The organism is Amycolatopsis sp. WQ 127309, assembly GCF_023023025.1.
In the GTDB taxonomy this organism is placed as follows: Bacteria; Actinomycetota; Actinomycetes; order Mycobacteriales; family Pseudonocardiaceae; genus Amycolatopsis.
This window is the reverse complement of record NZ_CP095481.1, coordinates 5,887,458-5,945,128: the sequence shown is the minus strand read 5'-3', so window position 1 is coordinate 5,945,128 and position 57,671 is coordinate 5,887,458. Positions and strand designations below refer to the sequence as shown.

General features: G+C 73.1%; 30 protein-coding genes (2 of these 30 cut by a window edge). 7 read left to right on the top strand and 23 right to left on the bottom strand.

Annotated elements, in window-relative coordinates; translation table 11 throughout:
• The 5 genes from MUY22_RS27905 to MUY22_RS27880 all read right to left on the bottom strand — a co-directional run.
• On the bottom strand, window positions 1-13,930 hold the beginning of the coding sequence (locus MUY22_RS27905) for a type I polyketide synthase (protein ID WP_371827691.1). The gene continues 33,311 nt to the left of window position 1, outside the view; only the first 13,930 of its 47,241 coding nucleotides appear in the window; the start codon lies at window positions 13,928-13,930; the stop codon falls past the left edge of the window.
• A 61-nt stretch (window positions 13,931-13,991) separates the two neighbouring features.
• Complete coding sequence (locus tag MUY22_RS27900; RefSeq protein WP_371827690.1) at window positions 13,992-22,904, bottom strand: type I polyketide synthase; 8,913 nt, start codon at window positions 22,902-22,904, stop codon at window positions 13,992-13,994.
• 76 nt (window positions 22,905-22,980) lie between these two features.
• Complete coding sequence (locus tag MUY22_RS27890; RefSeq protein ID WP_247064167.1) at window positions 22,981-31,041, bottom strand: type I polyketide synthase; 8,061 nt, start codon at window positions 31,039-31,041, stop codon at window positions 22,981-22,983.
• 293 nt (window positions 31,042-31,334) lie between these two features.
• Complete coding sequence (locus MUY22_RS27885; RefSeq protein WP_247049339.1) at window positions 31,335-31,991, bottom strand: response regulator transcription factor; 657 nt, start codon at window positions 31,989-31,991, stop codon at window positions 31,335-31,337.
• Window positions 31,955-33,292, bottom strand: a complete 1,338-nt coding sequence (locus MUY22_RS27880; RefSeq protein ID WP_247049337.1) for a sensor histidine kinase — start codon at window positions 33,290-33,292, stop codon at window positions 31,955-31,957. Before MUY22_RS27880 ends, MUY22_RS27885 begins: the two co-directional genes overlap by 37 nt.
• A 185-nt stretch (window positions 33,293-33,477) precedes the next feature.
• On the opposite strand from MUY22_RS27880, the gene MUY22_RS27875 reads away from it, so the two are divergent.
• Both MUY22_RS27875 and MUY22_RS27870 read left to right on the top strand, forming a co-directional pair.
• Window positions 33,478-34,149 carry a VC0807 family protein gene (locus tag MUY22_RS27875; protein WP_247049335.1) on the top strand — a complete coding sequence of 224 codons (672 nt, stop codon included), beginning with the start codon at window positions 33,478-33,480 and terminating at the stop codon, window positions 34,147-34,149.
• 57 nt (window positions 34,150-34,206) lie between these two features.
• Window positions 34,207-35,412 (top strand): macrolide family glycosyltransferase, encoded by a 1,206-nt coding sequence (locus MUY22_RS27870; RefSeq protein ID WP_247049333.1) that lies wholly within the window; start codon window positions 34,207-34,209, stop codon window positions 35,410-35,412.
• 86 nt (window positions 35,413-35,498) lie between these two features.
• Here the strand turns inward: MUY22_RS27870 and MUY22_RS27865 are convergent, their stop codons facing one another.
• On the bottom strand, window positions 35,499-38,210 hold the full coding sequence (locus MUY22_RS27865) for a LuxR family transcriptional regulator (RefSeq protein WP_256474688.1): 2,712 nt from the start codon (window positions 38,208-38,210) through the stop codon (window positions 35,499-35,501).
• 23 nt (window positions 38,211-38,233) lie between these two features.
• Window positions 38,234-38,533, bottom strand: coding sequence for a hypothetical protein (locus MUY22_RS27860; protein ID WP_247049330.1), 300 nt, complete (start codon window positions 38,531-38,533; stop codon window positions 38,234-38,236).
• Window positions 38,534-38,885: 352 nt separating this feature from the next.
• Between MUY22_RS27860 and MUY22_RS27855 the strand changes: the two genes are divergently transcribed.
• Window positions 38,886-39,863 (top strand): LuxR C-terminal-related transcriptional regulator, encoded by a 978-nt coding sequence (locus tag MUY22_RS27855; protein ID WP_247049328.1) that lies wholly within the window; start codon window positions 38,886-38,888, stop codon window positions 39,861-39,863.
• Window positions 39,864-39,964: 101 nt separating this feature from the next.
• On the top strand, window positions 39,965-40,768 hold the full coding sequence (locus tag MUY22_RS27850; protein WP_247049326.1) for an enoyl-CoA hydratase-related protein: 804 nt from the start codon (window positions 39,965-39,967) through the stop codon (window positions 40,766-40,768).
• A gap of 22 nt (window positions 40,769-40,790) precedes the next feature.
• Here MUY22_RS27850 and MUY22_RS27845 read toward each other — a convergent pair whose 3' ends face one another.
• The gene (locus MUY22_RS27845; protein ID WP_247049324.1) at window positions 40,791-41,738 is read right to left on the bottom strand and encodes a hypothetical protein; all 948 of its coding nucleotides are present in this window, start codon (window positions 41,736-41,738) and stop codon (window positions 40,791-40,793) included.
• 464 nt (window positions 41,739-42,202) lie between these two features.
• Window positions 42,203-44,866, bottom strand: coding sequence for a lectin (locus tag MUY22_RS27840; RefSeq protein ID WP_247049322.1), 2,664 nt, complete (start codon window positions 44,864-44,866; stop codon window positions 42,203-42,205).
• A gap of 193 nt (window positions 44,867-45,059) precedes the next feature.
• On the opposite strand from MUY22_RS27840, the gene MUY22_RS27835 reads away from it, so the two are divergent.
• Window positions 45,060-45,578, top strand: coding sequence for a dihydrofolate reductase family protein (locus MUY22_RS27835; protein WP_247049320.1), 519 nt, complete (start codon window positions 45,060-45,062; stop codon window positions 45,576-45,578).
• Here MUY22_RS27835 and MUY22_RS27830 read toward each other — a convergent pair.
• The 7 genes from MUY22_RS27830 to MUY22_RS27800 form a co-directional block, all read right to left on the bottom strand.
• On the bottom strand, window positions 45,575-47,122 hold the full coding sequence (locus tag MUY22_RS27830) for an acyl-CoA carboxylase subunit beta (RefSeq protein ID WP_247049318.1): 1,548 nt from the start codon (window positions 47,120-47,122) through the stop codon (window positions 45,575-45,577). The two genes, MUY22_RS27835 and MUY22_RS27830, sit on opposite strands and share 4 nt — an antisense overlap.
• Window positions 47,119-47,889: an SDR family oxidoreductase gene (locus MUY22_RS27825; protein ID WP_247049316.1), complete on the bottom strand. Its 771-nt coding sequence runs from the start codon at window positions 47,887-47,889 to the stop codon at window positions 47,119-47,121. Before MUY22_RS27825 ends, MUY22_RS27830 begins: the two co-directional genes overlap by 4 nt.
• Window positions 47,886-48,638: an SDR family oxidoreductase gene (locus MUY22_RS27820; protein WP_247049314.1), complete on the bottom strand. Its 753-nt coding sequence runs from the start codon at window positions 48,636-48,638 to the stop codon at window positions 47,886-47,888. The genes MUY22_RS27825 and MUY22_RS27820 overlap by 4 nt, the downstream gene beginning before the upstream one ends.
• A gap of 110 nt (window positions 48,639-48,748) precedes the next feature.
• Entirely contained in the window at window positions 48,749-49,048 is a 300-nt protein-coding gene (locus MUY22_RS27815) for an EthD family reductase (RefSeq protein WP_247049311.1), read from the bottom strand.
• Window positions 49,049-49,186: 138 nt separating this feature from the next.
• A complete protein-coding gene (locus MUY22_RS27810; protein ID WP_247049309.1) occupies window positions 49,187-49,777 on the bottom strand; it encodes a GNAT family N-acetyltransferase in 591 nt (196 codons plus the stop codon).
• Window positions 49,778-49,980: 203 nt separating this feature from the next.
• Window positions 49,981-50,733: an alpha/beta fold hydrolase gene (locus MUY22_RS27805; protein WP_247049307.1), complete on the bottom strand. Its 753-nt coding sequence runs from the start codon at window positions 50,731-50,733 to the stop codon at window positions 49,981-49,983.
• Complete coding sequence (locus MUY22_RS27800) at window positions 50,733-51,101, bottom strand: DUF1330 domain-containing protein (protein ID WP_247049305.1); 369 nt, start codon at window positions 51,099-51,101, stop codon at window positions 50,733-50,735. Before MUY22_RS27800 ends, MUY22_RS27805 begins: the two co-directional genes overlap by 1 nt.
• 78 nt (window positions 51,102-51,179) lie before the next feature.
• Here MUY22_RS27800 and MUY22_RS27795 point away from each other — a divergent pair, with 78 nt between their 5' ends.
• On the top strand, window positions 51,180-51,797 hold the full coding sequence (locus tag MUY22_RS27795; protein ID WP_247049303.1) for a TetR/AcrR family transcriptional regulator: 618 nt from the start codon (window positions 51,180-51,182) through the stop codon (window positions 51,795-51,797).
• Here MUY22_RS27795 and MUY22_RS27790 read toward each other — a convergent pair.
• Both MUY22_RS27790 and MUY22_RS27785 read right to left on the bottom strand, forming a co-directional pair.
• A complete protein-coding gene (locus MUY22_RS27790; RefSeq protein ID WP_247049301.1) occupies window positions 51,772-52,089 on the bottom strand; it encodes an STAS domain-containing protein in 318 nt (105 codons plus the stop codon). The genes MUY22_RS27795 and MUY22_RS27790 overlap by 26 nt on opposite strands.
• A gap of 82 nt (window positions 52,090-52,171) precedes the next feature.
• Complete coding sequence (locus MUY22_RS27785) at window positions 52,172-53,044, bottom strand: helix-turn-helix transcriptional regulator (RefSeq protein WP_247049299.1); 873 nt, start codon at window positions 53,042-53,044, stop codon at window positions 52,172-52,174.
• Between the two features lie 132 nt (window positions 53,045-53,176).
• On the opposite strand from MUY22_RS27785, the gene MUY22_RS27780 reads away from it, so the two are divergent.
• Window positions 53,177-54,127, top strand: coding sequence for an NADP-dependent oxidoreductase (locus tag MUY22_RS27780; RefSeq protein ID WP_247049297.1), 951 nt, complete (start codon window positions 53,177-53,179; stop codon window positions 54,125-54,127).
• Between the two features lie 3 nt (window positions 54,128-54,130).
• On the opposite strand, the gene MUY22_RS27775 is transcribed toward MUY22_RS27780, so the two are convergent.
• The 5 genes from MUY22_RS27775 to MUY22_RS27755 all read right to left on the bottom strand — a co-directional run.
• Entirely contained in the window at window positions 54,131-54,940 is an 810-nt protein-coding gene (locus MUY22_RS27775) for a DUF1295 domain-containing protein (RefSeq protein WP_247049295.1), read from the bottom strand.
• Window positions 54,937-55,377, bottom strand: a complete 441-nt coding sequence (locus MUY22_RS27770) for an SRPBCC family protein (protein ID WP_247049293.1) — start codon at window positions 55,375-55,377, stop codon at window positions 54,937-54,939. The genes MUY22_RS27775 and MUY22_RS27770 overlap by 4 nt, the downstream gene beginning before the upstream one ends.
• A gap of 120 nt (window positions 55,378-55,497) precedes the next feature.
• Complete coding sequence (locus MUY22_RS27765) at window positions 55,498-56,025, bottom strand: 2'-5' RNA ligase family protein (protein WP_247049291.1); 528 nt, start codon at window positions 56,023-56,025, stop codon at window positions 55,498-55,500.
• A gap of 5 nt (window positions 56,026-56,030) precedes the next feature.
• Window positions 56,031-56,507 carry a TspO/MBR family protein gene (locus MUY22_RS27760; RefSeq protein WP_247049289.1) on the bottom strand — a complete coding sequence of 159 codons (477 nt, stop codon included), beginning with the start codon at window positions 56,505-56,507 and terminating at the stop codon, window positions 56,031-56,033.
• Window positions 56,504-57,671: the 3' portion of a TIGR01777 family oxidoreductase gene (locus tag MUY22_RS27755; protein ID WP_247049287.1), read on the bottom strand. Its footprint extends 191 nt past the window's final position; the window shows 1,168 of its 1,359 coding nt (coding positions 192-1,359); its start codon lies off the right edge, out of view; its stop codon occupies window positions 56,504-56,506. Before MUY22_RS27755 ends, MUY22_RS27760 begins: the two co-directional genes overlap by 4 nt.

Below are 57,671 nucleotides of genomic sequence, written 5' to 3'. Positions count from 1 at the left end.
GGTGCCCTTCGAGGCCGGGCTGTCCGGTCAGCAGCGTGCCGTAGTCCTGCAGGTTTGTCCCGGCGAAGACGCCGGTCCGGCTGCCGCGCACCGCGTGCGGGTCGATGCCGGCCCGTTCGAAGGCCTCCCAGGTCGTCTCGAGCAGCAGCCGCTGCTGCGGGTCCATGGCGAGCGCTTCACGCGGGCTGATCCCGAAGAACGCCGCGTCGAAGCGGTCGACGCCGTCGAGGAAGCCGCCGGTGCGGGCGTAGCTGGTGCCGGTGTTGTCCGGGTCCGGGTCGAACAGCGCGCCCAGGTCCCAGCCGCGGTCGGCCGGGAAGTCCGCGATCGCGTCGACGCCGTCGGCGACGAGGCGCCACAGCTCCTCCGGCGACCGGACGCCACCGGGATACCGGCAGCTCATGGCCACGATAGCGATCGGGTCGTCCGCCACAGTGCGCATGTCGGACACGACGTCGGCGCCGGCGGTTTCCTGGCCACCGGTGAGTTCGGTGCGCAGGTGCCCGGCCAGGACGGTCGCGTTCGGGTAGTCGAACACCAGCGTCGCGGGCAGCCGGATGCCGGTCGCCGCGGTGAGCCGGTTGCGCAGCTCGACGGCGGTCAGCGAGTCGAACCCGAGTTCCTTGAACGCGCGGCCGGGCACGACCGCGTCGGTGCCGATGTGGCCGAGCACCGCGGCGGCCTCGGTCCGGACCAGGTCGACGAGCAGGCGGTCCCGCTCGGCCTCGCCCTGCCCGGCCAGCCGGCCGGCCAGCTCGGAGACATCGGCGGACGACGTGTCCACGGTGGATTCCGCGAGCACACGGCGCACCTCGGGCACGCCGTCCAGCAGCGGCCGCGGCCGGGCCGCGGTGAACGCCGGGGCGAACTTGGCCCAGTCGACGTCGGCGACCACGACCGCGGTCTCGTCCGCACCGACCGCACGGCCGAGGGCGGCGATCGCCGAGGCCGGCGCGAGAGGCTCGAGGCCGCGGCGGCGCAGCTGGTCGATCGCGTCGCCGCGGGCGGCCATGCCACCACCGGCCCACGGGCCCCACGCCACGGCGGTGGCGGCGAGCCCACGCGCCCGCCGAGCCTGGGCGAGGGCGTCGAGGTAGGCGTTCGCCGCCGCGTAGGCGGCCTGCCCACCCGAGCCCCAGATGCCCGAGATCGACGAGAAGAGCACAAAGGCGTCCAGTTCGGACGTTCCGAGCACGGCGTCCAGGTTGGCGGCGCCGGTCACCTTGGCGGACAGCACCTCGGCGAACCCGGCGACGTCCACAGTGTCCAGTGGTGTCGCCCATTCGACGCCGGCCGCGTGCACGACGGCGTCGACCGGGTACTCGGCGACGAGCGCGGCCAGGGCGTCACGATCGGTGACGTCCAGCGCGGCGACCACGACGTCCACACCGGACTCGGCGAGTTCGTCGCGCAGTGCTTCAGCGCCCGGTGCGGCGAGTCCGGAACGGCTGGTCAGCACCAGCCGTTCCGCGCCACCCGCGGCCGCCCAGCGGGCGACCTCGGCACCCAGTGCGCCGGTGCCTCCGGTGATGAGCACGGTGCCGCGCGGGGTCCACGACGTGACGCCGGCCGGCAGCGGTGCGGGCACGAGCCGGCGCACGTAGACGCCGGAGCCGCGGACCGCGACCTGGTCTTCGGTGCCGGCCAGCGCGCCGGCGACCCGGGCGAGCGCCCGGTCGTCCAGCTCGGCCGGCAGGTCGAGCAGGCCGCCCCAGCGGTGCGGCAGCTCCAGGCCGGCGACCTGGCCGATGGCCCAGACGAGCGCCTGGGACGCCGAGCCGAGGACGTCGGCGCGGCCGGTCGAGACCGCGCCGCGCGTCACCATCCACAAGGGAGCGTCGATGCCGGCCTCGCCGAGCGCGCGGACCAGCGTGAGGTTCGCGGCGGCGCCGAGCGTGACGCCCGGGTGCTCGGGGTGCGGCTCGTCGTCGGTGCCGAGCAGCGAGACAACGCCGTCGAAAGCGATTTCCTCGGGGATCTCGCCGTCGGTGACGACGACGTCGGCCCCGGCGCGGGTGAGCGCCCCGCACAGCGGGTGCTCCGCGTCGCCGACGACCAGCCACGTGCCGCGCAGCACGGGCGCCGCGAGGTCGGTCACCGGCTGCCAGGCGACGCGGTAGCGCCATCCGTCCACAACGGACTCGGCGCGCTGTTGCCGGTGCCACGCGGAGAGCGCGGGCAGCACGGTGCTGAGCGGCTGGTCACCATCCAGGGCGAGGGTGCCGGTCACGGCGGCGAAGTCGGCGTTCTCGACCGCCGTCCAGAACTCGGCTTCGGCCGGGCTCGCCGACGTCGTCGTGACGACGGCGGCCGGCTGCTCCGGCCAGTAGCGCCGTCGCTGGAAGGCATACGTCGGCAGTGTGACGCGCCGCGTCGGGACGCCTGCGAACACCGAGGCCCAGTCGACGTCGGCGCCGTGGATGTGGACCTCGGTCAGCGCGGTCAGCACCGACGCAGTCTCGGCGCGACCGCCGCGCAGGGTCGCGGTGAAGTCGCCGGTCACGCAGTCCTGGCCCGCCGCGGTCAGCACGCCCTCGGGGCCGAGTTCGAGGAACGTCGTCACGCCGCGGGTGGCGAGTGTGCGCATCGCGTCGAGGAATCGGACCGTGCCGCGGACCTGGTTCACCCAGTAACCCGGGTCGGTCAGGCCGGTCGCCAGCTCACCGGACACAGTGGACACGACGGGGATGCGCGGCGCGTGGAACGTCACGGTTTCCGCCACCGCGCGGAAGTCGTCGAGCATGGCGTCCATGCGGGGGGAATGGAACGCGTGGCTCACGGTGAGCCGCTTGGTCTTGCGGCCTTCGAACCGCGCCACGAGGGCCAGGACGGCGTCCTCGTCGCCGGAAACGACTGTCGAGCCAGGGCCGTTCAGGGCCGCGATGCTGACCGCGTCCGACAGGAACGGCGTGATCTCGTCCTCGGTCGCCTGGATCGCGACCATGGCCCCGCCGGTCGGCAGTGCCTGCATGAGACGGCCGCGAGCCGAGACCAGCTTCACCGCGTCGGCCAGCGAGAACACACCCGCGACGTGGGCCGCGGCCAGCTCGCCGATGGAGTGCCCGGCGAGGAAGTCCGGCCGCACGCCCCAGGACTCGAAGAGCCGGAACAACGCCACTTCCAGCGCGAACAGGTTCGCCTGGGCGTACTGCGTCTGGTCGAGGTCGCCGCCATCGAGGTCGAAGTCGAACTCAGCGCGGATCTCGTCGAACGCGGCCGCGAACACCGGGTAGGTCTCGTGCAGCTCCCGGCCCATACCGAACCGCTGGCTGCCCTGTCCGGTGAACAGGAACGCGAGGCCACCGCCGGTCGCGGTGCCGTGGGCGCCCTCGCCCCGGGCGACGGCGGCGAGCCCGGCCAGCAGGTCCTCCCGGCTCGTCGCCAGGAATCCGGCGCGGTGCTCCAGCGCGGAACGGGTGACGGCGAGCGCGGCAGCGGCTTCGGCCGGCTCGAATTCGTCGAAGTGCGCGGCCAACCGACGCGCCTGGGCGCGGAGACCGTCTTCGTCCGCACCGGACACCACCACCGGCACGAGAGTGGGCAGCGTTTCCGCGGCGGGTTCCGGCGTGGTTTCAGGGGCCTGCTCGATGATCGTGTGCGCGTTGGTGCCGCTGAACCCGAACGACGAGACGCCGGCGCGGCGCGGGCGGCCGGTCTCCGGCCAGGCCGTGGCCTCGGTGAGCAGCCGGACGGTGCCGGCCGACCAGTCGACGTGCGGGGTCGGCTCGTCGACGTGCAAGGTCGCGGGCAGCACGCCGTGGCGCATCGCCTCGACCATCTTGATGATCCCGCCGACACCCGCGGCGGCCTGCGTGTGGCCGATGTTCGACTTGACCGAGCCCAGCCACAGCGGCGTCTCGCGGTCGGTGCCGTAGGTGGCGATCAGCGCCTGCGCTTCGATCGGGTCGCCCAGGGTCGTGCCGGTACCGTGCGCCTCGACGGCGTCGACGTCCGAAGTGGACAGTCCGGCGTTGGCGAGGGCCTGGCGGATGACGCGCTGCTGGGCCGGACCGCTGGGGGCGGTGATGCCGTTGGACGCGCCGTCCTGGTTGATCGCGCTGCCGCGCACCACGGCCAGCACCTGGTGACCGTGGCGCTGGGCGTCGGAAAGCCTTTCCAGCAGGAGCATGCCGGCGCCTTCGCCCCAGCCCGTGCCGTCGGCCGCGGCGGCGAACGCCTTGACCCGGCCGTCCTCGGCGAGGCCGCGCTGACGCGAGAACTCGACGAACGTGGTGGGCGTCGCCATCACGGCGACACCGCCGGCGAGGGCCAGCGAGCACTCACCCGAACGCAGCGACTGCGCGGCGAGGTGCAGTGCGACCAGCGAAGACGAGCACGCGGTGTCCACCGTGACCGCCGGGCCGGTGAAGCCGAAGGTGTAGGACAGCCGGCCGGAGACCACGCTGCCCGCGTTCCCGGTGGCCAGGTAGCCCTCGACGTCCTCGCCGGAGCTCTGCAGCAGCGTGGCGTAGTCCTGGCTGTTGGTCCCGGCGAACACGCCGATTTCCTGGCCGCGCAACGACTTCGGGTCGATTCCGGCCCGCTCGAAAGCCTCCCACGACGTCTCCAGCAGCAACCGCTGCTGCGGGTCCATGCCCAGCGCCTCGCGCGGCGAGATGCCGAAGAACCCGGCGTCGAAGTCGGCGACGTCGTAGAGGAACGCACCGTGCCGTGCGGCGGACGCGCCCAGGCCGTCGCCGAACAGCGCGTCGAAGTCCCAGCCGCGGTCGCCGGGCAGTTCGGAGACGGCGTCGCGGCCGTCGACGATCATCCGCCAGAGGTCCTCGGGCGAGTGGATGCCGCCGGGGTACCGGCAGCTCATCGCGACGATGGCGATCGGGTCGTCGTCCTCGGCCGCGTGCGCCCGGACGACCGCCCCGGCGGTCTCGCCGGCCAGCTCCGCACACAGGTGCCCGGCCAGCGCGGCGGGCGTCGGGTGGTCGTAGACGAGGGTCGAGGGCAGGGTCAGGCCGGTGGCCGCGGTGAGGCGGTTGCGCAGCTCGACCGCGGTGAGCGAGTCGAAACCGAGCTCGGTGAACGCCTTGTTCTCGGGGACGTCGGCGATCCCGGCGTGCCCGAGCACGGCTGCGACGCCGCCGCGGACGAAGTCGACGACCAGCAGCCGCCGCTCGGTTTCGGGCAGTCCGGCGATCCGCTCGGCGAGCGACTCGGGCTGGGTGTCGTCCACTGTGGACTTCAGCGCGCGGACCTCCGGGAGGTCGCCGATGAGCGGGCTCGGCCGCGCGGCGGTGAAGCCCGGCGCGAACTTCGCCCAGTCGACGTCGACGACGCAGACCGTCGCCGCGTCCGAGGTGACCGCACGGTCCAAAGCGGACAGTGCCAGCTCCGGATCCATCTGCGGCACACCGGTGCGCCGCAGGCGTTCGGCGACGCCGTCGTCGGTGGCCATGCCGCTGCCCGCCCAGGCACCCCAGGCGATGGACGTCGCGGGCAGGCCGTCGGCGCGACGGCGTTCGGCGAGGGCGTCGAGCCCGGCGTTGGCCGCGGCGTAGTTGCCCTGGCCGGGCGCGCCGAACACCCCAGAAGTCGAGGAGAACAGCACGAACGCGGTGACGGGCCGGTCGCGGGTGAGCGCGTCGAGGTGCCCGGCGGCGGTGACCTTGGCCCGCGCGACCGTGGCGAACCGGTCGGCGTCGAGCGAGTCGACGACGCCGTCGTCGAGCACCCCCGCGGTGTGGACCACGGTGGTGAGCGGGTGCTCGGCCGGGATGGCGGCGACGACCTCGGTGAGGGCGTCGCGGTCGGCCGCGTCGCAGGCGGCGATGCTGACGGAGACGCCGAGCGCGGTGAGTTCGTCGCGCAGGTCGGCCGCGCCGGGCGCGTCGAGGCCGCGGCGGCTGGTCAGGACGAGGTGGTCGATGCCGCGGCCGGCCAGGTGGCGGGCCACGCGGGCGCCGAGCGCGCCGGTGCCGCCGGTGATCAGCGCGGTGCCGGTGGGCTGCCAGTCGGCGGCCGGGGCGCCGGTCGCGCGGACGATCCGGTGGCCGAAGACGCCGTGGTCCCGGACCGCGAGCTGGTCTTCGTCGTGGCCGCCGGCCAGCGCCGCGGCCAGCCGGGTGCCGGTCCGCGCGTCGAGCCGTCCGGGCAGGTCGAGCAGGCCGGCCCAGCGCTGCGGCTGTTCCAGCGCGGCGACCCGGCCGAGGCCCCAGACCTGGGCCTGGTCGGCGCTGCGCAGGGCTTCGCCGCAGGTGACGGCCCCGGACGTGCCGGTCCAGAGCCGCAGCTCGGTGCCCGCCTCGGCAAGCGCCCGGAGAGTCACGACCGTGTCCGGCAGACCGGCGTCGCCCAGGGGCAGCAGGGAAAGCACGCCCGCGGCTGGTGCTTCGGCGAGCGCGACGCGGATCTGTGTGGCCAGGGTGTCGCGGTCGGTCACCACGATCTTGCGCACGGTCGCGCCGTTCGTGGTCAACGCGGTCGCGACGTCGTCGACCAGGTCGAGCGCGGTTTCGGGGGTGAGCAGCAGCCAGTCACCGGTGAGACGGCCGTCGAGGTTCAGCGGGGCCCAGTCGGTGCCGTACCGCCAGTTGTCCACTGTGGACGCCGCGAGGCGGCGACGGCGCCAGCCGGCCAGCGACGGGACGAGGTCGGTCAGGGCGTCGGCGGGCAGGTCCAGGGTGTCCGAGACGGTGTCGAGGTCACCCGATTCGATCGCGGCCCAGAAGCCGGCCTCGATCGGGTCGACGGCCGGTTCGACCGCGCGCTCGCGCGGCCAGAAGCGCCGGTGCTGGAACGGATAGGTGGGCAGCTCGACGCGGGTGCCGGCGCCGCCGAGGACGGCGTCCCAGCTCACCGGCACGCCGCGGACGTACGCCTGGGCCAGCGCCGCGACGGCGGCCTGCGGCTCGGGACGGCCCCGGCGAGTGGCCGCGGCGAAGACGCCGCCGGCCACGCAGTCCTGGGCCATCGCCGACAGCACGCCTTCCGGGCCCAGCTCGACGTAAGTCGTGACACCGGCGGCTTCGAGGGTCCGCATCCCGTCGAGGAAACGCACCGCGTCGCGGACGTGCCGGACCCAGTACTCGGCGTCGAACTCGGTGATCAGTTCACCGGTGACGTTCGAGACGATCGGGACAACCGGCACACCGTAAGTCAGCGACTCGGCGACACCGCGGAACTCGTCCAGCATCGGGTCCATCAGGGGCGAGTGAAACGCGTGGCTCACGACCAGCCGCTTGGTCTTGCGGTCCGCGAACTGCGCCGCGACGGCCAGCACCTCGGACTCGTCACCCGAGATGACGGTCGACGTCGGACCGTTCAGGGCGGCGATGGCCACCCGGCCCGACAGGTGTGGCGCGACCTCCGCCTCGGTCGCCTGGATCGCGACCATCGCACCGCCGGTCGGCAGCGCCTGCATGAGACGGCCGCGCGCCGCGACCAGCTTGACGGCGTCGGCGAGCGACAGCACCTCCGCGACGTGCGCGGCCGCCAGCTCGCCGATGGAGTGGCCGACCAGGTGATCGGGCGTCACGCCCCAGTGCTCGAAGAGCCGGTACAGCGCGACTTCCAGCGCGAACAGCGCCGCTTGGGTGTAGCTCGTCTGGTCGAGCAGGGCCGCGTCGGGCGAACCGGCGTCGGCGAACATGACCATCCGCAGGGGCCGGTCCAGGTGTGCCTCGAACCCGGCGCAGATCTCGTCCAAGGCGTCGGCGAAGACGCTGAACGCGTCGTACAGCTCGCGTCCCATCCCGGCGCGCTGGCTGCCCTGTCCGCTGAACAGGAACGCCGATCCGCCGGTCGCGGCGGTGCCGGAGACACCGGCCCCGGCGGCCAGCGCAGCCAGGCCTTCCAGGAGTTCGGCCCGGTCCGCACCGGCGGCCACTCCGCGGTGCTCGAACCGCGCCCGTGTGGTCAGCGACGCGGCGACGTCCGCCGGTGCGACGTCCGGGTGTTCGGTCAGGTGCGTGTGCAGGCGTCCGGCCAGCGCGTATAGGGCGTCCTCGGTCTTGGCCGAGAGGGTGAGTGGCACGATCGCCGGCGCCGTGGCGTCCTCGGCGGGCTCCGGTTCGTCGGCCTGCTCGAGGATGACGTGCGCGTTCGTCCCGCTGATGCCGAACGACGACACACCCGCGCGGCGCGGCCGGCCGGTCTCCGGCCACGGCGTGGCCTCGGTGAGCAGCGCGACCGTGCCGTCGCTCCAGTCGATGTGCGGTGACGGCTCGTCGGCGTGCAGGGTCTGCGGGAGCAGGCCGTGGCGCATCGCCAGGACCATCTTGATCACGCCGGCGACACCCGCGGCGGCCTGCGTGTGCCCGATGTTGGACTTGATCGAGCCGAGCCACAGCGGGTCACCCGTGCGGTCGGCGCCGTAGGTGGCGATCAGGGCCTGCGCCTCGATCGGGTCACCCAGTGAGGTGCCCGTGCCGTGCGCCTCGACGGCGTCGACGTCCGAAGTGGACAGTCCGGCCGAGGTCAGCGCCTGGCGGATGACGCGCTGCTGGGACGGGCCGTTGGGCGCGGTGAGGCCGTTGGACGCGCCGTCCTGGTTGACGGCGCTGCCGCGGACCACGGCGAGCACCGGGTGGCCGTGGCGGCGGGCGTCCGACAGCCGCTCCAGCACGAGCATGCCGATGCCCTCACCGGAACCGAACCCGTCGGCGGCCGCACCGAACGCCTTGCAGCGGCCGTCGGCGGCCAGGCCGCGCTGCCGGCTGAACTCGACCAGCATCTCCGGCGTCGACATCACCACGACGCCACCGGTGAGCGCCATCTCGCACTCGCCGTTGCGCAGCGCCTGCGCGGCGAGGTGCAGAGCGACCAAAGAGGACGAACAGGCGGTGTCCACAGTGACCGCGGGGCCTTCGAGCCCCAGTGTGTAGGAGATCCGGCCCGACGCGACGCTCGCGGTGTTGCCGGTGCCGAAGTAGCCCTCGACGTCCTCATCGGACGCGTGCAGCCGGGTGCCGTAGTCGTGGTAGGTCAGGCCGACGAACACACCCGACCGGCTGCCCCGCAGCGTCGCGGGGTCGATGCCCGCACGCTCGACCGCTTCCCAGGACGTCTCCAGCAGCAGCCGCTGCTGCGGGTCCATCGCCATCGCCTCGCGCGGGCTGATCCCGAAGAACGCGGGGTCGAAGTCGGCGGCGCCGTCGAGGAAACCGCCTTCGCGGACGTAGCTGGTGCCGGCCGCGTCCGGGTCGGCGTCGTACAAGGCGGCCAGGTCCCAGCCGCGGTCGGCCGGGAACGGCCCGATGGCGTCGCCGCCACCGGAGACCAGGTTCCACAGGTCGTCCGGGTTGCGGACGCCGCCGGGGAACCGGCAGCTCATCGCCACGATGGCGATCGGCTCGTCGGTCGCGGTGGCCACGGCCACTTCGGTCGTCGGAGCGGGTGCGGCACCGGCCAGTTCGCCGCGGATGTGACGGGCCAGCACGTCGGCCGTCGGGTAGTCGAACACCAGCGTCGCGGGCAGCTTCAACCCGGTGGCCGCGGTCATCCGGTTGCGGAAGTCGACCGCGGTCAGCGAGTCGAACCCGAGGTCGCGGAAGGCCAGCCCGGCGTCGATCGCGTCGGCGGACGCGTGCCCGAGCACCCCGGCCGCCTGGCCGAGCACGACCTCGAGCACGGCCGTGTGCTGGTCCTTTTCGGACAGCCCGGCGAGGCGCGCGGCCAGCCCGGTCGGGGCCTCGGCCGCGGCGGCCGGCTTGGCGGCCAGTATCGCGGCCGCTTCCGGGATCTCGCTGATCAGCGGCCGGGCGCGGCCGGCGCTGAACGCGGGCACGAACTTGTCCCAGTCGATGTTCGCGATCGCCAGGAACGTGTCGTCGTGGTCCAGCGCCTGCTGGACCGCGCCGATCGCGACGTCCGGCGCCATGTCGGCGCTGCCGCGGCGGCGCAAGACCTCTTCGACGACGCCCTCGGCCATGCCGCCGCCGGACCAGTGACCCCAGGCGAGCGACGTCGCGGGCAGGCCGAGCGCGCGCCGCTGCTCGGCGAGCGCGTCGAGGAAAGCGTTACCCGGCGCGTAGTTGCCTTGGCCGGCCAGACCGAACGTGCCGGCGAAGGAGGAGAACAGGACGAACGCGGACAGGTCGAGGTCGCGGGTCAGCTCGTCGAGGTTGACCGCGGCGGTGACCTTGACGCGCAGGGTGCGCTCGTACTGCTCGACGGTCAGCTCGTCGAGGATGTTGTCGTCGAGCACGGCCGCGGTGTGCACCACCGCACTGAGGTCGGGCACGGACGCGATCAGGGCCGCCAGCGCGTCGCGGTCGGCGACGTCGCACGCCGCGGTGGTGACGCGGGCGCCGAGCGCGACGAGCTCCGTCTGCAGCTCGGGCGCGCCCGGGGCGTCGAGGCCCCGGCGGCTGGTCAGCAGGATGTGCTCGGCGCCGGCCCCGGCGAGCCAGCGGGCGACGTGCCCGCCGAGCGCCCCGGTGCCGCCGGTGACCAGCACTGTTCCTTCGGGACGCCACTGCCGCGTGGCCGGCGGCCGGGCGTGGCTCGGGTCGCGGACGAGCCGGCGCGCGAACGCCCCGGCCGCGCGCAACGCGACCTGGTCCTCGCCCTCGCTCGCGGCGAGCACGCCGGCGAGGCCGCGCAGGTCGGTGGCGCCGGCCAGGTCGGCGAGGCCGCCCCAGCGCTGGGGGTGCTCCTGGGCGACGACGCGGCCGAGGCCCCACAGCAGGGCCTGGTGCGGGTGCGTCAGCGCGTCCGCCGGGTCGACCGAGACCGCGCCGTTCGTGGTGATCCACAGTGGAGCGTCGATCCCGGCGTCGCCGAGGGCCTGGACGAGGGTCAGCGTGCCGGCCACGAACGCGGGCACCGCGGGGTACTCGGGGTGCGGCCGGTCGTCGGCCGCGAGGAAGGAGAGGACACCGGACGGCACGGCGTCCGGGCAGGCGTCGCGCAGCAGGTCGGCCAGCGTGGCGCGGTCGATCGTGGCGGCGTCGACGACCACCGGCACGACCGTGACGCCGTCGAGCGCGGGGGTTTCACCGGTGGCCGGGACGATGGCGAGCCAAATTCCGTCCGGCGTGATTCTGTTCTCCGGCAACGGCTTCCAAGTGACGCGGTAACGCCACGAGTCCAGTTCGGACCGCTCCTGCTCCTGGCGTCGCCAAGACGACAAGGCGGGCAGAAGTGCCCCGACAGCGCCGTCGTCCACGGCGAGGGTCCGCGCGAGCCCGTCGATGTCGCCGGAGTCCACCGCGGACCAGAACCGGGCCTCGGGTTCGGAGACGGTGACCGGCCCGACGGCGTCCGGGTCCTCCTCCAGCCAGAACCGCTCACGCTGGAACGGGTAGGTGGGCAGGTCGTGCTCCGGCGCGGGCACCACGCCGAACGTCTGCGCCCAGTCGGGCGTTGCGCCGTGCATGTGCGCTTGGGTCAGCGCGCCGAGGAACTGGTCCGCGCCGCCTTCGTTGCGGCGCAACGTCCCGACGGCCGCCACGTCCACAGTGGAGTCGTCCGCCGTGTCCTGGACGCCGACGGTGAGCACCGGGTGCGGGCTGCACTCGACGAACACGGAGTGGCCGCGCGCGAGGAGTTCCCGGGTGACCGGTTCGAACCGGACGGTGTTGCGGAGGTTCTCGTACCAGTACCGGGCGTCGAGACCGGTGGTGTCGATCGGCTCGCCGGTCACCGTCGAGTAGAACGGCACGTCGGCTTGACGCGGCCGGATCGGCGCGAGCAGGTCGAGGAGTTCGGTTTCCAGGGACTCGACGTGCGCAGAGTGCGACGCGTAGTCGACCGGGATCTTCTTGGCCCGGACGTCCCGCTCGGCGCAGTGCACGACCAGTTCGTCCACCGCGCCCGCGTCGCCGGAGACGACGGTGGAGCGCGGGCCGTTGACCGCGGCCACCGACAGGCGCCCGTCCCAGGCCGCGACCAGCTCGACGACGGCGTCGTGCCCGAGCGGCACCGACACCATGCCGCCCCGGCCGGCCAGCGCGAGGATCGCCTTGCTGCGCAGCGCGACGACGAGGGCACCATCCTCAAGGGACAGTCCACCGGAGACGACCGCGGCCGCGATCTCACCCTGCGAGTGACCGACGACGGCCGACGGCTCGACGCCGTGCGCGCGCCACAGCGCGGCCAGCGAGACCATAACCGCCCACAGCACCGGCTGGACGACGTCCACCCGGTCGAACCCGGGCGCGCCTTCGACGCCCCGGAGGACGTCGAGCAGCGACCAGTCCACATGGGACGCCAGTGCCGCCGCGCATTCCTCGATCCGCGCCGCGAACACCGGCGACGCGTCGATCAGCTCGACGGCCATGCCGACCCACTGCGAGCCCTGGCCGGGGAAGACGAAGACGGACTTGACGTCACCGCGCGCGGTTCCGGTGCCGAGCTCGCCGCGAGCGAGCGCGTCGAGTGCGGTAAGCGCTTCCTGGTGATCAGCCGCCAGGAACGCGGACCGGTGCTCCAGCGCCGCCCGCGACACCGCGAGCGCCCGGCCCACCGACGTCAGGTCGGCGTCCGGGTAGCGGGTCAGGTAGGTGCGCAGCTGCGCGGCCTGCTCGGCCAGCGCGGCGGGCGTGCGGCCGGACAGCACCAGCGGGACGGCGCCGCCGACCAGGCCCGGCTCGCCCGGCACCGGAACGGCGTCGGGCGCCTGCTCCAGGATGATGTGCGCGTTCGTGCCGCTGACACCGAACGCGGAGACCGCGCCGCGGCGGGCGCGTCCGGTCTCCGGCCACGGCGTCCGCTCGGTGAGCAGCGACACCGCGCCCGCGTTCCAGTCCACATGGGACGACGGCTGGTCGACGTGCAGCGTCTGCGGGAGCACGCCGTGTTCGAGGGCCTTGACCATCTTGATCACGCCGGCCACGCCGGCGGCGGCCTGGGTGTGGCCGATGTTCGACTTCACCGAGCCGAGCCACAGCGGGTCGCCCGGCCGGTCCTGGCCGTAGGTGGCCAGCAGCGCCTGCGCTTCGATCGGGTCGCCGAGCACCGTGCCGGTGCCGTGCGCCTCGACGGTGTCTACATCGGACGGACGCAGTTTCGCGTTGCCCAGCGCCTGGCGGATCACGCGCTGCTGCGACGGGCCGTTGGGCGCGGTCAGGCCGTTGGAGGCGCCGTCCTGGTTGATCGCGCTGCCGCGGATCACCGCGAGCACGGGGTGGCCGAGCCGCTGGGCGTCGGAGAGCCGCTCGACGAGCAGCATGCCGACGCCTTCGCCCCAGCCGGTGCCGTCGGCGCCCTCGGCGAACGCCTTGCAGCGGCCGTCCGGGGAAAGGCCGCGCTGGCGGGAGAACTCGACGAACGCCCGGGGCGTCGACATCACCGTGACACCGCCGGCCAGCGCCAGCGAGCACTCGCCGGTGCGCAGCGCCTGGACCGCGAGGTGCAGCGCCACCAGCGACGCCGAGCACGCGGTGTCGATCGTCATGGCCGGGCCCTCGAGCCCGAAGCTGTAGGCGAGCCGGCCGGAGACCACCGCGGCCGAGTTGCCGGTGGCCAGGTAGCCCTCGATCTCGTCGGCGACGTTGTCCACGACACCCTGGTAGTCCTGGCCGTTGGTGCCCACGAAGACCCCGGCCCGGCTGCCGCGCACGCTGTCCGGATCGACCCCGGCGCGCTCGAACGCTTCCCACGAAAGCTCGAGCAGCAGCCGCTGCTGCGGGTCCATCGCCACGGCTTCCCGCGGCGACACCCCGAAGAACCCGGCGTCGAAGCGGTCCGCGCCGGAGATGAACCCGCCCTCGCGGACGTAGCAGGTGCCCGCGTGGTCGGGATCCGGGTGGTACAGCCCGGGCAGGTCCCAGCCGCGGTCGGCCGGGAAGCCGCCGATCGCGTCGCCGCCGGCGGCCAGCAGGTCCCACAGGTCTTCGGGGCTGCGGACGCCGCCGGGGAACCGGCAGCTCATCCCGACGATCGCGATCGGCTCCCTGGCCTTCTCATCGGCCTGCCGCAAGCGGTCCTGCGCCTCTTGCAGGTCACGGGTGACCCGCTTGAGGTATTCGCGCAGCTTCTGCTCGTTCGCCATGTTCAGTCCTGTCGCAGTTCGTGGGTACGCCGGGCCGCCTCGGTCACGAGGTGCCGAACTTCTTGTCGATCAGCGCGAAGATCTCGTCGTCGGTCGCGTCGTCCAGCTCGTCGCCGAGGGCGGCGGGGACGTCCGCGGCCTGGTGCCAGGCCGTGCCCAGGTCCTTCAGCCGGGCGCCGATCCGGGCCCGGGCTTGTTCGTCGGGGGCCAGGTCGGTCAGCTCGTCCGGGCCGAGTGCGGCGAGCGCCGCCTCCAGCCGGTCCAGCTCGTCCAAGAGGGACACCGGGCCGGGGCCCTGTGCCGGCATCAGCTCGGCCCGCAGGTGCGCGGCCAGGGCCCGCGGGGTCGGGTGGTCGAACACGAGCGTCGCGGGCAGGGACAGCCCGGTCGCCGCGTCGAGCCGGTTGCGCAGCTCCACCGCGGACAGTGAGGTGAAGCCGAGTTCCTTGAAGGGCCGGGCGGGTTCGATCGCGCCGGAGTGCCCGAGCACCAGCCCGGCGGTCTCGCGGACGAGGTCCTCCAGCAGCCGGGTGCGTTCGGCGTCCGGCACGGCGGCCAGCCGTTCGGCGAACCCACGTTCGTCCACTGTGGATACTTCCGGTTGTGGCGCGAGGTCGGCCAGCAGCGGGCTGGGCCGCGACGCGGTGAACCCGGGCGCGAACACCGGCCAGTCGACGTCCGCGACGGCGACGAGCGCGGACGGCTCGGCCACACCCAGCGCCGTGACGGCGACCCGCGGGTCCATGGCGGTGAACCCGGCACGTCCGAGCCGGTCGCCGACCGCGCCGGCGGCCATGCCGTCACCGGCCCACGCGCCCCAGGCGATCGAGGTGGCCGGCAGACCGTCCGCACGACGCTGTTCAGCGAGCGCGTCGAGGTAAGCGTTTGCCGCGGCGTAGGACGCCTGGCCGGCGTTGCCGACCGTGCCGGCGAAGGCGCTGAACAGCACGAATGCGTTCAGGTCGCCGGTCAGCTCGTGCAGGTTCGCGGCCGCGGTCGCCTTCGCCGCCAGGACGTCGGTGAAGCGGTCGGCGGTCAGCGCGTCGAGGACGCCGTCGTCGAGCACGCCGGCGGTGTGCACCACCGCGCCGACGGGGTGGTCGGCGAGGAACGCGGCCAGCTGGGCGCGGTCCCCGGCGTCGCACGCGGCGACGGTGACGTCGGCGCCGAGTGCGGTCAGCTCGGTTTCGAGGGCGGCCGCGCCGGGGGCGGCGGGGCCGCGGCGGCTGATCAGCAGGAGGCGTTCGGTGCCCTGGCCGGCCAGGTACCGGGCGACGGCCGAGCCGAGCGCGCCGGTGCCGCCGGTGATCAGCACTGGACCGGCGGTGGCCCAGTCGACGTCGCCGCGTCCCGGGCGGGCCGGGGTCAGGCGGCAGGCGAACAGGCCGTTCGCCCTGAGTGCGAGCTGGTCTTCGCCGGTGCTGCCGGTCAGAACGCCGGTGAGCCGGGCGGCGGCTCGGTCGTCGAAGTGCTCGGGCAGGTCGATCAGCCCGCCCCAGCGGCGTGGGTGTTCGAGGGCGGCGGTGCGGCCGAGCCCCCACAGCATGGCCTGGTCGGGCCGGGCCACGCGGTCGGCCGGGTGGGTGGCGACCGCGCCGCGGGTGGCGACCCACAGCGGTGCGTCGATGCCCGCGTCGCCGAGTGACTGCAGCAGCGTCGTGGTCACCTGCGGGCCGAGGCCGCCGAGGGCGAGCACGCCGTCGACGTCGTCGAGTGAGGCCAGGCGGATGGTCAGGGTCTCGCGGTCGGTGTCGTCGGTTTCGAGGATGGTGACCGCGGCGGCCTGGGTGAGTGCGTCGATCGCCGGGTCGTTCGTCTCTCCCGGCGGGACTACGACGAGCCATGAAGCGAGGTCGCCGGGGGCCGGATCGTCTGCCGGCCGCCAGGTGATGGCGTAGCGCCAAGTGTCCACTGTGGACGTCTTGGCGGGCTGTCGTGCGGTGGTTTCGAGCCAGAACCGTTCCCGCTGGAACGGGTAGGTGGGGAGGTCTTGCAGCGCGCGTTTTCCTCGGAAGACCGCGGTCCAGTCCGGCTCCACGCCGGCGACGAACAGCGTTGCCAGGGCGGTCCGCAGTGCGAACGGTTCTTCGCGGTCACGGCGTTGTGTTGCGACGAACACCGCTGGTTTGGCCACGCAGTCCTGGGCCATGCCGGTGAGCACGCCGTCCGGGCCCAGCTCGACGTAGGTGTCCACGCCGGAGGCTTCCAGCGTGCGGACGCCGTCGAGGAACCTGACGGCCTCGCGGACGTGGCGGACCCAGTAGTCGGCGTTGAACCCGGTGATCTGCTCGCCGGTGACGTTTGAGACTATCGGTATAGCCGTCTTACTGTAAGACAGAGACTCCGCTATACCGCGGAACTCGGCCAGCATCGGGTCCATGAGGGGCGAGTGGAACGCGTGGCTCACGGTGAGCCGCTTGGTCTTGCGGTCCGCGAAGTGCTCCGCCACGGCTTTTACCGCAGTCTCGTCGCCGGAGATGACCGTCGAGTCCGGGCCGTTCAGCGCCGCAACGGTCACACGGTCTGACAGATATACCGAAACTTCGGCTTCGGTGGCCTGGATCGCGACCATCGCACCGCCGGTGGGGAGCGCCTGCATGAGACGGCCACGCGCGGCGACCAGCCTCGCGGCGTCGGCCAGCGTGAGAACGCCCGCGACGTGGGCCGCGGCCAGCTCGCCGATCGAGTGGCCGAGCAGCTGATGTGGAGTGATGCCCCAGTGTTCGAGCAGGCGGAACTGGGCCACTTCCAGGGCGAACAGTGCGGCCTGGGTGTAGGCGGTCTCGTCGAGCAGGGTGCCGGGCTCGGCGAACATGACCTCCTTGAGCGGGCGGTCCAGGTGGGCGTCCAGGTGGGCGTCCAGGTGGGCGCAGACCTTGTCCAGGGCGTCGGCGAACGCCGGGAACTCTCGGTACAGCTCGCGGCCCATCCCCGGGCGCTGGCTGCCCTGGCCGGTGAACAGGAACGCGATCCGCCGCCCTTCGGAGGCCTCGCCGGTGGGCACGGACGGCGCGCCGGCGGCTAGGGCGGTCAGGCCGGCCAGTAGCTCGGTTCGGTCGGCCGCGACCAGTGCGGCGCGGTGGCGGTGTGCGGACCGGGTGGTGCTCAGTGCGTGACCCAGCTCGGCGAGGGTCAGTTCCGGCGACGCGGTGACGTGCGCGGCCAGGCGAGCGGATAGCGCCCGTAGGGCGGGCGCTGAGCGGGCCGACAGCACTACTGGGCCGTTCTCCAGGGACTCTTCGGCAAAGTCGTCAGAAGGGGCCGCTTCCAGGACTACGTGCGCGTTCGTGCCGCCGATGCCGAACGACGAGACACCCGCGCGGCGGGGGCGGCCGGTGTCGGGCCAGGGCGTTGACTCGGTGAGGAGCGCTACCGTGCCCTCGCTCCAGTCGACCTCGGGGGTCGGCTCGTCGATGTGCAAAGACTTCGGCAGCACTCCGTGGTGCATGGCCAGGATCATCTTGATGACGCCGGCCACGCCCGCCGCGGACTGTGTGTGGCCCAGGTTGGACTTCACCGAGCCCAGCCACAGCGGTGCGTCCGTGCGGTCTCGGCCGTACGTTGCGATCAGGGCCTGTGCCTCGATCGGGTCGCCCAATGAAGTGCCGGTGCCGTGCGCTTCGACGGCGTCCACTTCGGACGGTGTCAAGCCCGCGTCGGCCAGGGCTTGGCGGATCACTCGTTGCTGTGACGGGCCGTTCGGGGCGGTCAGGCCGTTCGACGCGCCGTCGGAGTTCACCGCGCTGCCGCGCAGCAGCGCGAGGACGCGGTGGCCGTTGCGTCGGGCGTCGGACAGCCGTTCCAGCAGGATCAGGCCGACGCCCTCGCCCCAGCCCGTGCCGTCCGCGCCGGCGGCGAAGGCCTTGCAGCGGCCGTCGGCGGACAGGCCGCGCTGGCGGGAGAACTCGACGAACGCGCCCGGCTTGGACATCACCGTCGCGCCGCCGGCCAGGGCCAGCGAGCACTCGCCGTTGCGCAGCGCCCGCGTCGCGAGGTGCAGCGCCACCAGTGACGCCGAGCAGGCCGTGTCCACCGTGACCGCGGGGCCCTCGAGCCCGAAGGTGTAGGCGACGCGGCCGCAGACGACCGAAGCCGCGTTGCCGGTGAGCAGGTAGCCCTCGACGCCTTCCGGCGACTCGTGCAGGCCCGGTGCGTAGTCCTGGCCGTTGGTGCCGATGTACACGCCGGTTTCGCTGCCCCGCAACGAGTCCGGGTCGATGCCGGCGCGCTCGAACAGCTCCCACGACGTCTCCAGCAGCAGCCGTTGCTGCGGGTCCATCGCCAGCGCTTCGCGGGGCGAGATGCCGAAGAAACCGGCGTCGAACTTGTCGGCGTCGTAGAGGAACCCGCCTTCGCGGGCGTAGCAGGTGCCCTTGTGGTCGGGGTCCGGGTCGTAGAGCGCGTCGAGGTCCCAGCCGCGGTTCGCCGGGAACGGCGCCATCGCGTCACGGCCCGCGGCCAGCAGCTCCCACAGGTCCTCGGGGCTGCCGACGCCGCCGGGGTAGCGGCAGGTCATCGCGACGACGGCGATCGGGTCGTCGGCCACGGCGTCAACGACCGAGCCGACCGGGGCGAAGTCGCGCTCCCCCGCCTCGCCGCCGAGCAGCGCGGCCAGGTCCAGCGGTGTGGGGTGGTCGAACGCGACGGTCGCGGGCAGCTTCAGCCCGGTCGCGGCGCTGAGCCGGTTGCGCAGCTCGACCGAGGTCAGCGAGTCGAAGCCCAGCTCGCGGAACGCGCGACGCGGCTCGATCGCGTTCGGGGAATCGTGCCCGAGTACGCCCGCGACGTGGGCCCGCACCAGGTCGAGCAGGTAGCGCTCGCGGTCGGCGCCGGTCAGCGTGGCCAGCTGCCCGGCGAACCCAGCGGGCGCCGGGGCATCTGTGTTGGACGGTGTGAAAGCGCCGAGCAGCGGGCTCGGCCGGGACGCGGTGAACACCGGCACGAACCGGTCCCAGTCGACGTCCGCGACGACCGAGACGGTGTCGCCCTGCTCGATCGCCCGCGTGATGCCGGTGACGGCGAGCGCGGGGTCCATCGCGACCAGGCCGTCACGGCGGAGGCGGTCGCCGCGCAGGGTGTCGTCGGCCAGGCCGCCGCCCGCCCAGTGGCCCCAGCCGATCGCGGTGGCCGGGAGCCCGTCGGCCGCGCGCTGCTCGGCCAGGGCCTCCAGGAACGCGTTCGCGGCGGCGTAGTTGGCCTGGCCCGCGTTGCCGACCGTGCCGGCGAAGGAGGAAAACAGGACAAACGCGTCGAGGTCGCCGGTCAGCTCGTGCAACGCGAGGGCCGCGTCGAGCTTGGGGCGCAGGACGTCGTCGAAGCGGTCGTCGGTCAGGGAGGAGATGACGCCGTCGTCGAGGACGCCGGCGGTGTGCACGACGGCCGTCAGGTCGAGGCCGTCGAGCAGCGCGGCGAGGGCGTCGCGGTCGGCGACGTCGCACGCGGCGATCGTCACCTCGACGCCGAGGGCGGTCAGCTTCTCGCGCAGCTCTTCGGCACCCGGTGCGGACGCGCCGCTGCGGCTGGTGAGCACGAGGTGCTCGGCGCCGTTCGCGGCGAGCCACTGGGCGACTTGGCCGCCGAGCGCGCCGGTACCGCCGGTGACCAGCACGGTTCCGCGCGGCCGCCAGCCGTCGGCCGCCGGACGCGGCCGGGCCCGGACGAGCCGGCGGGCGAACACGCCGGAGTCGCGCACGGCGAGCTGGTCTTCCCCGGTCCCGGCGAGCACCGCGGCGAGCCGGGCCGCGGCCCGGTCGTCGAGGGTCTCCGGCAGGTCGAGCAGGCCGCCCCAGCGGTCCGGCTGCTCCAGCGCGGCGACCCGGCCGAACCCCCAGGTCAGGGCCTGATCGGGGTGGCGGACGCGGTCGCCGCGGCCGGTGGTGACCGCGCCGGAGGTGATCGTCCACACGGGAGCGTCCAGATCGGACTGCAGCAGCTTCGTCGTGGCGGTGAGCGCTTCCCGGCCGTCGCCGACCAGGGAGACGATCCCGGTCAGCGGTTCGTCCGTCGGCTCCCGGCGGACGTCGGCGCCGTGCGTGGTCAGCGCGTCGGCGACGCCGAGGTCGTCCTCCCCCAGCACCAGCCAGACGCCGGACAGCTTCGTGCGCTCGACGTCGACCGGCTCCCACGTGACGCGGTATCGCCAGCCATCTACAGTGGACGAGTCCAGGTGACGCCGTCGCCACGCGGCGAGCGCGGGCAGCACGTCGCGGAGGGTGTCCTCGGGCAGGCCGAGGTCGAGGTCCGCGCGGTCGACGGCGGCCCAGAACCCGCCGTCCGAGCCGCCGGCGGCAGCCGCGGGGGCGTCGAGCCAGTACCGGTCGCGCTTGAAGGCGTAGGTGGGCAGGTCGACGACCCGGCCGCCGCCGAACACCTTCGCCCAGTCCGGCGAGACGCCGTGGACGTGGGCGTCGGCCAGCGCGGTCAGGAACCGGCGGAGGTCGCCTTCGTCCCGGCGGAGGGTGCCCAGCGCGACGCCGAGATCGTCCACAGTGTCCTGAAGGCCGATCGTCAGCACCGGGTGCGGGCTGCATTCGACGAACACCGAGTGGCCGCGGGCGAGCAGCGCGCGGGTGGCGTCCTCGAAGCGGACGGTGTTGCGGAGGTTGTCGTACCAGTAGCGGGCGCCGACGATCGTGGTGTCGATCGGCTCGCCGGTGACCGTGGAGTAGAACGGGATTTCGGCCGTGCGGGGCTGGATCGGGCCGAGCACGTCGAGGAGTTCGGCTTCCAGGGACTCGACGTGCGCCGAGTGCGACGCGTAGTCCACCGGGACCCGCTTCGCGCGGATCTCGCGTTCGGCGCAGCGGTCCATCAGCTCGTCGAGAGCGTCCGCGTCACCGGAGACGACGGTCGAGCGCGGGCCGTTGACCGCCGCGACGGAGATCCGGTCGTCGATCAGCTCGGTGACCTCGGCGTGCGGCAGCGGGATCGAGACCATGCCGCCGCGTCCGGCGAGCGCCAGGATGGCCTTGCTGCGGAGGGCGACCACGCGGGCACCGTCCTCGAGGGACAGTGCGCCCGCGACAACGGCCGCCGCGATCTCGCCCTGCGAGTGGCCGACCACGGCCGACGGCTCGACGCCGTACGACCGCCACAGCGTCGCCAGCGAAACCATCACCGCCCACAGCACCGGCTGGACGACGTCGACCCGGTCGAACCCGGGCGCGCCTTCGACACCGCGCAGGACGTCCGCGAGCGACCAGTCCACAAAGGATGCAAGGGCGGCTTCACATGAGGCCATCCGGGCCGCGAACACCGGTGACTCGTCGAGCAGCCCGACAGCCATGCCGGCCCACTGGGAGCCCTGGCCGGGGAAGACGAACACGGACTTCGCGCCACCACGGGCCGAGCCGCGCACCGCGGCCGGGACGACGTCGCCGCGGCCCAGACCGGCCAAGACGTCGAGGGCCTCGTCGCGAGAGGCGGCCGCGAACGCGACCCGCTCCGGCAGCGCCGCGCGCGTTGTCGCCAGCGACCAGGCGAAATCGGGCAGGGCGAGGTCGGGGTCGGCCAGTCGTTCGGCAAGCCGGGCGGCCTGCTCGGTAAGCGCTTCCGCGGATCGGGCCGACAGGACGATCGGAACGACACCGGCGGTTCCGGACGGTGTGATCTCAGCAGCGGGCGCCTGCTCCAGCACTGCGTGCGCGTTCGTTCCGCTGACGCCGAAGGACGACACCGCCGCGCGGCGCGGCCGGTCGGCCTCGGGCCACGGCCGGGCCTCGGTGAGCAGCTCGACGGCCCCGGTGGACCAGTCGACGTGTGGCGTCGGCGCGTCGACGTGGAGGGTCCGCGGCAGCGCGCCGTGGCGCATCGCCATGACCATCTTGATCACGCCGCCGACACCCGCGGCGGCCTGGCTGTGCCCGATGTTGGACTTCAGCGACCCGAGCCACAGCGGCGTCTCGCGGTCGCGGCCGTAGGTGGCGATCAGGGCCTGCGCTTCGATCGGGTCACCCAGGGTGGTTCCGGTGCCGTGCGCTTCGACGGCGTCCACTTCGGACGGTGTGAGCCGCGCGTTGGCCAGCGCCTGCCGGATCACCCGCTGCTGCGCGGGACCGCTCGGCGCGGTCAGGCCGTTGGACGCGCCGTCGGAGTTCACCGCGCTGCCGCGGACGACGGCGAGGACGCGGTGGCCGTTGCGCTGCGCGTCGGACAGCCTTTCCAGCACGAGCATGCCGGCGCCCTCGGCCCAGCCGGTGCCATCCGCGGCCGCGGCGAACGGCTTGCAGCGGCCGTCGGCGGACAGCCCGCGCTGGCGCGAGAACTCGATGAACGTCGCGGTCGTCGACATCACGGCGACGCCGCCGGCGAGCGCGAGCGTGCACTCGCCGGACCGCAGCGCCTGCCCGGCGAGGTGCAGCGCGACCAGCGACGACGAACACGCCGTGTCGACGCTGACCGCGGGCCCTTCGAGGCCGAGGGTGAAGGCGACCCGGCCGGAGGCGACGCTGCCCGCGCTGCCGTTGCCGAGGTAGGCCTCGACGTCGGCGGGCGCGTGCGGCAGCCGGGAGCCGTAGTCGTGGTACATCACGCCGGCGAACACCCCGGTGCGGGTGCCGCGCACCGACTCCGGCGGGATGCCCGCGCGTTCCAGGGCCTCCCACGAGATCTCCAGCAGCAGGCGCTGCTGCGGGTCCATCGCCAGCGCCTCGCGCGGCGAGATGCCGAAGAACTCGGCGTCGAACTCGTCGGCGGCGTGCAGGAAACCGCCTTCACGGGCGTAGAACGTGCCCGCGTGGTCGGGGTCCGGGTGGTAGAGCGCGCCGAGGTCCCAGCCGCGGCGCTCGGGGAACCCGGCGACCGCGTCCCGGCCCTCGTCGACCAGCTCCCACAGGTCCTCGGGCGAGCGGACGCCGCCGGGGTAGCGGCAGCTCATCCCGACGATGGCGATCGGTTCGGCGTCGCGCTCCCGCTCCTCGCGCAGCTCCCGCCGGACCTGCCGCAGGTCCGTGGTCACCCGCTTGAGATAGTCCCGCAGCTTGTCCTCAGTGGACATTCAGCTCACCCCAGCCCGTCGGCATGTCGCCCATTCCTCACACAGTCCCGAGTTCGCTGTCGATCAGCGCGAACATCGCATCGTCGTCGGCGGTGTCGATCTCGACGTCGTCCGCCGGGTGCTCGTCGTCGGTCCATTCGGCCAGCAGGGCCCGCAGCCGCGCGGTGATCCGCACGCGGTCCGGGTCGCCGGAGTCCACCGTGGACAGTGCGCCGCGCAGGTGGTCCAGCTGCGCCAGGACCGGCAGGTCCGACACCGCCGGTGCGGCCGGTGCCAGCTCGGTCAGCACGTAGCCGGCCAGCGCGCGCGGTGTCGGGTGGTCGAAGATCAGCGTCACCGGCAGGCGCAGGCCGAGGGCCGCGGTGAGCCGGTTGCGCAGTTCGACCGCGGTCAGCGAGTCGAAGCCGATCTCCTTGAACGCCTGGTCGCCGTCGATCGTCGCGGCCGAGGCGAAGCCGAGCACGGTCGCGGTCTCGGCCAGCACGGCGTCCAGCGCCAGTTGCGGCCGGTCCGCGTCGGGTGCCGCCGCCAAGCGGCCGGCCAGCGACGCGGTGCTCGCCGGCTCGTCGGCCCGGCGGGAGCGGGTCCGGATCAGCTCCCGCAGCAGCGGCGGGACGTCCCCACCGGCGCGGGCCCGGAGCGTGGCCAGGTCCAGCCGGGCCGGGACGAGCGCGGCGTCGGCCTGGCGCAGTGCGACGTCGAACAGCGCGAGGCCCTCGGCGCTGGGGAGCGCGCCCACGCCGGACCGGGTCATGCGGCTCAGGTCGGTGGCGGCGAGGTGCCCGGTCATGCCGCTGCGCTCGGCCCAGAAACCCCAGGCCAGCGCGGTGCCGGGCCGTCCCTGGGTGCGGCGGCGTGCGGCGAGTGCGTCCAGGAACGCGTTAGCGGCGGCGTAGTTGCCCTGCCCGGCGGTGCCGAGTGTCGCGGCCACCGAGGAGAACAGCACGAACGCCGTGAGCGGCCGGTCGGCGGTCAGCTCGTCCAGGTGGACGGCCGCGTCGACCTTCGGCCGCAGGACGGCGGCCAGGCGCTCAGGGGTCAGCGAGGCGAGGACGCCGTCGTCGAGCACCCCGGCCGCGTGGACCACGCCGGTGAGGTCGGGCAGCCCGTCGAGCAGGCTCGCCAGAGCCGTGCGGTCGGCGGCGTCGCAGGCGGCGATCGTGACGTCGGCGCCGAGTGCGCGCAGCCGTCCGGCCAGCTCCGGCGCACCCGGTGCGTCCAGGCCCTTCCGGCTGGTCAGGACCAGCTTGCGGACGCCGTGCCCGGTGATCAGGTGCTCGGCGAGCAGCGCGCCGAGGGTGCCGGTGCCGCCGGTGACGAGAACCGTGCCGTCGAACACCGGCAAGTCGCCCTCGGCGGGCTTGACCCGGCGCAGCCGCGGCACGTACGTCGTACCGTCCTGCACGGCGAGTTGCGGCTCCCCCGAGGCGAGCGCCCGCGGCAGGAGGTCTTCCTCGCCCGGGGCGACGTCGGCGAGGACGAACCGGCCGGGGTGCTCGGACTGGGCCGCGCGGATCAGGCCCCAGACCGCGGCACTCGCCGCGTCGTCCGCGCGGGCGCCCGAGGTCAGCAGGACCAGCTTGGCCGCCGCGAAGCGCTCGTCGGACGTCCACCGCCGGGCCAGGTCCAGCGCGCGGGCGGCGGCCGCGTGGGCGCGTTCGGCCAGCTCGTCCGGCTCCGGTGCGACCCGGACGACGACGAAGCCTTCCGGTGCTTCTTCGAGATCGTCACACCAAAGGACAGTGGAGTCCGCTTCGGACGGTTCGAGTTCGGTCCAGTCCACCCGGAACAGTGAGTCGGGTGCGGCGCCGGTGAGGGTTCGCGTCAGCGGCCGCAGCAGCAGCGAGTCCACTGTGGCCACCGGGGCGCCGGTCTCATCGGCCACGGCGAGCGCGAGTTCCCCCTCCCCCACGGTCAGCCGGACGCGCACCGCGGTCGCGCCGGTGCGGTGCAGCGTGACGCCGCGCCAGGAGAACGGGATGCTGCTCGTGCCGTCGGCGCCGATCAGGACGTCGTGGCCGGCGGCGTGGAGTGCGGCGTCGAGCAGGGCCGGGTGCAGCCCGAACCGGGCGGCGTCCTCGGTCGGCAGGACCACCTCGGCGTAGACGTCCCGGCCGGAGCGCCAGGCCGCGCGCAGGCCCTGGAACACCGGGCCGTACCCGAACCCGGCGTCGGCGAGGTCCTGGTAGAGCGCGTCGACGTCGATCGGCTCGGCCGCCGGCGGCCACGCGGTCAGCGCGGTCCCGACCGCCGACGCCGTGCCGAGCACGCCGGTCGCGTGCCGGGTCCAGTCGCCTTGGTCGTCCTGGCGAGAGTGGAAGGTGATCGCGTGGCGGCCGTCTTCGTCGGCCGGGGCGACCGCGACCTGGACGGTGACCGCGCCGCACTCCGGCAGGAGCAGCGGGCCCTCCAGGGTCAGCTCTTCGAGCGTGTCGCAGCCGGTGTCCTCGGCCGCGCGCAGTGCCAGCTCGACGAACGCGGTGCCGGGCAGCAGCACGGTGTCGAACACCGCGTGGTCGGCCAGCCAGGGGTGGGTCCGCCGGGCCGGCCGCCCGGTGTAGAGCAGGCCGCCGGTGCCGGCGAGCCGGACGGCGGCGCCGAGCAGCGGGTGCCCGGCCGCGCCGAGGCCGGCCGAGGACAGTTCGCCCGCGCCGGCCGCGGCTTCGAGCCAGAACCGCTGCCGCTGGAAGGGATACGTCGGCAGGTCTTCGAGGACGCGGCCGCCGGGCAGGACCGTGCTCCAGTCCGGGGTGGCGCCGCAGACGTGGGCCTGCGCCAGCGCGGTGAGGAACCGGGCCGGGCCGCCGTCGTCGCGTCGCAGGCTGCCGACGGCGACGGCGTCCGCGCCCAGTTCGTCCACGGTGTCCTGGACGCCGATGGTGAGGACGGGGTGCGGGCTGCACTCGACGAACACCGAGTGGCCCCGCTCGGCGAGCAGGCGCACGACCGCTTCGAACCGGACCGTGTTGCGGAGGTTCTCGTACCAGTACCGGGCGTCCATCACCGTCGTGTCGAGCGGTTCGCCGGTGACGGTCGAGTAGAACGGCACCTCCGCGGCGCGCGGCCGGATCGGGGCCAGGACGTCCAGGAGTTCGGTCTCCAGGGAGGCCACGTGCGCCGAGTGGGACGCGTAGTCCACCGGGATCCGCTTCGCGCGGATTTCCCGGTCCTCGCAGCGGTTCACCAGTTCGTCGAGCGCGTCGGCGTCCCCCGAGACCACGGTGGACCGTGGGCCGTTGACCGCCGCGACCGAGATCCGGTCGTCGATCAGCGCGGCCACTTCGTCGTGCGGCAACGGGATCGAGACCATCCCACCGCGTCCGGCCAGGGCGAGGATCGCCTTGCTGCGCAACGCGACGACCAGCGCGCCGTCCTCAAGGGACAGTGCGCCCGCGACGACCGCTGCCGCGATCTCTCCTTGCGAGTGACCGACCACAGCCGACGGCTCGACACCGTGCGCGCGCCACAGCGCGGCCAGCGAAACCATCACCGCCCACAACACCGGCTGGACCACGTCCACCCGGTCGAAGCCCGGCGCACCCTCGGCACAGTGCACGACGTCGAGCAGCGACCAGTCCACATGGGACGCCAGCGCGTCCGCGCACTCTTCGAGCCGCGTCGCGAACTCGGGCGACGACCCGGCCAGCTCGACCGCCATCCCGGCCCACTGCGAGCCCTGGCCCGGGAAGACGAACGCCGTTCGCCCGGAACCGCGCACCGAACCCGTGACGACGTCGGGCGAGCTGCCGCCGTCGGCCAAGGTGCGCAGCTGGTCCCGGAGATCGGTGCCGAGCAGCACGGCGCGCTGCGGGAACCGTGCCCGCGTCGACGTCAGGGTGTGCGCGATGTCCACATCGGACACCGTCGCGTCCGTCAGGTAGTCCAGGAGGTTCTTCACCTGGTCTCGCAGTTCGCCCTCGGTTCGCGCGGACAGCACGACCGGCGCCGGGCCGGAAGCGCTCTCCGGCGCGTCGGTCGCGGGGGCCTGTTCGAGGACGGCGTGGGCGTTGGTGCCGCTGACGCCGAAGGACGACACCGCGGCCCGGCGCGGCCGGTCGGTCTCCGGCCACGGCCGCGTCTCGGTGAGCAGGGCGACGGTGCCGGCGGACCAGTCGACGTGCGGGGTCGGCTCGTCCGCGTGCAGCGTGCGCGGGAGGACGCCGTGGCGCAGGGCCTGGACCATCTTGATCACGCCGCCGATACCCGCGGCCGCCTGCGTGTGCCCGATGTTGGACTTCAGCGACCCCAGCCACAGCGGCGTCTCGCGGTCCCGGCCGTAGGTCGCGATCAGCGCGTCGGCCTCGATCGGGTCACCCAGGGTGGTCCCGGTGCCGTGCGCTTCGACGGCGTCGACGTCCGAAGCAGCCAGTCCGGCGGCGGCGAGCGCGCGGCGGATGACGCGTTGCTGCGAGGGGCCGTTGGGTGCGGTGAGACCGTTGGACGCGCCGTCGGAGTTGACCGCCGAACCACGCAGCACGGCCAGGACCTGGTGGCCGTGGCGCTGGGCGTCGGAAAGCCGTTCCAGCACCAGGACTCCGGCGCCCTCGGCCCAGCCGGTGCCGTCCGCCGCGGCGGAGAACGCCTTGCAGCGGCCGTCGGCGGACAGCCCGCGCTGGCGGGAAAACTCGATGAACATGCCGGGCTGCGACATCACGGCGACCCCGGCGGCCAGGGCCAGCGAGCACTCACCGCCGCGCAGGGCCTGCGCCGCCCAGTGCAGGGCGACCAGCGACGACGAACAGGCCGTGTCGACGGTGACCGCGGGTCCTTCGAGGCCGAACGTGTAGGCCAGCCGGCCGGAGACGACGCTGCCGGTGGTGCCGGTGAGCAGGTAGCCGTCGGCGCCGCCGGCCGCTTCGTGCAGCCGCGGGCCGTAGTCGGTCGCCATGGCGCCGACGAAGACCCCGGTCGGCGTGCCGCGCAGCCCGGCCGGGTCGAGACCGCCGCGTTCGAGCGCTTCCCAGGTCAGCTCCAGCAGGACCCGCTGCTGCGGGTCCATCGCGACGGCTTCCCGCGGCGAAATGCCGAAGAACGCCGGATCGAAGTCCGCGACGCCGTCGAGGAACCCGCCGCCGCGGGCGTAGGTCGTGCCGGCGTGTTCCGGGTCCGGGTCGTAGAGCCCGTCGAGGTCCCAGCCGCGGTCGGCCGGGAAGCCGCCGATCGCGTCGACGCCCTCGGCGACCAGCCGCCACAGGTCTTCGGGGGTCCGGACGCCGCCGGGGTAACGGCAGCTCATCGCCACGATGGCGATCGGCTCGTCGCTCGCGGCCACGGTCTCCGCGGCGGCTTCCGGAGCGTCGGACAGCTCGGCTTCCAGGTGCCGGGCGAGCGCCGCCGGCGTCGGGTGGTCGAACAGCACGCCGCTGCCGAGCCGGAGCCCGGTCACCTGGCCGAGGTGGTCGCGCAGCTCGACCGCGGTGAGCGAGTCGATGCCCAGTTCCTTGAACGTCCGTTCCGGGTCGACGTCGGACGCGCCGGCGTAGTCGAGCACCACCGCGACCCCCGCGCGGACGACGTCGCCGAGGCGGCGATCGCGCTCGGCGGCAGGCAGGTCCGCGACGCGCTGCGCCCACGACCGCTCTACCGGTGCAGGGGTGCGCGCGGGGCCGTCGAACCAGTGCCGGCTGCGCTGGAACGGGTAGGTCGGCAGGTCGACGCGGTTGCCGCGGTCGCCGTAGACCGCGATCCAGTCGACGTCGGCACCGTGGACGTGCAGCTGTGCCAGGACATTGTGGAGGGTGAACGTCTCGTCGCGGTCCCGGCGCAACGCGGCGGCGAAGGTGCCGGAGACGCACTCGCGGGCCATCGCGCACAGCACGCCGTCCGGGCCCAGCTCGACGAACACGGCGTCACCGACAGCGCTTACAGCGTCGGCGAAACGGACGGCCTCGCGCACGTGGCGCGTCCAGTAACCCGGGTCGGCGAGTTCCTCGGCGGTGGCGAGACGGCCGGTGAGGGTGGAGACGATCGGAATCCGCGGCTCTCGGTAGGTCATCCTTTCGGCGACGGCGCGGAAGTCGTCGAGCATGGCGTCCATGTGCGGTGAGTGGAACGCGTGGCTGACGGTCAGTCGCTTGGTCTTGCGGCCTTCGAACCGCGCGGCGAGAGTCAGAACCGCTTCCTCGTCACCGGAAACGACGATCGACTCGGGACCGTTCACCGCCGCGATGCTCACCGCGCCGGACAGCCGCGGGGTGATTTCGGCTTCGGTCGCTTGGATCGCGAGCATCGCGCCGCCACTCGGCAACGCCTGCATCAGCCGGCCGCGCGCCGCTACCAGCTCGGCCGCGTCGTCGAGCGAAAGCACCCCGGAGACGTGGGCGGCGGCCAGCTCACCGATCGAATGTCCCAAAAGGACAGAAGGTCGGACGCCGAAGCTCTCCAGCAACCGGAACAGCGCGACTTCGAGGGCGAACAACGCCGGCTGGGTGTACTGGGTCTGGTCGAGCAGTCCCGTAGGCTCGAACAGTACGTCGAGCAGCGGCACGTCGAAGCGCGCGCAGACGTCGTCGAGCGCGGCCGCGAAGACCGGCTGGGTCGCGTAGAGCCCCTGTCCCGCACCGGTTCGCTGGCTGCCCTGACCGGAGAACAGGAAGGCGACCGGACGCGCGTCCCGCGTGGTCCCGCGGACCACCGACCGCGACGAACCCCCGGCGGCGAGGACGTCGAGCGCCCCTGCGAGGTCGCCGTCCGGCACGACCACGGCGCGGTGGTCGAGGGACGCGCGCGTCGTCGCCAGGGAGTACCCGACGTCGACCGGGTCGTGTGCGGCCAGCCGGTCCCACAGCGATTTCGCCTGCGCGGCCAGCGCTTCCGGCGACCGGGCGGACAGCACGAGCGGCAGCGGGTCGCCGCCGCTCGTCCGGTGTGCCGGAGCCGGAGCCGCGGCGAGCACGACGTGGCAGTTGGTGCCGCCCATGCCGAACGAGCTGACGCCGGCCAGCCGGTTCGGCCCGGTCCACGGCGTCGCTTCGGTCGGCACGCGCAGGTTCAGGGTGTCAAGGAGGATGTCCGGGTTGGGCTCGGTGAAGTTGAGGCTCGGCGCGATCTCGCCGTGCCACAGGCACAGCACCGCCTTCAACAGCCCGGTGATGCCGGCGGCGCCTTCCAGGTGGCCGACGTTGGTCTTGGCCGACCCGACGAGCAGCGGGGCGCCGTCCGTGCGGGCCGCGCCGATGACCGCGCCGAGCGCGGCGGCCTCGATCGGGTCGCCGACGCGTGTGCCGGTGCCGTGCAGCTCGACGTACTCGACGTCGCCCGGCTCGGTGCCGGCCCGTTCGTGCGCCAGCCGCAGCACCTCGCGCTGCGCGGATTCACTCGGCGTGGTCAGGGTTTCCGCGGTGCCGCCGTTGTTCACGGCCGTGCCGCGGATGACGCCGTAGACGCGGTCGCCGTCGGCGAGGGCGTCGGCGAGCGGGCGCAGCACGACCAGACCGCCGCCTTCGCCGCGCACGTAGCCGTTGGCGCGGGCGTCGAAGGTGAAGCAGCGGCCGTCCGGCGACAGCCCGCCGAAGCGGGACGCGCCGACCGCGCTGGCGGCGATCAGGTTCAGGTTGACCCCGCCCGCGAGTGCCACCGCGGATTCGCCGCGGCGCAGGCTTTCGCAGGCCAGGTGCACCGCGACCAGCGACGACGACTGTCCACAGTCGACGACCAGGCTCGGCCCGCGCAGCCCGAGGGTGTAGGAGACGCGGTTGGCGATGACGCCGCGGTGCCCGCCGGTCAGCGAGTGCTGGGTGCTGACGCCGTGTTCGGTGAGCAGGTGCGCGTAGTCGTCCCAGATGGCCCCGAAGAACACACCCGCGTTGTCGCCGTCGAGGCGGGCCGGCGGCAGGCCGGCGTCCTCCAGGGCCTCCCAGCTCAGCTCCAGCATCAGCCGCTGCTGCGGGTCCATCACCGCGGCTTCGCGCGGGGAGACACCGAAGAAGGCGGCGTCGAAGCCCTCGACGTCGTCGAGGAAAGCGCCGTACCCGGTGCCGGGCGCGTCGTCCGGCCCTTGCCAGCGTTCGGGCGGGGTTTCGGTGATGGCGTGCCGGCCACGGCGCAGCAGGTCCCAGTACGCCCCCGGCCCGGGCGCGGCGGGCAGCCGGCAGGCCATGCCGACGATCGCGATGCCGAACTCAAGCTTGGACAAGGCGAGTCCTCCACAGATCGCGGACGGGCAGAAGCAGCCGCGACGAAGCCCGTCACGCGGCGCGCGAACGCCCGACGTTCGTCGTGAGCAGGCAAAACGCTACTGAGCCCGGAGCGGGCCAGAAACCCCTAACGGGGCCCCTAGGTACCCTGCACGTCACCCGGCGGGACAAGGGAAAACGCCCTGAAGGGCACCCTCAGGGACTTCCGGTCCCTGAGGGTGCCCTTCAGGGCGTTGAGCCCCGGGGGGAAGGTGGGTCAGATGGCCTTGCCGCGGTTGAGGTAGGTCAGCACCGCGAGCACCCGCCGGTTGTCGTCATTGGACGGTGGCAGGTTCAGCTTGGTGAAGATGTTCGAGATGTGCTTGCCGACCGTGCCGTCGCTGAAGTTGAGGCTCTGCGCGATGCCGGCGTTGGACCGGCCCTCGGCCATCATCTCCAGCACCTCGCGCTCGCGCGGGCTGAGCGTCTCGAAGGGCTCGTTGCGTGCTTGGCGCGCCAGCAGCTTCGCGATCACCGTCGCGTCCATCGCCGTGCCGCCGGCCGCGACCCGCCGCACCGCCTCGACGAACTCCTCGGCGTCGCCGACGCGGTCCTTCAGCAGGTAGCCGACGCCGCCGGCGCCGTCCTGCAGGAGTTCGTTGGCGTACAACTGTTCCACGTGCTGGGACAACACGAGCACGGGCAGCCCGGGCACCTGCTTGCGCGCGGCCAGCGCGGCCTGCAGGCCTTCGTCGGTGAAGCTCGGCGGCAGCCGGACGTCGACCACGGCGACGTCGGGGCGGTGCTCCAGCAGCGCCTTCAGCAGTTCGGGCCCGGTTTCCACCGCCGCGACGATGTCGAAACCGTGCGACTGCAGCAGCAGTGTCAAGCCGTCCCTCAGGAGAGCGAGGTCTTCGGCGAGCACAACGCGCACGGGATCTCCAAACTCACGCGGGTCGGTCCGCCGGGCCGGCTGACGACGCCCAGACTACCGTCGAACGCTTCCAGCCTTTGGGCGATCCCGCGCAACCCGGACCCGGCGGCGAGATCGGCCCCGCCGCGGCCTTCGTCCACCACCGCGCCGGCCAGCAGCCCGTCGTCGAACCGCAGCCGCACGGTGACGTCCCGGGTCTGCGCGTGCTTGACGACGTTGGCCAGCGCCTCGCACACGCTGAAGTAGACCGCCGCCTCCACCGCCGGCTCGAACCGGCCGGGCAGCTCGATGTCGACGTTCGCGTCCAGCGGCAGGTCGAGCACGAACGCCCGCAGCGCGTCCCGCAGCCCGCGCTCGGCGAGCACCGGCGGGTGGATGCCGTGCACCAGGTCCCGCAGCTCCTGCAGGGCCTTGCTCGAGGAGTCCCGCAGCTCGAGCACCAGCTCCTTGGCCCGGTCCGGGTCGCGGTCGATGAACTGCGACAGCGCGGCCAGCTTCATCCGCATCGCGACCAGCCGCGCCTGGGCGCCGTCGTGCAGGTCGCGCTCGATCCGGCGCAGCTCGGCGGCCTGCGTGGCCAGCGCGTCCGCGCGGGTGCGGGTCAGCTGCCGGACGCGGTCGTTGAGCTTCCCCCGCCGTCCCGGCTTGAGCAGCAGCGACGTCCAGTCGCCGTGCAGCCGCAGCAGCGGGCCGGCGAAGGCGGCCCCGGCCGCGACGCACGCGAGCCCGACGGCGATCTGCAGCGGTACCTCCGTGCCACCCAGCCACGAAAGCTCGCCGACGACCCCGGCCGCCTGCCCCACCGCCAGCAGCACCCCGGTCAGCCCGGTCAGCACCAGCAGCACCGGGAACGCCGCGAGCGCGCCGCCGACCACCGGGTCGGCCAGCAGCCAGGCCAGGTCGCGCCAGGTCGCCGGGTCGCCCCAGATCCAGCGGACCCGCAGCGACACCGCCGCGAACCAGCGGCGCTTGTGGTAGTCCTTCCCGCTCCAGTACCAGCCGTGCTCGGTGCGTTCGAGCCGCGGCCGCGGCCGGTACGGCACCGCCACCGGCACCCCGGACCAGCGCCCGGCCAGCTCGCGCGCGGTGTTCGCGATCCGCCGGATCAGCACCGTGATCAGCAGGAACAGCGGGAACATCCCGAGCCCGAACCACAGCACCAGCGACAGCAGGGTGCCGATCGCGAGCGCCGCTTCGCCCAGGCTGAGCAGGCCGAGCGCGGCGCCGCGCGCGAGGTCCCGCGGCGCGCGCCGCAGCCGGGTGGCCACGGGTGCGCCGACGGCGACCGCCGTGTCACTCATGTCGGTTCCTCCTCCGGGCGAGCCCACCCGGTCAGTCTGACTCACGGAGCGTGGCCGGGCGGAGACGGATACCACCCCTGCCCGCATAAAGAAAACTCCACCCCGGTCGGGGTAGAAGAGGGGTTCTGACGAGATCCACTCCCTTCTACGTTGGAAACACACCACCGACGACCTGGGAGAACCCGATGACCACCACCGCCCCGAAGACCGGCGCCGCCGGCGCGATCGTGACCAACCTGGTCGTCGACCTCGTCGCCCCGATCGCCCTCTACTACGGCCTGCGCGCCGCCGGCGTCGACCAGCTGCTCGCCCTGCTCGCCGGCGGGGCCGCGCCCCTGGTCCACGTGATCTGGCAGGTCGTGCGGACCCGCAAGGTCGGCGGCCTCGCGCTGTTCACCCTGACGATCCTGCTGCTGAGCGTCGCCGCATCCTTCCTCACCGGCAGCGAGCGGTTCCTGCTGGCCAAGGACGGCTGGCTGACCGCCGTCGCCGGCCTGTGGCTGCTCGGCACGCTCCGCACGAACCGCCCGTTCGTCTACGAGGCCGCGCGGCCGATCGCCGACGCCAAGGCGAAGACGCCGGAGGACACCTGGACCCACCGCTTCGCCACGTCCGAGAGCTTCCGCCACGGCATGCGCGTGGTCACCGCCGCCTGGGGCATCGCGCTCGTGCTCGACGCCGTCGTCCGCGGGGTCATGGCCTACACCCTGCCGGTCGACCTGGTCCCGGGCCTGGGTGGCGCGCAGTACGCCGTGCTCTTCATCGGCCTGCAGATCTTCGGCCAGGTCTACGGCCAGCGCACCGGCCTGATCGGCGACAAGAAGAAGAGCGACACCGCCGGCGCCGTCACCGCCTGACCCACCTCGCCCCGCCCGCCGGTGATCCGGACGAAACCTCCGAAAAGGAAGCAGACCATGTCCCGCCATTTCGCGTTCGTCACCATCCCCGCCCACGGGCACGTCAACCCCACCATCGCGGTCGTGGCCGAGCTCGTCGGCCGCGGCCACCGGGTCACCTACGCCGCCACCGCCGAGTTCGCCCCCGCGCTGCGGGCCGCCGGCGCGGACGTCCTCGTCGTCGACACCACGCTCGCCTCGGCCCACCCCGGCAAGGAGGTCACCGCCGACGACGTCGCCTGGCTGCCGCTGATCCTGCTGCGGGAGAGCGCGCAGCTGGCCCCGGCGCTGCTGGCGCACTTCGACGGCGACCTGCCGGACGTCATCGCCTACGACGTCACGATGTACCCGCTCGCCCGGATGCTCGGGCGCCGCTGGGACCGGCCGACGCTGGAGCTGTTCCCGACCTTCGCCGCCAACACCGAGTACTCCGTGGCCGAGGAGGCCGAGCGCATCGCCGGCGTCGCCGCCGAGCACCCGGCCACCGCCGCGTTCCACGCCGAGTTCACCGAGTTCCTGTCCCGCAACGGGTTCGCGGACGTCACCCCCGAAGACATCACGCGCGGCGAGCCGGACGAGCCGCGGCTGGTCTTCCTGACCCGCGAGTTCCAGTACGCCGGCGACACCTTCGACGAGCGCTTCGGCTTCGTCGGGCCGTGCCTGTCCGAACGCGGGTTCCAGGGCGACTGGACGCCGCCGGAGACCGGCCTGCCCATCGTCTACGTCTCGCTCGGCACGGCGCACAACCTGCGCCCCGAGTTCTTCCGCGCCTGCGTGGCCGCCTTCGCCGGCCGGCCGGTGCACGTCGTGATGGCGATCGGGGACCGCGTGCCGGTCTCGGCGCTCGGCGAGCTGCCGCCGAACGTCGAGGTGCACGCCCGGGTCCCGCAGCTTTCCGTGCTGCGCCACGCGTCCGCGTTCGTCTGCCACGCCGGGATGGGCAGCACGATGGAGTCGCTGTACTTCGGCACGCCGCTGGTCGCGGTGCCGCAGATGCCCGAGCAGGACGTCGTCGCCCGGCGGATCGCCGAGCTGGGCCTCGGCCGGGCCCTGGACCGCGACGAGGTCAGCCCGGAGAGCCTGCGCGAGGCCGTCGAAGCCGTGCTCGCCGACGACGCGCTGCGGGCCCGCCTCCGCGCGGAGAGCCGCCGCGTCCGCGAAGCCGGCGGCACCCGGACCGCCGCGGACAAGCTGGAGACCTACGCGGAGACCGCGGCTCGCTGACCCGGGCGCCGAACGCCGGAATGCCCGGTCACGCCGGGGAGTCGTGACCGGGCATCGGGGCGACCGTGGCCGGGAGGGGGCCACGGTCAAGCCGTACCGGCGACGGTCGGCTCGAGCCCGGCGGGCAGGTCGGCGCGGTTGCCGACCTTGAGTTTCCGGTAGGTGCGGGTCAGGTGCTGCTCCACGGTGGACACCGTGATGAACAGCTTCCGGGCGATCTCGCGGTTGGTGTAGCCGTGCCGCGCCAGCGCGGCGGTGCGGTACTCGGCCGAGGTGAGCAGCGCGAGCCGGTCCGTTTCGCCGGGTACGCCCGCCGGTTTGAGGTCCTCGGCGGACATGTGCGGCTGCAGCTCCCGGCACACCGCGTCGGCCCGGCAGTCCTGCGCCACGTGCCAGGCCCGGCGGACCACCATCCGGGCGCGGCTGGTCTCGTTCAGCTCGTGGTGCGTGCGCCCCAGGTCCGCCAGCACCTTCGCCAGCTCCAGCCGGTCCCCGCCGGCCTGGATCTCGTCGACGGCCTTCTTGAGCATCGGCGGCCGGTCGGCCAGCTCGTGCGTGTTCGCCAGCACCCGCAACGTCGCCCCGAGCGCGGCGGAGTTGCTCTCGCTGACCAGGTTGAGCTGGGCGTCCACCAGTTCGGCCGCCTTGGCCCGGTCGCCGATCCGCTGGTAGGCCTCGGCGCAGCCGGCCCGCCACGGCACCAGCGCCGGCAGGTCGATGCCCCACGCCGTCATCAGCTCGCCCGCCGCCATGAAGTCCCGCAGCGCCGCGTACACCTGGTCCGTGGCCAGGTGGTGCCGGCCGCGGGCGTAGAGGTAGGGCAGCGCGTGCACCGTCCGCATCATCGCGGCCGGCACCGGCTGGGCGATCAGCGCTTCGGCCTCCTCGTGCGCCCCCATCTCGGTGCGCGCCCGGATCATGCTCGCCAGCGGCGACCCGATCGCCACACCCCAGCTCGACGCCGAGATCAGGGCGAGGGCCTTCGCGCCGTGCTCCAGCGCGGCCGGGAGACCGCCCTGCCGCACGGCGATCTCCGCCCGCAGCGCGCTGAACACCGCCTGCCAGGCCGGGGCCCGGCGCTTGGCCGACTCCTCCAGCAGCCGTTCGCACCAGGGCAGGGCCCGGTCGGTGCTGCCCGCGTACATCAACGCGCGCAGTGCGAAGGTCAGCGGCTGGACCGTGGCGTCGGCCAGCCGGGTGCTCTGCAGGATCTGCTCGACCGCGACGACGACGTTGTCCCCGTAGCGGCCCCGCAGGACCGCCTTGAGGATCCGGGCGGCGCGCCACTGCGTGTCGACGACCGTGCCGCTGGGCACCGGCCGGGTGCCCGCGGCCCGGGCGGGCACCGGCAACCGGGCGGCGAGCGCCGGGTGGGTGCACGCCACGGCCAGGCACAGGGCTTCGGCGTCGAGCGACATCCCGGTGTTCTCGATCTGCTTGCCGAACCCCTCGACAGCTTCCTCGGCTTCGCCGTGCCACAGCAGGTGGCGCAGCGGCCCGGGGCCGTTCGCGACCCCGCCGACGTCGGCGGCCAGCGCACGGATCCGTCGTTCGGCCGCGACCGGGGAGACCCGCCATTCGGCGTCGGCGAGCAGGGTGGTGACGGCGACCCGCTGGGCGTCGTCACCCAGCCGGCTCATCGGTTCGAGGTAGCGGACGACCTTTTCCACGTCGTCCTCGGCCAGCGCGAGCTCCGCGGCGCTGCGGAGCACGGTGGCGACCCAGGGCTCGTCGAGGTCTTCGGAGGCGACGAGCATTTCCGCGACGCTGCGGCTCTCGGCGCCCGCTTCGTACAGCAGCCGGGCGGCTCGGCGGCGCAGCCGGGCCCGCCGGCCCGGTTCGATGGCCTCCAGCACCGCGGCCGCGCCGGCCGGGTGCCGGAAGCGGCCGCCGGCCAGGATCCCGGCGGCTTCGAGGTCCCCGAGCACCCGGACCGCTTCGTCCGCACCGGCTCCGGCCAGGTCGGCCGCCCGGTCGGCGTCGGCCGCGCCGGCCAGCACGGCGACCGCCGCGGCGAGGTCCAGCGCGAGCGGGCCGCTGCTGCGCAGGCAGCTCAGGACCGCGTTGCGGAAGGCGAACCCCGGCGACGGCTCGGCCGGGCCGCCCGCCGTCCGGTGGTCCTCGAACAGGGCGTGCACCAGCAGCAGGTTGCCGCCGGTGAGCTCGTGGTAGGCGGGGGCGAGCAGCCGGGCGGCGTCCGCGCCGAGCTCGCCGGTGACCAGCTCGACCACGCCGTCCGCGGGCAGCGTCGTCAGCCGGATGCGGCGGCAGTGCGGCAGCCGCACCAGCTCGGCGTCGAACGCCGGGCCGACCGACCGGTCGCTGGTCCGCTCCCCCAGCGCGACCAGGATCCGGGCGGAGCGGATCCGCACCATCAGGAAGAGCAGGCAGTGCAGCGAATCCGCGTCGGCGTGGTGCAGGTCGTCGACGACCAGCACCACCGGCGCCGTGCGGGAGAGCTTGAGCAGGGCGGCGGCCACCGCCCGGGAGAGGTGCTGCCGCGCCGCCCCCGGGTCCCCCGCGAGGGTGGTTGCGCCGGCTTCGAGCAGCGCGGCGAACTCGTCGGCCGCCTCGGCCGGCACGGCCGGGCTCTGCACCAGCTGCCCGAGCACGCCGAACGGCAGGTCCCGCTCGGAGTCCGACGCGATGGCCTGCAGGACGACGGCCCCGGACTCCAGGGCCGTGTCGGCCAGCCTGCCGAGCAAGCTGGTCTTCCCGCTGGCGACCGGGCCGCCGATGAGCGCGACCCGTCCCCGGCCCTGCCGGACACCTTCGTACATTTCTCCTAAAATGGACATTTCTGCACGATGATGGACATACTTCATTGCTGACCAGGCCCCTCATTCCCCGCGATCGGCACGACGATCCAGCCGCGCAATTGCGGCGCGGATGACACGGCGGTTTCGCAGAGATGAATTCCGGTGATCGCGACCGAATGCGCGTCCGGCGCGGTGGAGAAGAAAACGACTTCTATGCGACCCGGGCCGGTGGCGACACGCATGTGTTCGATTCCCAGCCCCGGCTCGGCGAGGGCCCAGAGCAGGTCCACCAGTACGTGCGGGTCCAGCTCGCGGTGGGTGGCCTCGCCCGATGCGGCAAGTGTGACGCTTGCCATGTACACGGGCAGTCTCCGTACTAGGGGCGGCCGAAGCCCAGCCCGCTGATGATGTTCTTGATGGTGTCCCAGTCGAACCCGTCGGGCGTCTCGGCGGGCCGTGCGTTTTCTTGAACGTTCATGATGCTGTCCCCAGTGTGTTGTTCGGCTTTCGCTGGACACAGCTTGGCTCGCCGGGCGGGCCTCCCGGAAGGGTCCGGGGGTGGCACCAAATGCCTCCGCACCTTGGTGCCAGAGCCCACCCGAACGGCCTCCGACCACCGGGTACGTCTCTGGTCGGGGTGTTAACCACGGTGTACGATCCGGCGGGGAGGGGGTACTTGGCCAGGAAGCAACAGACTGGGGGTCGCTGCTTTTCATGCTGAAGCCACTGGGGGTGGATGCAACCGGCGAATTGGTCTACCGGACGATGGTCGCGCACCGTGATTGGGGCGTGGCCGATCTTGTGACTTCGCTAGGTTTGCCCGAAGAGGAACTACGTTCGACACTCGATCGCCTGGCCGATCTCGCACTGGTCCGGCCCTCCCGGGAAGACCCCGACGCCCTGCGGGCCGTCGATCCCGAGTTCGGCCTGCTTTCCCTGGTGCAAATGCGACAGGCACAACTGCAGCGCAGCCAGCTGGAACTGGCCGAGAGCCACGCGGCGGTGTCCGATTTGATCGCCGACCTCCAGGAGGCCGCGCCCTCCCTGAGCCCGGACGAATTGGTCGGGATCGACGAGATCCAGCGGCGTATCGAGGTATTGGCGAGCCGGGCCAGCAAGGAATGCCTTTCCTTCATGCCGGGCGGCGCCCAGTCCGAGGCGAGCATCAATGCCGGAATGCCACTCAACCAAGCCGCGTTGTCCCGCGGCGTGGCGATCCGGACCGTTTATCTGGACAGCGCGCGCAACGACGCGCGCACGCAGAAGTACGTCGACTGGCTCGTCGAACACGGTGGCGAGGTCCGCACCCAGCCGACCCTGCCCGCCCGGCTGCTCCTGGTCGACCGCGAGACCGCCCTGGTCCCGCTCGACGCGGAGAACACGCGCCAGGGCGCCATCCAGATCACCACGCCCGGCATCGTCTCGCTGATGCGGGCCTACTTCGAGCAGCTCTGGTACAGCGCGTCGCCGTTCGGCGCCGGCCGCACCCGGGACGACGAAGGCCTGACCGGCCAGGAGCGCACCCTGCTCTCCTTGCTGTCGCAAGGCATGACCGACGAGGTGGCCGCCCGCCGTCTCGGGCTGTCCCTGCGGACGGTCCGCCGGATGATGGCCGACCTGATGGACCGGCTGAGCGCCAAGAGCCGGTTCGAAGCGGGCATGCGCGCGGCGCAGCGCGGCTGGCTGGCCTGATCCCCGCTGGGAGGCGAACGGTGGCTCGCCCCGCCGTTCGCCTCCCGGCGGGGTTCGCGGCCGCGCTATGCTCGGCGGCCTCTGACCCCGAGGAGGCGGCCATGCCCGAGTCCATTGTGGACGGCGTCCGGTACGGACGGGACGGCGCGGTCGCCACCGTCACCTTCGACAAGCCCGAGCGCAGCAACGCGATGGACGTCCCGATGCAGTCCCGCTACGGCGCGGCGCTGCGGGAGGCGGACGCGGACCCCGAGGTCCGCGCGGTCGTCGTCACCGGCGCCGGAAAGTCGTTCTGCCCGGGCGCCGACCTGGGCCTGCTGGACGGCATCGTCGCGGCGCCCCCGGCGGGCGGCGGCGGCCACGAGAACTTCCGCGACGTCCTCGCGGCGGCCACGGTGGGCGTCCCGGTGGTGGCGGCGATCAACGGCGGCTGCGCCGGCCTGGGCTTCGTGATCGCGTGCGCGGCGGACGTCCGCTTCGCGGCCGCGGGCGCCAAGTTCACGACGGCGTTCGCCCGCCGGGGCCTGATCGCCGAGTACGGCATCGCGAAGCTCCTCCCCGAGCTGGTCGGCCAGGGCCGCGCCCGCGACCTGCTGCTGTCGGGCCGCACGTTCACCGCCGAGCAGGCGCTGGAGTACGGCCTGGTCCAGGAGGTCGTCCCGCCCGGTGAGCTGACGCTGCGGGTCCGGGCGTACGCGACGGAACTGGCGACGTACAGCGCCCCGCGGTCGATGGCGGTGATGAAGCGGCAGTTCACCCGGGAAGCGGCGTTGTCGCTGCCGGAGTCGGCCCGCGAGGCGACGGCGTTGATGGTGGAGTCGTTCAGTCACCCGGAGCTGGCCGAAGGGCTGGCCAGCTGGAACGAGCGGCGCGCCCCGGAGTTCCCGCCCTACCCGGCGGGCTGAGCGGACACGAAGCCGCCCTGTCTCAAGACGAACGGGCGAAGAGCCGATGCCACCATCGGCTCGAACCGACGTGCGGCAGGTCGCACACCGGCGGCGGAGGCGGCGGCGCCGGCGGCGCGGCCTCCCGTTCCGACTGTGCGGGGCCCTGGTACATCGCCAGAATGCGCTGGAGCTCGGACACGCGCAGCTGCGCGTTCTCGAGGCGCCCGGCCAGCTCTTCGCGATGACGCCGCTCGTACTCGGCGCGTTCGAAGTGCAGCTCCAGGAGATCGACGACTCGGCTCGTCTGCTGGGAGTCGGTCGACTCGGCCGCGACCAGCTCCATCTGTTCTTCGGCACGCTGTCGGGCCCGGTTGATCAGGACGAGCTCGGACCGCATGTTCTCGATGTGTTCGCGCTCGCGCTCGTGCAGGGCCTGCAGTTCACTCTCCCGTTGCGCCTCACCCGGCGAACTCTCTTCCCCTGCGGGTGAGCGGAGCGCGCGCATGCGCTCGAGATCGGCTTCCAGCTGCCGGCACTTGATCTCTTCCCGGGCCAGCCTCGCCGCGAGGTCCTGCTCACGCTGCCGCAGGTCGGAAACTTCCTGCCGGGCCTCGGTGAGGCGATCGCGGAGATCACGGGAGAAGTCGTCGAAGTCGCTGCGCACGATGACCAGGTCGTGCTCGCGAGGCGGCGCTTCGAGGCGCGCGCGAGCTTGCTTCCAAGGTTCCAGGGCCTCGGACCCGAGACCGCACGCCAGCAGGATCGCGACCATGTGGCCGTCCCGCGGCAGCCTCTGTCCCTTGAGCAAGTCCGACAGCGTCGACTTGGCCAAGGTGGTGCCGTGCTCGGTGGCCCAACGACAGACCTCGTCGTAAGTCTTGCCCGACCGCGACCGGACCTGCTGCAGCAAGCCGGCGAACTCGACGACGGTCGTCGCCCGGCCCGGGGCAAGATCGTCGAAGAGATGGGGCGACGAGGCTACTTCCACAACCGACTCGGTCGTTTCGGTCTCGCCGTTCGTTACTCTCCGTTCGATCCTGTTCTCCCCGTTCGGCCCTGTTCGAGTCCGGCCCGATCTCGTTCGAAGTCCTGTGAAACAGCCCCTGACCAGGGCTTCCTGGGGACATGACGAAACCGGGAAGATCAAGCGAAAACCGCAGGCCGATCCCGTGGGAGGACCTGCTCGGACTCGTCCGGTGGACGGCCGGCTCACGAGAACGGTCACGGAACCTGCGCGGGTTGTTGTGCGTCCTGGGTGGGTTCACCGCAGTGATCGTGGGCGAGCTTGCCGCCTCGGGCGTCGCTTCCGCGGTGAGCATGCTGCTGGCGGTCGGCATCGGCTGTGGCTCGCGGAGAAGGCGACGATGACTGGACGTTCCTGACGCTGGGGCCGATGACAGGTGGTCATCGGCCCCAGCGTCAGGTCGTCACGGACCTTGACCGCGCCCAGGGTCAGCCGCGGGTCCAGCTCTGGGCCGCGCTCTGGTTGCAGTCGTAGATCTGCAGTTGTGTTCCGTCCACCGTGGTGCTGTTCGGGTCGTCCAGGCAGCGGCCCGACTGCGGGTTCACCAACGCTCCCGCCGTGCCGGCCTGCCACTTCTGGGCGCCCGAGCCGTTGCACTGCCACAGCTGGACCTTCGTGGCGTTCGCCGTGCCGCTGTTGCTGACGTCCAGGCAGCCGCCCTGGGCCTGCAGGGAGCCGTCCGCTCCGGAGAACCACTTCTGCGCGCCGCTCGAGTTGCACGTGTACAGCTGCGCGTGCGTCCCGTTCGCCGTGCCGCTCGTGGCGACGTCCAGGCACTTGCCGGCGACGCCCGAGGACACCGGGCCGATGTGCGGCAGCGTGCCCGAGTACGACGGCGGCGGGTTCGACGCCGCCCACGATGTGTTCGCCGACGTCCCGAGGGTGAAGGCCAGCGTGCCGCCCGACGTGATCGCCGACGTCGGCGCGTACGCGTTGTTCCACGCGCCGCCGTTCCACGTCGCGCTCTGGACGTACGGCGCGTTGTCCGCCGCCGCCGGGGCGTTGATCGTCAGCGTGTTGCCGCTCGGCAGGCTGACCACCGACTGGGTGAACAGCGGGCTGCCCAGCGCGAGGTCGGGCGTCCCCGGCGTCATCGGGTAGAAGCCCAGCGCGGAGAAGACGTACCACGCGCTCATCGCGCCCAGGTCGTCGTTGCCGGCCAGCCCGCCCGGCGCGTCGGTCCAGATCTGGTCCTGGACCTGGCGCACGACCTTCTGCGTCTTGTACGGCTGCCCGACGTAGTCGTACTCCCACGGCAGTTCGAGGCTCGGCTCGTTGCCCAGGTCGGCCTGGCTGCCGCCGCTGCCGTGGAACCCGGCCAGCACGCTGTCGAGGTAGCTGATCAGCGACGCGTTGCCGCCGCGCGCCGCGGCCAGCCCGGCGACGTTGAACGGCACCATGCCGGTGTACTGCCACGACGTGCCCTCGACGAAGTTCGACCCGCTCGCCGGGTTGAAGCCGGCGGTCCAGCCGCCGCCCGCGTCCTTGGGCTGCATGAACCCGGTGGCCGGGTTGAAGGTGTTCTTCCAGTTCTGCGCGCGGCCGGCGTAGACGGCTTGGTTCGCGGTGTCCCCCAGCGCCCCGGCGAACGCCGAGAGCGCGAAGTCCGCCGTGTTGTACTCCAGCTGCGTCGAGACCGGGCCGTAGAAGTTGCAGCACTGGTAGGTGCCGTTCGCCGGCAGGTACCCCGGCGCGTTGAGCGCGTTCAGCCCGGGCCGGACGTTGTTCGCCGCGCTCGCTTCGTGCAGCATCGCCTGCAGCGCCGCCGACGTGTCGAAGTTCTTCGCGCCGAAGGCGTAGTAGCTCGCGAGGATCGCTGTGCCCGGATCGCCGACCATCACGTACGTCTCGCCGTTGTTCTGCGACCACTTGGGCAGCCCGCCGCCTTGCGCGTAGTCGGCGATCATCGACTGCGCGATGTCACTCGTCTGCGCCGGTGCCACCAACGCGGTCAGCTGCGCCTGTGTCCGGTAGATGTCCCAGCCGGAGAAGTTCGCGTACTGCGCCGAATGTCCACTCGCGACGGTGTGGACCTGGTTGTCGAAGCCGATGTACTGGCCGTTGCTGTCGGAGAAGACGTTGGGGTGCAGCAACGAGTGGTACAGCGCGGTGTAGAAGACGCGCTGCTGCGCCGTGGTGCCGCCGGCGACCTGGATCCGGCCGAGCATCGAGTTCCAGGAGTTGTGCGCGGCCGTGTGGGTCGCGTTGAAGTCGAACGCGGGGATGTCCCCGGTCCGGTTCGCGACGGCGTTGGCCACCGAGACGTACGAGACGCCGACCTTGGCCTGCACGGTCCGGTTGGTCGTCGTGTCGAACCGGACGTACGCGCTGCCCGGGCCCGCGGCCGGGGCCGCCGGAGCCGCGGCGGCCTTCGCGGAGCCGTGCAGCTTGTCCGTCGACGCCTTGGGCGTCACGGCCGGCGCGGCGGCCGTACCGCTGGCGCTGAACGGGCGGTCGAAGACCAGGTCGAAGTAGAGCGTGTAGGTGAACCCGGCGCCGCAGAAGTGACCGGACGTGACCGACCCGGACACCTCGGTCGGGCTGACCACGGTCCACGTCTGGTTCGACGTCCCGTTCTGGCTGCCGTTGAGCTTGAAGAGCAGGTTCGCCTGCGACGTCGAGGGGAACGTGAACCGGCCGAACCCGGACCGCAGCGCGGCGGTCAGCTCGGTCTTGACACCGTTGTCGAGACCCACGGAGTAGTACCCCGCGTCGGCGGTTTCGTTCGCGTGGGAAAAGGAGTCCGTCGCGCCGGTGTTGACCGCGCCGACCGTCGGCAGAATGGGGACGTCACCGTCGGCACCACAGCCCGGACCGGACAAATGCGTCAAACTGAATCCGGTGATCGAGGAATCCTTGTATTCGTAGCCGCCGCCGTCCGGGCGGCTGGGCGTGTCGGGACTCCACTGCACCATGCCGAACGGCACGTCGGCGCCGGGAAAGTCGTCGGCGGCGTTGGACGTGCCGATGAAGGGGTTCACGACGGACGCGGGATCGGCGACCAGCGTCGCCGCGGAAGCGGAAATGGGAATCAGGCCGGCCACGGCCAGCACGGAAGCGGCCGATAGCCGCATGAGGGAACGCAAGACCATGTCACTTGTCCTTCGCCGTTGAGCACAAGCACTTGAGCCGCGGTTTCGAGAACGGTCCTCGCGCGCTGACACCGTTGTCAACGGTCCGTGGTGATCCTGTCGCGTTCCGGACACGGCCGGGTGAAGCCGATGACTTTTCCGGCCGCCGCCGTCAGTACTGAAGTCCGCGAAACAACCCCAAGGAGACACCCCCATGGCGAAACTGCTCTACGGCTTCAGCATGTCGCTCGACGGCTTCCTCGCCGGTCCCGGCGGCGACATGTCCTGGCTGACCCCGTACCTGCGCCCCGATCCGGCGGTCGACGCCCTGATCCCGCGGATCGGCTCACTGCTCGTCGGCCGGCGGACGTTCGGCGGCGACGACCCCCACCGCGGCGACGCGGAGCGCGAGGGCAAGGCCTTCGGCGGCGGCTGGGCGGGCCCGCAGTTCGTGCTCACCCACCGGCCGGCCGCGCCGGTCCCGGACGTCACCTTCGTCGGCGACCTGCACGAGGCCGTCGACGCGGCGAAGGCGGCCGCGGGCGACAAGTACGTCAACGTCCTCGGCGCCGACGTCGCGCGCCAGTGCCTCGAAGCCGGGCTCCTCGACGAGATCCTCGCGATGCCCGTGCCGGTCCTGCTCGGCGACGGCGTCCGGATCTTCGACCACCCCGGCGGCACGACCGTCCCGCTCGAAGTGGTGGCACCGAACTGGTACCGGGTCCTCCGCTAGGGCCGCATCCCGAACGACGGGCGGCCGAGCAGCTTCGGCAGCACGGCGTAGGCGTCCGGCACCCAGTCGCACAGCCGAGCGCGGGTCTCGCGCGGGTCGATGACGTCCTCCACCGAGAACCGCTCGGCCGTGCGGAACGGCGAGCGGACGGCGTCGAGGCGCGCGCGGATCTCCTCGATCCGCGCATCGCGGTCGTCGGCCGCGTCGAGTTCGGCGCGGTAGGCGGCCTCGATGCCGCCTTCGACGGGCAGCGAACCCCAGTCGCCCGAGGGCCACGCCCAGCGCCGGACCAAGCGGTGCCGGTTGGTCTGGCCCGCGCCGCCGACGCCGAACACGCGCCGCACGATCACCTCGGCCATCGGCACCCGCGCCTGGTAGACCGCGGTCACCGCGCGGGCGCCGTGACGGATCGCGCCCGCGCGTTCGGCCGCCGCGCCGATCACCATGCCGGCCTGGTCCGTCAGCGACACCAGCGGCAGGTGGAACGTCTCGCAGAGGTCGACCAGGCGCGTCATGACGTCGGCGCCCTCGGGCGTCAGCGTCGCGCCGCGGTACGGGTCGGTGGCGAGCACGCCGACCGGATGACCGCTGAGCCGCGCCAATCCCGCATAGGCCGAGCCGCCCGAGACGGCGTAGTCGAACACCGAGCCTTCGTCGAAGACGCCGTCCAGCAACGGCCGCAGCCGGTAGGGCTGACGCCGGTTGCGCGGGACGAGCGAGAGCAGCGCCTCGTCGCGGCGGCCGGCCGAGTCCTCTGTGGACCCGACCGGCGGCAGTGAGTCCACAGAGGACGGCAGGTACGACAGGAACTGCTTCAGCACGGCGAAAGCCTCGGCTTCGGAGGCGACGATCCGGTCCACCGCACCGCTGCGCCGGTGGACGTCGGCGCCGCCCAGTTCCTCTTTGGACAGATCCTCCCCCGTCGCGTGCTTCACGACCGGCGGCCCGGCGACGAACAGCTGCGCGACGTCCTCGACGAGCACGCACAGGTGCGACATCACGGCCCGCGCGGCGCCCAGCCCGGCCACCGGGCCGAGGCACGCCGCGACGACCGGCACCGTGGACAGGTTGTCCACCACCAGGTCCCAGGCCGGGTTGACCGGGACGTAGGTGAACCCGTGCTGCTCCAGCATCTTGACGCTGCCGCCACCGCCGGTGCCCTCGATCAGGCGCACCATCGGCAGGCCCAGCTCGTTCGCGAGCCGCTCGGCGTAGACCTGCTTCTCCATGATCGCCGCGTCGGCCGCGCCGCCGCGCACGGTGAAGTCGTCCCCGCCGATCGCGACCCGACGGCCGTCGAGCCGAGCGGTGCCGATGACGAAGTTGGCCGGGGTGAACGACTCCAGCGAGCCGTCCTCATAGGACGCCGTCCCGGCCAGCGCGCCGATCTCGTCGAAGGTGCCGGGGTCGACGAGCGCCGCGATGCGTTCGCGGACCGTCGAGCGCCCGGCCGCGTGCTGGCGGGCCACCTTCTCCGGCCCGCCCATCCGCTCGGCCAGCTCGCGCCGGCGGGCGATCTCACCGACCTCCGGCTCCCAGCTCATGCGTCGCCGAGCGCCTGCTCGACCTTGCGCTGCAGCTTGTTCATCCCGCCGAGCCACCGGTCGGTCTCGGTGGCGCGCGCCGCGTAGTACCCGGCGACCTCCGGGTGCGGCAGAACGAGGAAGCGCTTCTCCTCGATCGCCTTGAACAGCGCGTCCGCGACCTGCTCCGGCTCGATCGCCGACGCGCCCATGAGCAGCTGCCCGGCGGTGCCGGTGCTCTCCAGCATCGCCGTGCGCACGCCCTGCGGGCAGATCGCCTGCACGGTGAGGCCGCGGTGGCGGTAGGTCGCCGACAGGTACTCGGCGAAGGCCAGCGCGCCGTGCTTGGTCACCGAGTACGGCGCCGAGCCGAGGCTGGTGAGCAGCCCGGCGGCGGAGACCGTCGCGATGAAGTGGCCCTTGCCGCGCTCGAGCCACGCGGGCAGCAGCAGGTTGGCCGCGCGGACGTGCGCCATCACGTTGACGTCCCAGGTGCGCGCCCAGACCTCCTCGGGGCTTTCCGCGCCGCCGAAGGGCGCGATCCCGGCGTTGGCGCAGAAGACGTCGATCTCGCCCAGGGTCTCCCGGGCGCTCTCGACCAGCTTCGCGACGCCGTCGACGCTCGCGACGTCACCGACGAACGCCGTCGCGCCGATCTCGGCCGCGACCTCGCGGACCTTGTCGCCGTCGAGGTCCGCGACGACGACCTGGGCACCGTCCGCGACGAACCGGCGGGCCAGCGTCGCCCCGATACCGCCGCCGCCACCGGTGACGACGACGCCGGTCACAGGCCACCGCCCAGGGTCACGCCGCCGTCGAGGACGACGGTCTGGCCGGTGATCCAGCTCGCGTCGTCGGACAGCAGGAACGCCACCGCGCCCGCGATGTCGGACGGCAGGCCGAGGCGCTTCATCGGGTACGCCGAGGCGACCTCCTCCTCGCGGCCTTCGTACAGGGCGGTCGCGAACTTCGTCTTGACGACGGCCGGCGCGACGGCGTTGACCCGGATCTTCGGGCCCAGCTCGGCGCCGAGCTCGACGGTCAGCCGGATCAGTGCGGCCTTGCTGACGCCGTACATCCCGATGCCGGGCGACGCGCCGAGGCCGGCGACGGAGGCGACGTTGACGACCGAGCCGCCGTGCTCGCCCATCCACGCGTCGCGGGCGCGCTTGGTCCAGCCGAGCGGCGCGAGCACGTTGACGCCGAGGATCTTGGCCGCCGCGCCCGGGTCGATGTCGAGCGTCGAGCCGTAGACCGGGTTGATGCCGGTGTTGTTGACCAGGTAGTCGAGCCGGCCGAAGGTCTCGATCGTCTTCGCGACGGTCTCGTCCTGGTGGTCGGTGTCGTCGGACTTGCCGGGCACGAACATGGCGACGTCCGGGCCGCCGAGGGAGCTGACCGCCTCTTCCAGGGCTTCGGGCTTGCGCGCGGTGATGCAGACCTTGGCGCCGCGCTCGACGAGCGTCTTGGCGATGCCGAGGCCGATGCCCCGGCTGGCCCCGGTGACGATCGCGACGCGATCCTTGAACGAGTTCACGGCAGGGTGTCTCCTTCGACGTTGCCCGGAACATACTAAGCGGTCGGTTGTTGGTGCCATTATGCGCGATCCGCCCGCGGCCTCAAGACCGCGCGCGTCACACGCGGCGCTCAGCTCAGCTCGTAGTGCACCAGCTGCGCGCCACCGGTCGCGTAGTTGGCGACGTCCGCGGAGACGGCCTTGCCCTCGTCGGACCCCAGCGCGGCGGCCATCGCCCCGGCCGACTCGAAGTCGCCGTGGAAGACCGCGAAGTACGGGCTGGCCCCACCCAGGCCCTCGACGTCGAAGGCGTGCTGCATCCGCACGAGGCCGGGAAGCTTCGCCGCCAGCGGCAGGTGCACGCGGGTGTAGTGGTCACGGAAGTGCGCGGGATCGACGGGCGGCGGGTAGAGGACGGTGAGCCGGTGCACGGGCAGTCCTTTCGGCGACGGGAGAGCGGTCCACCGAGCGGGACCCGCGACCGGACAGTAGCGGAGGACCGGCCCCCGAGCCCGCCGGTTCCCCAGCGGCTCACGCGGGTGCGACGTCGGCGCCGAACCCGGCGAGCGTCATGACGACGGCGAGCCGAGGTCGAGCCGCATGAGCCAGCGGACCCGGCGGTCGGCCCGCGCCTGAGTGGGCCGTACCCGTTCGAAGCCGGCTCCGGCGAACAACGTGGTCGTGCCGACGTGCGCGGCGCTCGAGCCGATCCGCGCCCCCTCCGTGTCGACCGGGTAGCCCTCGATGGCCGGGGCGCCGCACGAACGCGCATGGGCGACAGCTCCGTCCAGCAGAGCCCGGGACACGCCGCGCCGCCGATACGGCGTCCGCACCACGAAACACACCACGCTCCACACCGGCACGTCGTCGAGCGGGGGTATCGTCCGCGACCGCACGAGCCGCTCCATCCGCGACCGCGGCGCCACGCCACACCAGCCGATCGGCACGTCGCCGTCGTAGGCCAGCACGCCGGGCGCGGGCTTCTCGGCACACAACGTGCGGACGTGCTCGGCCCGCCGCTCACCCCGCAGCGCGCTGTACTCGGCCGAGGTGCTCCGGTACGCGAGGCACCAGCAGGCCCGCTCGTTCCCGCTCGGGTTGAGGATCGCCGCCACGTCCTCGAACCGGGACGCGGGACGAACGTCGAAAGAGGCAGGCATGGGATCACCGTAGAGCCGATTCCCGGCCGAGCCACGTCGGACAAGGGGCCGCGGCCTCCTGTGGCATGACGATGGCGCCGGCTCGCTGCTGAACCGACGCCATCGCCGAATCCCCGCCAAGCACGGAAGGGACACAGAACCGCGATTACCCAGCCTCGCGTCCTTTGAACACAGATCAACGCGGCATCGACGATGAGAAGCCGTCAGCCGATCGTCGACCAGAAAGCCGTCAGTGCCGCGGCGCCGCGGGCCGGGGCCTCGGTCATCCACCAGTGGCCCAGTCCGTCGAGGACCGCGACCCGGGCTCCCGCGCGGGCGGCTGCCCGGCGGCGTTGCTCCTCCGTGCCGACGACGTGGTCCGCCGTCGCCAGGACGGCCAGGCCCGGGCGAGCCGCCGCGCGCTCCAGCCCCAGGCCGAGGCCGGGTGGGCCCGCCTGGGCGGCCGACCGGTACAGGGCCAGCACCGCGCGGCCCATCGCCTCGTCCTGGCCCGCCGCCACCCGGGCCGCGACCGCGCGGCCCATCCCCCGCTCCACCAACGTCGCCGTGCGTTCCTCGGCCGTGCCGCCGAACCGGGCCGCGACGTCGGCCTCGCCGACGCCGGGGGTCTGCCAGCGGCGGGCCAGCTCGTGCCACTCGTAGCCGGGGTCGTAGACGCCGAGCACGTCGCTGACCCAGCTGCGCACCAGGTCCGGGCGGCTCAGCACCACGTTCACCACGTGCCCGCCGCCGACGTCGTGGCCGACCAGGTCCACCGGCTCGCCGAACGCCGTCAGCTCCTCGACGAGCCAGTCCCGGTACTCCGCGTGCGTGGCACCGAACCCGGGCGGCAGCGGCGCCCCGAAGCCGGGCGGCGACAAGCACACCAGGTCCGAGCGGACGGCCGCCAGCTCGGCCAGCAACGGCTCCCACACCGCCGCCGTCTCCGGGTTGCCGTGGACGAACACCGCGGGCATCAGACGGCGACCGGGCTGGTCGGCTGCAGGACCGACTCCACCAGTGCGTCACTGCGCAGGTGCGCGACCGCCTGGTAGTCCGGATCGCGGACCATGGCGGCGAACGCCCGCCGGTCCGGGTAGCGGACCAGCACCACCATGTCCCAGGCCTGCCCGTCTTCGGCGACCAGGGCGCGCCCGCCGTCGCCCAGGTACTCGACGCTCAAGCCGTAGCGGGCGTTGATCGTGTGGCCGAGGGCCTCGGCGTAGCGCTGGTAGCTCTCGCGGCCGCCTTCCGGGCGGAACCGCAGCAGGTTGAGCATCACGACCGGGCCGCCAGGGTCGTCGGCGAGCAGGGCGTCGAGTTCGCGGTCGTCGATGTCGATCATCAGGAGCCTCCCGGGGTCAGGCCTTCACTCAAACATACTTGTTGACCGACACGCAAGTTAGTTTGATAGGCTGCGGACATGCCGACGACCACCCGCCGCACCCAGCAGGAACGCCGTGACCAGGCGGAAGCCGCGCTGCTGGCCGCGGCCGCCGAACTGGTCGTCGAGCAGGGGGTGCGCTCGCTGACCCTGGCCCGGGTCGGGGAACGCGCCGGTTACAGCCGCGGCATCGTCACCCACCACTTCGGCGCCAAGCAGACCCTGGTCGAACGGCTCGCCCGCGCCACCCAAGCCGGCTTCGTGCCCGGCCTCGACGGCGTGGCGCCCGGACTCGACCGCCTGCTGCGGCTGATCGACGGCTACCTCGGCGCGCTCAGCTCGATCGGCGTGTTCAACCAGGCTTTCCTGCTGTTGTGGGCGGAGGCCCCGACGCAACCGGAGCTGGCCCCGATCTTCCGCGAGCGGGATGACGCCTTCCGCGCCGACCTGCGCGACGACGTCGAAGCGGGCATCACGGACGGCACCATCGACCCCGGAGCCGCTCCGGACGACGTCGCGGTGGCCGTCGTCGGGCAGCTCCGCGGGATCGCGCTGCAACGGCTGCTCGATCCGCGGAGCGTCGACACCGACCAGCTGCGCCGCGGCGTCACCGGATTCTGGCGCCGGGCCCTCAGCCGGCCGGCTGCAGCGGGATGACCGGATCCAGGCCCAGCAACGCCCACTTCCTCCGCACGTAGGCCGAAGCCACGATCAGCAGGGCCTTGCCTTCCGCCGCACACCGTTCGACGAAGGCCAGCAGCGGCACCACGGCTTCCAGGGTCAGGAAGGTCACCGCCGAAAGGTCGACCACGACCGGAGTGCCGGGCGGCACGGCCAGCGCCGGCGCGAAGGCCTGTTCCACCTCTTCGGTACCGGCCAGCTCGGGTGCGACGCGGAGGGTCAGCACCGCCGCGGCCTCGAACGGCGTGGGGTCGCCGGCTGTCCCCATCTGCCCACTTCCCTTCCGGGCTCGAGTGCGAGCGTCCACGATCTTCAGGCATTCGGCGCGGGACCCCACCCGGATTGCCGGGTCACGACGACGAGGTGGACGTCTCCGTCGCCCGGGGCGCGTCGAGCAGGCCGGCCAGCAGCCGCAGCCGGTCGTCGTCCGGACCACCCGGCTCCGCGGTGCAGACGATCAGCACCGGCCCCGGCTCCCCCGGCATCGCGTACGCGTCCCAGTCCAGGTTCAGCTCCCCGACCAGCGGGTGGTTCACGCGCATCCGGCCGCGAGTCGTGGCCTCGACGTCGTGCCGGGCCCACAGCGTCGCGAACTCCGCGCTGCGCACCGCCAGCGCACCCACCAGCTCGACCGCTCGCGGGTGCCCCGGCTCGGCGGCGACCTGGGCGCGCAGCATCCCGGTCAGCTCGGCGACGGTGGCCGCGCGCTCCGGGCACGCCCGGTCGGCCTCCGGGTGCAGCAGCAGCGCCAGCAGGTTCCGTTCGGCCCGGGGCACCTCGGTGAACGCGCCCAGCAGCGCACCGGCCAGCGGGTTCCAGGCCAGCACGTCCAGGAACCGGCCGACGACCAGGGCGGGTGACGTCGTCGCGCGCAGCAGCCGCAGCGTGGTCGGCGGCACCTCCTCCGGCGGGTACCGGCGGGCCGGGCGGGCCGGGGTGCGGGCGGCCGCGGCGAGGCTGTGCAGGTGCCGGGTCTCCTCGGCCGAGAAGTCCAGCGCCCGGGCGATGGCGTCGAGGACCTGGCCGGAGGGCCGCACGTCACGGCCCTGCTCCATGCGCTGGTAGTAGTCCGAGCTCACCCCGGCCAGCAGGGCCAGTTCCTCGCGACGCAGTCCGGCGACGCGCCGCCGCGGACCCGGCTCGAGGCCGACGTCCTGCGGCCGCACCCGGGTCCGCCGGGTCCGCAGGAACTCGGCGAGCGCGCGGCGGGGGTCCTCGGTCACCGGCCCAGTATGCCCGCGGCGTGACCGGCGAAGGTGGGTCCGGCGGACCCAGGACAAGGCGAACGACCGTGCCGCCGCGAACGCGCCCCAGGATCGGTGTCGCACCAGCCGACCACGGGAGGAAACCACGCCATGAAGGCCGCACAGATCACGAGCTTCGGAACCCCGGACGTCCTTCGGGTCACCGAAACCGACCGCCCCTCCCCCGGTGCGGGCGAGGTCCTGGTGGCGGTCGAGGCGTCCAGCGTCAACGGGCACGACGCGATCGTCCGCGCCGGTGGGCTGCGGATGGTGTCGGGCCGCAAGTTCCCGATCGGCGTCGGCCTGGACTTCGCCGGGGTCGTCGTCACGACCGGGCCCGGCGTCGAGGGCCACCACGCCGGGGACCGGGTCTGGGGCATGGTCCACCCGCGGCAACGCCACACCGTCGCCGCCGCGGCCGAGTACGTCGTCGTCCCGGCCGGGCGCATCGCCGCCGCCCCCGCGGGTGTCCCGGCGGTCGAGGCGGCGTCCCTCGTCGTGGCGGGCAGCACCGCGCTGATCGCGCTGCGCGACAGCGTCCGGCTCAAAGACGGCGAGCGGGTCCTGGTCCGCGGCGCGGCCGGCGGCGTCGGCTCCGCCGCGGTGCAGCTGGCCCGCGCGCTGGGCGGCCACGTCACGGCGCTGGCCCGCGACCGCCACGCCGCGCTCCTGCGCGACCTGGGCGCCGACGAAGTTCTCGACTACGGCACGACGACGCCGGACGCGACCGGGCCGTTCGACGTCATCGTCGACACCGTCGGCTCCGAGCTGAACCGCTACCGCGGCCGGCTGGCCAAGGGCGGCCGGATGGTCACGATCGCGTTGTCCGCCCCCGTCTTGGCGGCGATCGCCGCCTCGACCGTCCACGGCGCCCGGCGCATCCGCGCGTTCAGCGCCAACCCCGGCTCCGCCGTGCTGACCGAGCTGGCCGGCTACGTCACGTCCGGCGCCCTGCGCCCGGTCGTGCAGGGGGTGTATCCGCTGGCGGACGTCGCCGCCGCGCACGAGGCCTTCGAACGCGGCGGCGTCGTGGGAAAGCACGTGCTCGCCGTCACCCGCTGAAGCTCAGTCTCGTTCGGACGGTGGCCGCGGGAAGAAGAACGCCACCCGCTTCTGGTAGTCGCTGTAGCCGGGGCGGTCCTGCATGCGTTTCTCGGTGCGCTTGGCACCGGTGGCGAACATCAGCAGGTAGCTCATCAACGCCGGCGCGGGCAACGTCCACAGGCCGGGCGACGACGCGGCCGCCGTCAGCCACGCGCCGTCCCACACCAGCGAGTCGCCGAAGTAGTTCGGATGCCGCGACCAGCCCCACAGGCCGGTGTCGAGCACCTCCGGCCGCTCGTCCTCGTCCCGCTGGGAGTACGCCGTTTTCTGGTGGTCGGCCAGCGCCTCCACCACGGCCCCGCCGACCATGACGGCCAGTCCCGCCGGGGCCAGCCACCGACGCTTGCCGCGCGGCAGGGCGCCGGCGGCGGCCAGCTGCACTGGAGCCGACACCAGCAGCTGGCTCAGCCCCTGGGTGAGGAACACCTTGCCGACGACCGCCGGCGTCGAAGCGCCCTCCAGGAACTCGGTGTAGCGCGGATCCTCTTCGTCGCTGCCGCGCAGGCGGCTGAGCATCTGACGTTCGAGCCGGGCCGCCCACGCGACGGTGAGCGCCGCCAGCGCCCAGCGCCGCCGGGCGTCACCGCGCCCGGCCAGCGCGCTCGTGACCGCCACGGCCGCCAGACCGGGACCCCAGACGGCGTCGGCGTAGTCGCGCCGGCCCTTGCGCAACGCGACGACCGCCGTCGCGGCCTGCGCCGCCGTCACGACGACGGCCGACAGCCCGGCCACCCGCCGCAGGTTCGCGGTGTCCAGCGTGCGCGGTCTCATCGCCGGGCCAGGCCGTTGAGCACGTCCGTCAGCTGCTTCTCGGTGTCGTTGCCCAGCTTTTCGAAGACCACCTTGCCCAGCGGGGCCGCGACCTTGGCCAGGCCGTTGAACTGCAGCTCGTTGGTGTAGGTGACCTCGGAGCCGGTGCCGCTGGGCGTGACGTCGATGGTCTCGGTCGAGGTGGCGGTGTCGTTGCGCCCGACCAGCACGACGCGGTCGCCGGCGAGCTGCTCGAGGGTGTAGGTCAGCTCGGTGCTGATGCCGGCGATCTTGGAGGTGTTGTGCCACGACGAGCCGACCTTCACCGGGCCGCTGTCGTTGCGGGTGCAGCGCTCGGTGCCGGGGTCCCACTCTTCGGCGTGACCGAAGTCGGCCAGGTAGGGGACGACGACACCGGGAGCCGCCTCGACGGTGAACGTGCGGGAGACAGTGGTCATGGATCCAGCCTTTCGATCAGCTTCGACAACGGTCTTCGGTTCCGCGCCGGAACGGATCCACCGGCTACCCCGGCACCGGCAACGACCAAACAACCCGCCCGGGTGACACGCCTCATGTGGTCACTCCCCAGCGGGCGTCGCGAGGTCCACGGAGGTGACCGGCTGCCACGGCCCGCCCAGGTACCGCCACACCGCGAGCCCGGTCGCCGAACCCGTCTGGGGCCCGAAGTCCGGGCGGAGCGCCTCGATGGTCGCCCTCGCCGTTTCGCGGCTGACCTTGTTCTGGACGGTGACGTGCGGCTTCAGCGGCTGCGCGTCCTGCGCGGTCAACCACGATCGCCACCGGGTCCGCAGTTTCCCGCGCAGGGACGTCAATGCGGCGGCGGACAGGGCGATGGCGACCCCACCGCCGAGGGAGTAGACCCCGTCCACCGAGAAGGAGAACCGCGGGTACTGCACCGCGATCTCGGCGCAGCCGGCGATGACGGCGTCCGCGTGCTCGCCCGGCAGCGCGTGGAAGAGCGTGACGTGCGCGCCCACGTTCAGCCGCTCGGCCGGGAACCACGTCCGGCGCAGCTCGTCCCACGCGCGCTGGGTTTCCGGGTCGACGGCGAGCGTGACCACCAGCGGCGGCTCGGCTGCCGGCACGCCGTTCAGTTCAGCACGACGATCGCGGTGTTGAGCGCCGTCGCGAACAACGTCCAAGCCAGATAAGGGACCTGGAGCGCGGCGGCCACCCGCGAGCGGCGCCAGAACACCGCTACCGCACCGGCCACCGCGACGTCGAGGAGCACGATCTCGACCAGCGCGAGCGTGTAGGCGCCGGCGGCGAAGAACAGCGGTGTCCACGCCGCGTTGAGCACCAGCCCGACCGCGTACCAGGTGAAACCCGCGCGGGTTCCGCCGGCGCGCCAGTACAACCAGCCGGACACGGCGATCAGGACGTACAGGACCGTCCACACCGGACCGAACAGCCAGGACGGCGGCGCCCACGGCGGCTGCTCGAGCCCGGCGTACACCGCACGCGAGGACGACGCGGCCAGGCCACCGACCACGGCGACGACGGCCACCGCGGCGAGGAACCCGGCCAAGGCGACCGGCGCCGGGGCGGAACGGTGCACGGTGGTCATACGGGTTCTCCCACGTTCGACGGAGCGGCGGTCGCTCCGAGCAGGTGCGCCAGCGCGTCGCCGAGCCGGGGGTGCCGGAAGACGTGCCCGGCCGCGAGCAGCCGTTCCGGTTGCACGCGCTGATCGGCGAAGGCCAGCTCGCGGGCGCCGTCCCGGCCGAGCAGCAGCCGCGGTCCGAAGTGCGGCACCTTCAGCAGCGCCGGGCGCTTGAGGGTACGGGCGAGGACCCGGGTGTACTCGACGTTGCGCACCGGCTCGGGGCTCACGGCGTTGACCGGCCCGTCGAGGCCGCGATCGGTCAGCGCGCGCAGGTAGACGTCGGTCAGGTCGTCGAGGCCGATCCACGGCGTCCACTGGCGGCCCGCGCCGAGCGGCCCGCCGAGCCCGGCGGCGAACAGCGGGTACTGCAGCCGCAGCAGGCCGCCGCGCGGGCTCAGCGCCAGGCCCGTGCGGACCTGCACCACCCGGATCCCGGCCGCCGCGGCGGCTTCGGTGGCCGCCTCCCACTCGGTGACGATGTCGGCCAGGGCGCCCTCGCCCGGTTTGCTGTCTTCGGTGAGGACGTCGTCGCCGCGGTCGGGGCCGTAGTAGCCGACGGCCGAGGCCGACACGAACACCCCGGGGCCGTCCGGGGTGCGGGCTGCCAGCGCGGCCAGCGCCCGGGTCGGGCCGATCCGGCTGTCCCGCACGGCTTTCAGGTGCCGGTCGTCGAACCGCCCGGCGACGGAGGTGCCGGCCAGGTGGACGACCGCGTCGACGCCGGCCAGCAGGCCGGTGGCCGGCGCGGCCGGGTCCCACGTGCGCTCGTCGCGGGTGCGCGCGGGCCGGCGCACCAGCCGGATCACCCGGTGGCCGCCGGTGGTCAGCAACGCCGTCAGCGCGGTCCCGACCAGTCCGCTCGCGCCGGTGACGGCCACGGTCAGCGGTTCGTGCCAGTACCGGTGCTGGGCGGCGAGGTCGGCGGCGAGCTGACGGTGGCGGTAGGCGAACATCGACCGGAGCAGCGCTTCGGGCACGGGCGTTTCGACGAGGTCGGTGACGACCGTCCGATCAGGACTGTCGGCGGCGAAGCGGTGGGTGTGGCGCCAGGACACCAGGTTCGACAGCACCGGCGTGTCCAGCCGGTCGACGAACTGGTGCGGCGGCCGGTAACCGTCCGGGTCG

What these genes read in the sequence shown, in the direction of transcription:
- MUY22_RS27890 (WP_247064167.1), bottom strand. Translation starts at nt 31,041, where the DNA reads ATGGCCTGCCGGCTGCCCGCCGCGCCCGGGCCGGGGGCGTACTGGGAC.
- MUY22_RS27880 (WP_247049337.1), bottom strand. Translation starts at nt 33,292, where the DNA reads ATGAGTGACACGGCGGTCGCCGTCGGCGCACCCGTGGCCACCCGGCTG.
- MUY22_RS27875 (WP_247049335.1), top strand. Translation starts at nt 33,478, where the DNA reads ATGACCACCACCGCCCCGAAGACCGGCGCCGCCGGCGCGATCGTGACC.
- MUY22_RS27870 (WP_247049333.1), top strand. Translation starts at nt 34,207, where the DNA reads ATGTCCCGCCATTTCGCGTTCGTCACCATCCCCGCCCACGGGCACGTC.
- MUY22_RS27865 (WP_256474688.1), bottom strand. Translation starts at nt 38,210, where the DNA reads ATGTCCATTTTAGGAGAAATGTACGAAGGTGTCCGGCAGGGCCGGGGA.
- MUY22_RS27855 (WP_247049328.1), top strand. Translation starts at nt 38,886, where the DNA reads ATGCTGAAGCCACTGGGGGTGGATGCAACCGGCGAATTGGTCTACCGG.
- MUY22_RS27850 (WP_247049326.1), top strand. Translation starts at nt 39,965, where the DNA reads ATGCCCGAGTCCATTGTGGACGGCGTCCGGTACGGACGGGACGGCGCG.
- MUY22_RS27840 (WP_247049322.1), bottom strand. Translation starts at nt 44,866, where the DNA reads ATGGTCTTGCGTTCCCTCATGCGGCTATCGGCCGCTTCCGTGCTGGCC.
- MUY22_RS27835 (WP_247049320.1), top strand. Translation starts at nt 45,060, where the DNA reads ATGGCGAAACTGCTCTACGGCTTCAGCATGTCGCTCGACGGCTTCCTC.
- MUY22_RS27830 (WP_247049318.1), bottom strand. Translation starts at nt 47,122, where the DNA reads ATGAGCTGGGAGCCGGAGGTCGGTGAGATCGCCCGCCGGCGCGAGCTG.
- MUY22_RS27810 (WP_247049309.1), bottom strand. Translation starts at nt 49,777, where the DNA reads ATGCCTGCCTCTTTCGACGTTCGTCCCGCGTCCCGGTTCGAGGACGTG.
- MUY22_RS27805 (WP_247049307.1), bottom strand. Translation starts at nt 50,733, where the DNA reads ATGCCCGCGGTGTTCGTCCACGGCAACCCGGAGACGGCGGCGGTGTGG.
- MUY22_RS27800 (WP_247049305.1), bottom strand. Translation starts at nt 51,101, where the DNA reads ATGATCGACATCGACGACCGCGAACTCGACGCCCTGCTCGCCGACGAC.
- MUY22_RS27795 (WP_247049303.1), top strand. Translation starts at nt 51,180, where the DNA reads ATGCCGACGACCACCCGCCGCACCCAGCAGGAACGCCGTGACCAGGCG.
- MUY22_RS27790 (WP_247049301.1), bottom strand. Translation starts at nt 52,089, where the DNA reads ATGGGGACAGCCGGCGACCCCACGCCGTTCGAGGCCGCGGCGGTGCTG.
- MUY22_RS27780 (WP_247049297.1), top strand. Translation starts at nt 53,177, where the DNA reads ATGAAGGCCGCACAGATCACGAGCTTCGGAACCCCGGACGTCCTTCGG.
- MUY22_RS27775 (WP_247049295.1), bottom strand. Translation starts at nt 54,940, where the DNA reads ATGAGACCGCGCACGCTGGACACCGCGAACCTGCGGCGGGTGGCCGGG.
- MUY22_RS27770 (WP_247049293.1), bottom strand. Translation starts at nt 55,377, where the DNA reads ATGACCACTGTCTCCCGCACGTTCACCGTCGAGGCGGCTCCCGGTGTC.
- MUY22_RS27760 (WP_247049289.1), bottom strand. Translation starts at nt 56,507, where the DNA reads ATGACCACCGTGCACCGTTCCGCCCCGGCGCCGGTCGCCTTGGCCGGG.